Origin of the sequence: Streptomyces sp. NPDC050423 (assembly GCF_040655445.1) — a bacterium.
Taxonomy (GTDB): Bacteria; Actinomycetota; Actinomycetes; order Streptomycetales; family Streptomycetaceae; genus Streptomyces.
This window is the reverse complement of sequence record NZ_JBFAJY010000009.1, coordinates 1-54,051: the sequence shown is the minus strand read 5'-3', so window position 1 is coordinate 54,051 and position 54,051 is coordinate 1. Positions and strand designations below refer to the sequence as shown.

The window sequence follows — 54,051 nt, the reverse complement described above, 5'->3', positions numbered from 1 at the left end:
GCCCCCTGGGCGACGCGCGTGACCACGCTGCGCTCGGTCGAACTGAGGTGCTCGGACCAGAAGTTGCCCTTGAAGAGGTGGATCGGGCTGTCCTCGGCCCGGTCCCGCTCGGCCCGGACGGTGGCGGCCCACGCCCTGGCGCCCGCCGCGGTGAAGACGCGCAACGCCTCCGAGGAGGCCGCGTGGGCCGCGTCCTCGTCTCCGAGGCGACGGCGGACCCTGCCCAGCGCCAGCAGTTCGGTCCGCCGGTCGCCCGCCCGTGCGGCGAGCCCTGCGGCGCGGGCGGCGTGGCCGCGGGCGCGGGCGCTCTGGAAGTAGTCGTACGTCATCGCGGCGCCGTAGTGGGCGTCGGCACCGGCCGACGCGGGGTCGCTGGTGGACCCGTTGCCGAAGGTGCCGCTCGAACTGGTGTAGATGCTGCCGGTACCGCTGGTGGCGAGGAAGGCGGCCGGGTGCGGGGGATCGAGAGCACCGCTCCTGGCCGGAACGGTGCCGACGCACGAGTGTGGAGAACCGGTGGACACGGCTGCCAGGCACCGGGCGAATGCCGAGGGGCTTCCCTATGGGTGGCGCCGGGCGCCCGGGTGCGCGCGGGAACGCTCCCGCACAGGGTTCCGCACCCGTCAACGCCGTTGCCCCCTTCTCCCGGGAGAAGGGGGCAACGGCGTCGGCGGGCAGGTCTCAACGGTTCAGCGTGATTCCGACCCGGTGTCCTCGTAGTACTGCCCGTACGGTCCCCGCTGCCCGGTGGCGGTCGGCGTCGAGGAGCGCGCCGCCTGTGTGCGGGACGCGGGACGCGCTCCTTCTCCGAGCACCAGGTCGGGGTCGAACATCACGATGGTCGCCGCGACGACGAGCATGACCACCGGTCCGGCGATCATGGCGAGCAGGAAGGAGAGCTGGTCGATCGAGGACTGGGCGGACGTGGCGCCCGTGGGGTCGACGTGGACGCTCACAGCGGCCATGCCGGTGTAGTGCATGCCGCTGACGGCGACGCCCATGACGAGGCTGGCCCCGAGGCTCGACCAGAGGTTCCGGACGGTGACCGCCGCCCACAGGGCCGCGGTGGCGGCGACCACGGCGATCAGCACGGACAGGGCCACGGTCATCGTGTCGTAGCGCATACCGCCGTGCACCTGCATGGCGGACATTCCGATGTAGTGCATGGCCGCGACCCCCAGGCCCATGAGCAGTCCGGCCGTCGCCAGGACCTTCGCCCCCGATCCCAGGTGCCCGACGAGGAACACTCCCAGCGCGGTGACGGCGATGGCGACCGCGAGGCTCAGCAGGGTCAGCCGGGTGTCGTACGAGATGTCCGAACCGTCGGCGCGAAACCCCATCATCGCGATGAAGTGCATGGTCCAGATTCCGCAGCCGAGGGACACCGCGGCCAGGGAGAGCCAGCCGTTCTGCTGGCGGCGCGACCCCCGGCGCATGGACCGCACGGTGCAGCGCAGTCCCAGCGCAGACCCCAGACAGGCCATCAGATAGGCGGCGACGGGAGTCACCGCGCCGTAGTGGAAGTCGGTCACCGTGGCATCCACGACGCGATTCCCTTCCTGTAATCCCGTTGGGCTCGCACGCCTGGTCGGGAGCACCCAGGCGGAACGGATCACAGAAAGCAAGCCGCGCCGACCAATCAATCACACCCGGACTGGCATCCTTACCTTCAGATCGTATGTTGATTGTCACCATGTAGTGATCAATAAGGATTTTCGGCGAGAAGCGGACGAATGGGGCAACGGGGCGGCACTCACCGGCCTCCCGGACGAAGGGGCTGACACCCGGGATGACGATTGCCGCCTGCTCGCCATGGGACGTAAACGACACCCGCTACCCTTGGGCCCCGTCACCGGGTCGGGGCACATGCCCCGCCAACTCTCTTCGGGGGGACTCTTCCACCATGCTCCGGGCCCTGATCTATCTCCTGCCGCTGGCGCTGACGATCTACGCGTTCATCGACTGCCTGAACACCCCGGAGGACGAGGCCAAGCACCTGCCGAAGATCGCCTGGGTCTTCATCATCCTGCTGTTCTGGATCGTCGGCCCGATCGTGTGGCTGGCCGCGGGCAAGGTGCGCGAGATGCCCGCCGGGGGCCGTGCGCCCGGCGAGTGGCACGGCGGCCGGCGCACCCAGTGGGTGGCGCCCGACGACAATCCCGACTTCCTCAAGTCGCTGAAGGACGAGGACAAGAAGAGCGAGAAGGACGAGTCCCTCCTCAAGGACTGGGAGGCGGACCTGCGCCGCCGGGAGGACGAGCTCAAGCGGCGTGACAGCGGGGCGGGTCCGGAGGAGTCGGCGCCGCCCGCTTCGTAACGTACGGCGGATCACGCGTACAGCAGCTGCCCCAGCCGGTTGAGCAGGGGCAGCAGCGCTGTGCGCTCTTCCGGGGTGAGCGCTTCGAGTGCGCCGTGCACGGCGCGCATCTCGGCGCGGATCGTGTGGGCGAGCCGGGTGCCCTCGGGGGTGCGGCTCGCGACCTTGGAGCGGCGGTCGCCCGGGGCAGGGGCGCGGCCGACCAGTCCACGGGTCTCCATGCGGCTGATGAGGCCGGTGGCGTTGGACGCGTCGCAGACCAGGTGGGCGGCGAGCGCGCTCATCGGCATGGGCGCGTTGAGTGCGATCAGCGCGCGAGCCTGTGACGTGGACAGGCCGTGGCGGGCGGCGACGGCGGTGAGGTCGTCGTGATGACCTCGGACGACGACGGCCAGGGGCTCCAGCAGGTCATCGGGGGCCGGGGCGGCTCGATCGTCCGGAGCAGCGACGGCGCGGGGCGTCGGTTCGGTGGTCATGGTCAGCCATTCTTCGATCGGCGTCTGCCGACTTTTATTTGACATGCTCAACTGTTGGCCGTTACATGGATCTATTGCTTGAGCATATCAAGTTCTCGTCCTGAGCCGACACCGTGTTCCGCTCACCGCATCCCGTTCGCCGCAGGGAGTACCCCCATGCCCTCCGTACTGTTTGTCCTCACCGGCGCCGACCACTGGACCCTCAACGACGGCACCACCCACCCCACCGGGTTCTGGGCCGAGGAGCTGGCCGCGCCGCACCGGGTCTTCACCGAGGCCGGTTACGCCGTCACGCTCGCCACCCCCGGCGGCGTCACCCCCACAGTCGACGCCGGCAGCCTGACGGCCGCCGCCAACGGCGGACCGGAGCAGGCCGACGCCGTCGCCGCGTACCTCGACTCGATCGGCCCCGAGCTCCGCGCCCCGGCCCGGCTCCAGGACGTCCACCCGGACCGCTACGACGCCGTCTTCTACCCCGGCGGCCACGGGCCCATGGAGGACCTGGCCGTCAGCGAGCCGTCCGGGCGGCTGCTGACCACCGCGCTCGACTCCGGTGCCCGGCTCGGCGTCCTGTGCCACGCGCCCGCCGCACTGCTCGCCGCCCGGCGCGAGGACGGCGACTGGCCGTTCGCCGGCTACCGCATGACCGGGTTCAGCAACGCCGAGGAGTCCATCGGCGGGCTCGCCGACAAGGCGCCCTGGCTGCTGGAGGACCGGCTCGTCGCACTGGGCGCCGACTACACCGCCGCCACCCCCTTCGCCCCGCACACCGTCACCGACCGCACCCTGCACACCGGTCAGAACCCGGCGTCCTCCGAGCGGCTCGCCCGTGAGATCGTCGCCGCGCTCGCCCCCGTCGAGACCCCGGCCGAGACCGTCGACCGCCTCCGCACCACCTTCCGCACCGGCCGCACAAAGAGCCTCGACTGGCGCACGGACCAGCTCCGGAAGTTGCGCGCACTGCTCACCGAACGCGGTGACGAACTCGCCGACGCGCTCCACGCCGACCTCGGCAAGAGCCGCAAGGAGGCATACCGCACCGAGATCGACTTCACGGTCCGCGAGATCGACCACACGCTGGAGCACCTGGCCGACTGGCTGCGGCCCGAGCCCGCTCCCGTACCCGCCCGGCTGGGCGGGGCGAAGGCCCACACCGTGCAGGACCCGCTCGGCGTCGTCCTGGTCATCGCGCCCTGGAACTACCCGGTGCAGCTGCTGCTCGCCCCGGTCGTCGGCGCGCTGGCCGCCGGCAACGCCGTGGTGGCCAAGCCGAGCGAGCTGGCACCCGCGACCTCCGCCACCGTCGCCCGGCTGCTGCCGCGCTATCTGGACGAGGACGCGGTCGCCGTCGTGGAGGGAGCGATCCCCGAGACCACCGCGCTGCTCGCCGAGCGCTTCGACCACATCTTCTACACCGGCAACGGTGCGGTGGGCCGGATCGTGATGGCCGCCGCGGCGAAGCACCTCACTCCGGTGACGCTCGAACTGGGCGGCAAGTCGCCGGTCTTCGTCGACCGGGACACGGACCTGAAGGCGGTCGCGGACCGGCTGGCGGCCGGCAAGTTCCTGAACGCGGGCCAGACCTGCGTCGCCCCCGACTACGTGCTGACCGACCCGGAGACCGGCGCCGCCCTCGCGGACGCGCTCGCCGCCGCCGTCGAGGGGCTGTACGGGGCGGACGCCTCGACGCACCCGGAGTACGGGCGGATCGTGAACCGGCGCCACTTCGACCGGCTGACGGGCCTGCTCGGCTCGGGCCGCACCGTGACCGGCGGGACGTACGACCGGGACGGCAAGTACCTCGCCCCCACCGTGCTGGCCGACGTGGCACCGGACGCGCCCGTGATGCGCGAGGAGATCTTCGGCCCGGTGCTGCCGATCGTCACGGTGGACGGCCTCGACGAGGCCATCGCGTTCATCAACGACCGGGACAAGCCGCTCGCGCTGTACGCGTTCACCGAGTCGGACACCGTACGCGAACGGCTGGTCGCCGAGACGTCGTCGGGCGCCGTCGGGATCGGGCTGCCGCTGGCCCATCTGACCGTGTCGGACCTGCCGTTCGGCGGGGTCGGCGAGAGCGGCATGGGCAGCTACCACGGCCGCTACTCACTGGAGACGTTCAGCCACCGCAAGGCGGTCCTGGACACCCCTCTCGCCTCATGAGCACCACCGGCACACCCGGCACGCCCGGCCGCGACGCGGTGTGGCTGGCGACCGCCCTCGACGAGGCCCGTACCGGTCTCGCCGAGGGCGGCATCCCGATCGGCGCCGCCCTGTACGGGGCGGACGGGGCGCTGCTCGGCCGGGGCCGCAACCGCCGGGTGCAGGACGGCGATCCGTCCGTGCACGCGGAGACGGCCGCGTTCCGGGCCGCCGGGCGACAGCGCTCGTACCGGGGCACCACGATGGTGACCACCCTGTCCCCCTGCTGGTACTGCTCCGGTCTGGTGCGCCAGTTCGGGATCTCGCGGGTGGTGATCGGCGAGGCCGCGACCTTCCGCGGCGGGCACGACTGGCTGGCCCGGCACGGGGTGGAGATCGTGCTGCTCGACGACGCGGAGTGCGTCGAGCTGATGCGCGGGTTCGTGCGCGAGCATCCCGCGCTGTGGAACGAGGACATCGGAGAGCACTGATCCGGGCCTGTTTCGGCGGACGGACCGATCGCCCCGCCCCGTCACCCCCGTGCCGCGTACTCCTCCCGCAGCTGCGCCCACCGCACCGGCGTCCATTTCGTCCAGTCGGCGGGGCGGCCCGCCAGCGCGTCCACGAGGTAGCCGAAGTGGTCGTGCCATCCGGCGAGGCAGTCGAGCCGCAGGGCGTCGTCACCGCGGAACTCGTTGGTGAACCGCAGCAGCACGTGGTCGCCGCGCGGTGGTTCCAGGTGGAAGCGCATCCGGCCGTGGAGGCCGTCCACCGTGTACTCGGCGATCCGCTCCACGTCCCAGGCGGTGACGGTGCCGGAGGCGACCGTGGCCTGCCCGTCCGGTGCGGTGTTCAGCCGGCGCAGCGTGACCGCGCCGCCGACGCGCGGTTCGAACGGATCGGCGGCGGCCAGCCACTCCGGCAGCCCCTCGGAACTGGCGACGGCTGCCCACACCCGCGGGACGGGGTGGGGCAGCCGGAGGGTGAACCGCAGAACGTGCAGGTCACCGTGGGTCTCGCTGGTACCGGGCTCGATCGTGGTCGTCGCATCGGTCATGGTTCCAGCGTGACCCGGCGGGGAGCGTTCCGCACCCGTGGCGCGAAAGCCCCCCGGAGGCCTCAGACGCCGGCGTAGGAGTGCTTGCCGGTGACGAAGATGTTCACGCCGTAGTAGTTGAAGATCCAGCAGCCGAAGGCGATCAGCGCCAGGTAGGCGGCCTTGCGGCCCTTCCAGCCGGCGGTGGCGCGGGCGTGCAGGTAGCAGGCGTACGCGACCCAGGTGATGAAGGACCAGACCTCCTTGGGGTCCCAGCCCCAGTAGCGGCCCCAGGCGTCGCCCGCCCAGATCGCGCCCGCGATGATGGTGAACGTCCACAGCGGGAAGACCGCCGCGTTGATCCGGTACGAGAACTTGTCGAGGCTCGACGCGGACGGCATCCGGGAGAGCACGGACTGGGCGAACGCTCCCGGCTCCTGTCCGTTGGCGAGCTTGTTCTCGTAGCTGTCGCGGAAGAGGTAGATCAGGGTGCCGATGCCGCCGATGAAGAACACGGCGCCGCAGATGATGGCGGTGGAGACGTGGATCCACAGCCAGTACGAGTGCAGCGCGGGCACCAGCTGGTCACTGGAGGTGTAGAGCACCGTGGTCGCGAGCCCGAGGTCCAGCAGGACGGCGGTGACCAGGATCAGGCCCATCCAGCGGACGTTCTTCTTCAGCGCGAGCAGGGTCAGGTACGCGCCGACCGCCACCACGGAGAAGGTGATGGAGAACTCGTACATGTTGCCCCAGGGGGCACGCTGCACGGACAGGGCTCGGGCGACGACCCCGCTTGCCTGGATGACGAAGGCGAGCACGGTCATGGAGACCGCGATCCGCCCGTACAGGTCGCCCTTGAACGTGCCGCCGGCCGCGCCGGGCCCGTCCGGGACGTCGCGGGATCCGGCGGCGGACCGGGTGATGATCTTCGGCCGGTCCAGTACGGCGGTGCCGCCGGCCTTCTGCGCGACCTGGACCTTCACCGCCGGCGCGGCGGCCTCCTCGGTGGTCAGCGCGGCGGCGGTGCGGCCGACCTTGCTGCGGCTGCCGAACACCCACTCCGCGATGTGCGCGAAGAAGGCCAGCGTGTAGACGGCCATCGAGGAATAGATCAGCACATTGCTGGTGTGTGCCAGATTCTCGTTGGTTGCGGCGGCGAGAGTCACTTCTCAGCCCCTTCGGAAGGTTCTACGGAGGACGCGTCGACGACGTCGGGGTCCGGATCGGGATCGGGATCGGTGTCAGGGCCGGGCGCTGTGGGCGCCACGGCGTTGAGCGTGACCGCGAGATCGGCCAGCTCCTCGGGAAGCTTCGCGGACTCGCTGCGGCCGAGCCCCGCCATTTCGACGACGGTGACGCCGTCGTCGCCGCGTACGGCCCGGACCCAGACCCGGCGCCGCTGGATGAAGAGGGAACCGGCGAGACCGGCGATCGCGCCGATGGCCCCGGTGAGCGCCCAGCCGCTGGCGGGCTGCTCCGAGATCTGGAAGCTGGCCCATTCCTGGAGGCCCTCGAAGGTGATGGAGCCGGCGCCGTCGGGCAGCTTCATCGTCTCGCCGACGAGCAGCCGCTTCTTGAGCTGCTTGCCCTCGGAGTCCTTGAACTCCTTCATCTTCGACGTGTTCAGCTGGTACACGTTCTGCGCCAGCCCGGAGTTGACGCCGAGGGAGCCGTGGAAGCCGTTGAGCGCGAGAACCGGCATGTCGGCGGCCGGGAACTGCGAGAACATCGTGCCCTCGCCTTTGCCCGCGAAGGTCGGCACGAAGAACGCCTGGAAGCCCAGCTGGTCCGTCTTGCCGTTCTTGTCGCGGTAGCCGTCCATCACCTTGATGGCACCGCTCGACGTGACGTTGTTGTCGATGGGCAGCAGCGGCACGGCGGCCTTGTAGACCTCCTTGCCCCTGCCGTCCTTGACGGAGACGACGGGCGCGTAGCCGTGGGCGTTGAGATAGACCTTCGTGCCGTCGACGACGAGGGGGTCGTTGACCTTGATGACGGACTTCTCGGGCTTGCCGTAGGCGCCCTTGGAGTACGTCACGTGCGCCTCGTAGGTGCGGGGCGTGCCGATCTGCGGGCCGCTGCGCTCGTACGTGCCGATGAAGTCGTCGAGGGTGAAGCTGAAGGGGGCGAGCGAGTCGTTGTCGAAGAGCGAGCCGGACTTGAAGTTGTCGTACTGGGTGATCGTGTTGGAGAACCCGTCGCCCTCGACGATCAGCTTGGCGCCCTCCGACTTGAAGAGCTGCCCCACGGCGAAGGCCACCAGCATCACGATCAGCGCGATGTGGAACATCAGGTTCCCGGCCTCGCGCAGATAGCCCCTCTCGGCGGCGACCGCGTCCCCGTCGACATGGGCCCGGTAGCGGCGCTTGCGCATCATCCCGAGCGCGGCCTCACGGACCTGCTCGGGCTCGGCCTCGGTGCGCCAGGTGGTGTACGCGGGCAGCCGGGTCAGGCGCTTGGGAGCGCCCGGGGGGCGGCTGCGCAGCTGGCCGATGAAGGTGCCGGTGCGCGGCACGATGCAGCCGATGAGCGAGACGAACAGCAGGATGTAGATCGCGGAGAACCACACCGAGCTGTAGACGTCGAAGAACTGGAGCTTCTCGTAGATCGGCGTGACGGTGGTGTGGAGGCTCTTGAAGGTCTGCACCTTGAGCTCGTCGACGCTGTTCTGGGGGATCAGCGAGCCGGGAATGGCGCCGAGCGACAGCATGAAGAGCAGGATCAGGGCGACCCGCATGGAGGTGAGCTGGCGCCAGAACCAGCGGGCCCAGCCGATGATCCCCATGGTGGGGAGGTTCGCCAGGGTCTCCTCGCGCGGGGCGGTGGAGAGCTGGGAGCCGGCGGCGCCGAGTTCACGGGCGGTCTCCCGGTCCCGCGCGGCGCGTACCTCCCGCTCGTCGCGGTGCTCGCGCTCCTGGGAGGGGTTGGACTTGGTGTTGCTCATCGGTACTCAGATCCCCACCTGGAAGCCGGACGACCAGCCCTGCAATTCCTGCATCATGCTGCCCCATACGCCGGTCAGCAGGAGCAGCCCGGTCACGATCATCATGCCGCCGCCGATGCGCATGACCCAGGAGTAGTGGCGCTTGACCCAGCCGAACGCGCCGAGTGCCTTGCGGAAGGCGACGGCGGCGAGCACGAACGGGATGCCCAGCCCGAGGCAGTAGGCGACGGTCAGTATCGCTCCGCGCCCGGCGGTGCCCTGGTCCATCGCGAGGATGCTCACCGAGCTCAGTGTCGGGCCGAGGCAGGGCGTCCAGCCGATCCCGAAGAGCGCGCCGAGCAGCGGGGCACCCACGAGGCCGGTCACCGGCTTCTTGTGGATGCGGAACTCGCGCTGGGTCATCCACGGCATCAGGCCCATGAAGAAGACCCCCATGAGGATCATCAGCACGCCGAGGACCTTGGTGAGCGGCCCGCTGTTCTCCTGGAGCGTGTCGCCGAAGTAGCCGAAGAGCGCGCCGCCGGAGACGAACACGGCGGTGAAGCCGGCCACGAAGAGCGAGGCGCCCGCGACCATGCGCCCCCGTCGGGCCTCGGCCAGATCGGCGCCGCTGACCCCGGTGACGTAACTGAGGTAGCCGGGGACGAGCGGCAGGACGCAGGGCGAGAAGAAGGACACGAGCCCGCCCAGCATGGCGATGGGCAGGGCGACCAGAAGGGCCCCGCTCAGGACCGTGTCGTTCTGCGTGGCGGCGGCAAGGGCGATCACCTGGTCACTTCTCCGCGATCAAGGGGTCGAGCATCTCGCGCAGCCGGGTGTCGTCGAGCGGGCCCACGAAGCGGGCGGCCAGCTTCCCCTCCCGGTCGATGACGACGGTCGACGGGATGGACTGCAGCTTGAGCGTTCCCTTGGGGAAGCGCAGCAGGAGCTTGCCGGCCCGGTCGTAGAAGCTGGGGTAGGTGACCCCGAAGTCCTTCTCGAAGTTGATGGCCTGGGCCCGCTCCGGGTCGCGGGTGTTGATCCCGACGAACTGGACGCCCTGGTCCTTCGTCTCCTTGGCCACCTTGGTGAAGTACTTCGATTCCAGCCTGCAGGGGGCGCACCACGAGCCCCAGACGTTGAGGACGACGACCTTGCCCTTGTAGTCGGCGACGTCGAGCTTCTCGCCGTCCAGGCTCTCGCCGTCGAGCCTCGGAGCGTCGACCCGCTCGCCCTTGGCCACGGTCGAGATCCCGCCGTTGCCCGTGACGAAGTTCGTGTCGCCGCCGCCGCTGGTCTGGTTGCCCGTGCCGCACGCGCTCAGCGTCAGTGCGAGCGCGGCGGCCGCCGCGGGAGCGGCGAGCAGGGTGAAGCGGCGTCGGGATGCGCGGCCTTGGCTCATGTGAAAAGTTTCGCATGGCGGTTTCGGGGATCTTGGGCACCCCCCTCGGTGCCCGTAAAGCCCGTTGTCAGGCTTGTTTAAAGAACGCGTTCCAGCCGCCCGCGGGTTGCTGTCCGACCTCCAGCGTACGGAGCTTCGCGAGCACCGCCGGGTCCTGGACATCGAGCCAGTCGACGAACTGCCGGAATGAGACGAGACGCACATCCGGCTTCCCCGCGATGTGCTTGAGCGCGTCCTCGACCGCATCCATGTAGATGCCGCCGTTCCACTCCTCGAAGTGGTTTCCGATGTAGAACGGGGCACGGTTCGTCTCGTACGCGCGCTTGAAACCGCTGATGTACGACTGGGTGGCCTGTTCGCGCCAGCCCGGATAGCGGGACGGCATTCCCTTGGTCGAATTCTTCGACTGGTTGGCCAGGATGTTGTAGTCCATCGAGAGGACCTCGAAGGTGTGGCCGGGGAACGGCATGCCCTGGAGGGGCAGGTCCCAGACGTCCATGCGCTTCGAGGGCCAGACCTGGGTGCCGCCGGGCGAGCTGGCGTCGTAGCGCCAGCCGAGCTTCTTCGCCGTGGGAAGCAGATTGTCCTGTCCGAGCAGACAGGGGGCGCGGCTGCCGATGAGTTCCTTGCGGTAGTCGAAGGGCAGTGGATCCTGGTCGGTCCAGCCGGTGTTGGTACGCCATTCGGTGACGAAGGAGATCGCCTGGTCGATTTCGCTCTGCCACTGGGAGGCGGACCAGTTCTCGACGGATCCGGAACCGGCGCAGAAATGCCCGTTGAAGTGGGTGCCGATCTCGTGGCCGTCGTACCAGGCCTGGCGTACGTTCGTCAGCGTCGCCTTGAGGTGTTCGTCGGTGAGATAACCGATGTCGGAGGCGCCGACGGGGTTGTTGGGCGGGCGGTAGAGCGATTTCTTCGACTCGGGCAGGAGGTAGATCCCGGAGAGGAAGAACGTCATCCCCGCGTTGTGTTCCTTGGCGAGTTTCAGAAAGCGCGGGAAGAGGCCGTTGCCGACCTCGCCGGCGCCGTCCCAGGAAAAGATCACGAACTGCGGCGGCTTCTGACCTGGTTCGAGCGGGACCGGCGCGGGCGGCTGGTGCGGCTGCTTTCCTGTGTCGGCGGTGGAACCGTCCCCGATGGACCTGACGTCCTTCTTCGCGGGCCCGGTCCCCTTGGCGGTCCCGTCGGCACCCTTCTCACCCTTGCCCGGACCTGTCCGGCCGGTGTCGGAGGAGTCGGACGAACTGCAGCCCGCCACCCCGATGGCGGCCGCGGCCCCAAGTCCGGCTCCGAGCAAACCCCTTCGGCTGATGTCACGCATGCGGTTCCCATCTGCGGTCGTTTTGCCTCATGTCCATACAAACTGCCAAAGGCTTAGATGGGCGAAGCAACACGAGGGTTCCCCGAAATAGCACACAATTCTTTACGGAACCAGCCCCCAGCCATGACCGAACACAAGACCTAGGATCTGCGAACCGTGAAGGGGCATGCCGAAACCCCGGACGGTCGGACTCCGCCCGGTCGGCCCAACCGGATCAAGCCCGCCGGGCAACCCTGGAGATCCCAGGGCCCCGGCCCAGGGGCCGGCTACGCGCCGACCCCCTTCGACGCCCCCTTCACCGGCTTCGCCCCCGCCAGTAGATGCGTCGGCACCAGATCCCGGGCCGGCTCCGAGTACCCGACCGACACGATCTTGTCGCCCTGGTAGGTGAAGCTGGTCAGCGAGGCGAGCGTGCACTGCCGCTTGCGCGGGTCGTGCCACAGCCGCCGCCGCTCCACGAAGCTCCGCACGATCCAGATCGGCAGCTGATGGCTGACGCACACCGCCTCGTGCCCGCGGGCCGCGTCCCGCGCCGCGTCCAGGGCGCCCATCATCCGTACGACCTGCTCGATGTACGGCTCACCCCACGACGGCCGGAACGGGTTCGTCAGGTGCTTCCAGTTGTCCGGCTTGCGCAGCGCCCCGTCGCCGACGCCGAAGGTCTTGCCCTCGAAGACGTTGGCCGCCTCGATGAGCCGGCCGTCGGTGGCGAGGTCCAGTCCGTGCGTCTTGGCGATCGGCGTCGCCGTCTCCTGGGCCCGCTCCAGCGGGGAGGCGACGACATGCGTGATGTCGCGCTTCTCCAGGTGCTCGGCGACCCGGTCGGCCATCTGCCGGCCGAGCTCGGAGAGGTGGTAGCCGGGGCGGCGCCCGTACAGGACTCCGTCCGGGTTGTGCACCTCTCCGTGGCGCATCAGGTGGACGACGGTGATGTCCTCACGCCCCGCGCCGCTGCCGTTGTTCCTGCTACTGCTGCTGTTGTTGGTGCTACTGCTGCTGTTGTTCTCGCTCATGCGGTGGCCTCCGATGCGGCGCGGGCTGCGGCGGGCAGCGCGGCGGCGATCCGCTCGACGGCCCGGGTGTCGTGGGCGGTGGAGACGAACCACGACTCGAACGCCGACGGCGGCAGATAGACGCCCTGCGCCAGCATCGAGTGGAAGAACGCGGTGAAGCGGAAAGCTTCCTGCTGCTTGGCGTCCTCGTAGTTCCGGACCGGCCGGTCCGTGAAGAAGACGGAGAACATGTTGCTCGCCGCCTGCACGGTGTGCGCGACGCCCTCCTTGGCCAGGGCCTCGCTCACCAGCCCCCGGATCTGCGCGGACACCGCGTCGACCTTCGCGTACGCGGCGTCGTCCAGCAGGCGCAGCTGGGCGAGACCGGCGGCGGTCGCGACCGGGTTCCCGGAGAGGGTGCCGGCCTGGTAGACCGGGCCGGCCGGGGCCAGGTGCGCCATCACGTCGGCGCGCCCGCCGAAGGCCGCGGCCGGGAAGCCGCCGCCCATCACCTTGCCGAAGGTCATCAGGTCGGGCCGCACCCCGTCGATGCCGAACCAGCCGGCCTTCGAGGTACGGAACCCGGTCATGACCTCGTCGGAGATGTACAGCGCGCCGTTGGCGGCGCAGATCTCCTTGAGCCCGGCGTTGAAACCGTCCATCGGCGGCACGACGCCCATGTTGCCCGGCGATGCCTCGGTGATCACACAGGCGATCTCGCCGGGCTGCGCGGCGAACGCGGCCCGCACGGCCGCCAGGTCGTTGTACGGCACCACGATCGTGTCGCCGGCCTGGGCGCCGGTGACCCCCGGCGTGTCGGGCAGCCCGAAGGTCGCCACCCCGGACCCGGCGGCGGCGAGCAGTGCGTCGACGTGACCGTGGTAGCACCCGGCGAACTTCACGATCTTCGCCCGGCCGGTGAAGCCCCGGGCGAGGCGGATCGCGGACATGGTCGCCTCGGTGCCGGACGACACGAGCCGTACCTGCTCCACCGGCTCGACCCGGGCGACGATCTCCTCGGCGAGCGCGACCTCGCCCTCACCGGGCGTACCGAACGAGGTGCCGCGGGCGACAGCCTCCTGAACTGCGGCGATGACCTCGGGGTGGGAATGGCCGAGAATCATCGGCCCCCACGAACACACAAGGTCGACGTACTCACGTCCGTCGGCATCGGTGAGGTACGGACCGGTACCGGACACCATGAAGCGGGGCGTACCGCCCACGGCCCGGAAGGCACGTACAGGAGAGTTCACGCCGCCGGGCGTCACGAGGGACCCGCGGTCGAAAAGCGTCTGCGAAACTGGGGCGTCATAGGGAAAGCTCACACATGCCATGGTGTCAGAGCCACGGACGGTCTTGCGGACGGGTGTTTCACCGCACGCCCGTGGGGGAGGTCACTGACACGATGATCGGGTTGCGCGGCGGGGGCTGTGTCTCCTAGTTAGTAGTCGGGTGGATGAGATATGCATCGCGGTGGCGGAGTGGGCGAAGGGACCGACGACCTGGGGCCCGAGCCTGCCCGGCGGGGTCGGCACCGGCGCGAGGCTGAGCGCAGGCAGGGTATACAGGCCGGTGGTGCGCAGGTGGGCGGCGGAGCCGAAAGCAGGAGTAGTGGCCGGGTGGGGGTGACCTACAAGTATTTCGGGGCTCCCGACGGGGCCACTGCCGCACGTGTGCCCATTTCCATGCGCCCTGAGGAGCTCGGCGGTGACGAGCTGGGCATGGGCGGCATGTTCAGCAAGATCAAGCCGGAGACGGTGGCCGCGATGGTCCTCACCGGCATACAGGGCATACCCCTGCACAAGGTCCCGCCGCTGGAACTGGTCGTCCTGCACCCCGACTACGCGGTGGTACGGCTCCCGATGACGGTCGTGGACCCGCTGCGCGGCGTCGGCGAGGAGTCGGTGGGTGCCGCCGCCTTCATCTGGTCCACCGTCCCGGACCGCGGCGGCCCGCGCGACGCGTACAACGTCTACCAACTGCTGCACGAGTGGCAGGACTTCAGCCACCGGCTGCACGACGCGGGGCATCAGGCGTACTGCCTGGTGTGGCCCTGACCTGGGGTTCACTGGGGGATGGGTGGGGCCTCCGGGCCCCTTCCACGCCCGCCCGCCCGTGCCGGAGACGGCGTCGCGCGTATCCCGCTCACCCCGTGACCTCCGGCGCGATCTCCTTGATCAGGCCCTCGACGAGGGTCCTGATCTCGTCGCGGATGGGGCGGACGGCTTCCACGCCCCGGCCGGCCGGGTCGTCGAGCTTCCAGTCGAGGTAGCGCCTGCCGGGGAAGACGGGGCAGACGTCGCCGCAGCCCATCGTGATGCACACGTCCGACTCGCGGACCGCGTCGACGGTGAGGATCTTCGGCGTCTCGGCGGAGATGTCGATGCCGGCCTCGGCCATCGCCTCGACGGCGGCGGGGTTGACCGCGGCGCCGGGGTCCGAGCCGGCGGAGCGGACCTCGACACGGTGCCCGGCCAGGTGGGTCAGCCAGGCAGCCGCCATCTGGGAGCGGCCGGCGTTGTGGACACAGACGAACAGGACGGACGGCTTGCCGGAGGAGTCGGCCATGATGATCGTTCTCTCTCGTCGCACGGCGGAACTCACCCGCCAATGACTTCAGCCCTCACTGATATCAGCGGGCAATGATGTGAGAATATCAGTGCATGCTGACTTCAGTCGACACTGATTTGATCCGGGTGCTGGGCGATCCGCTCCGCCTCCGGATCGTGACCCTGCTGGCGCGCGAGACGCTCTGCACGACGCACCTGGTCGAGGAGACCGGGGCGAAGCAGACCAACCTGTCCAACCACATGAAGGTCCTGCGCGAGGCGGGTGTGGTGGAGACGGAGCCGTGCGGCCGCTTCACCTACTACAAGCTGCGCCCCGAGGTCCTCGCCGGCCTCTCGGCGCAGTTCGCGGCGCTGGCCGAGTCCGCCCGTACCGCGGTCGGGAACAAGCGGGCCTGCCCGTGACCACCACCGAGCCCACCACCTCCCCCGCTCCGGTCGGCGGTGGGGACGACTCGATCGTCCGGAAGCTCTCCACCCTCGACCGCTACCTCGCCGTGTGGATCCTGCTCGCCATGGCCGTCGGTCTGGGGCTGGGGCGGATGGTCCCCGGGATGAACGACGCGCTGGCGAAGATCGAGGTCGGCGGCATCTCGCTGCCGATCGCGCTCGGCCTGCTCGTCATGATGTACCCGGTGCTGGCCAAGGTCCGCTACGACAAGCTCGACAGCGTCACCGGCGACCGCAGGCTGATGGTGTCCTCGCTGGTCATCAACTGGCTCGTCGGACCCGCCGTCATGTTCGCCCTCGCGTGGACCTTCCTGCCGGACCTGCCCGAGTACCGCACCGGCCTGATCATCGTGGGCCTCGCCCGCTGCATCGCCATGGTCATCATCTGGAACGACCTCGCCTGCGGCGACCGCGAGGCCGCCGCCGTCCTCGTCGCCCTGAACTCGGTATTCCAGGTCCTGGTCTTCGGCGTGCTGGGCTGGTTCTACCTGGACCTGTTGCCGCAATGGCTGGGCCTCGGCGACGGACAGGGCCTGGACGTCCCCGTGTGGCACATCGCCCTCAACGTCATCGTCTTCCTCGGCGTGCCGCTGCTCGCCGGCTTCCTCACCCGCCGCATCGGCGAGAAGAAGATGGGCCGCGACAGCTACGAGGCGAAGTTCCTGCCGCGGATCGGCCCCTGGGCCCTGTACGGACTGCTGTTCACGATCGTCATCCTCTTCGCCCTCCAGGGAAAGACGATCACCTCGCAGCCGCTGGACGTCGTACGGATCGCGCTCCCGCTGCTGGTGTACTTCGCGATCATGTTCTTCGGCTCCTTCCTGCTCGGCAAGGCACTCGGGCTCGCCTACGACCGCACGGCGACCCTGGCCTTCACGGCGGCGGGCAACAACTTCGAACTGGCCATCGCCGTCGCCATCGCGACCTTCGGCGTCACCTCCGGCCAGGCGCTGTCCGGCGTGGTCGGCCCGCTCATCGAGGTGCCCGTCCTGATCGGGCTGGTGTACGTGGCGCTGGCCTGGCGCAAGAAGTTCGCCGCCGCGGCCCTCGACACCCCGGGAAGGGACACCTGATGCACTGCCTCGACTGCCGCACCGCGGGAACGCACACCCCCACCGTCGCGTCCAGCGGGTACGCCGGGACGGCGGCCGGCTGCGGGTGGAGACAGACACGGACACGTGGTCGGCCGGGGCGGTCGTCTCGGCGACCGGTACCTGGTGGTGCCCCTTCCTGCCCACCGTCCCCGGCCGGGGGCCGTTCACCGGCCGGCAACTCCACACCACCGGATACCGGCGGCCGTCCGGCTTCGCCGGGCAACGCGTCGTCGTGGTCGGCGGGAACTCCGGCGCGCAGATCGCCGCCGACCTCGCCACCCACGACGGCATCGGCCTGACCTGGGCCACCCAGCGCCCGCCGCGCTTCCTCGCCGACGACGTCGACGGCCGAGCCCTGTTCGACGCGGCCACCGCCCGACGCCGCGCCCTGGAGGAAGGCCGTACGGACGTCGCCTCGCTCGGCGACAACGTCGCCGTCCCGCCCGTGCGCGAGGCACGGGACGCCGGACTGCTCAAGGCGTCCCCGATGTTCACCCGGCTCGCCGCCGACGGCATCGAGTGGGCGGACGGCACACGGGCCGAAGCCGACTCCGTGATCTGGTGCACCGACTTCCGGCCGGCCCTCTCCCACCTCGCCCCGCTGGACCCAAGGGGACCGCGCGGGCGTATCCCCACGCACGGGACTCGGGCGGTCGAGGAGCCGCGCCTTCATCTGCTCGGTTACGGCGACTGGACCGGCCCCGCGTCCACGACGCTCATCGGCGTCGGCCGCCCGGCCCGCGACGCCGCCACCGAGATCGCAGAACTCCTCAGCCGCTGAGGGCGGTTGAGGACCGGCACCTTTGGCCACCGGCCGCTGACGACCGCCGGCTCACCCTGCCGCGCCGGCCGAGGCACGAACACCGGCCCGGGATCAGGGGCGCAGGTCGAGCATGGCGGACATGGCCGCCACTACGGGCGGGGCGACCTTGTAGTAGACCCAGGTCCCGCGCCGCTCGGAGGTCAGCAGGCCGGCCTCGCGCAGCTTCTTCAGGTGGTGGGAAACGGTCGGCTGGGAGACGCCGACGTCGGAGATGTCGCACACGCACGCCTCACCGCCCGGATGGGAGGCGACCTTGGAGAACAGGCGCAGCCGCACCGGGTCGGACAGCGCCTTGAACATCACGGCCATCCTCTCCGCGTCACCCTGCGACAGCTCGCCCGCGGTGATCGGCGGGCAGCACGGCACCACCGTCGCGGGATCCAGGACCGGCAGCTCCACGACCTCTGATTTCGACATGTGTCTATGTTGACATCCATCGATACCGCCTGCAAGCTTCATACATAGACATCGATCGAAACAGAGACCGGAAACGGTCACCCACCCTGGAGGACATCACCGCCATGACCACCACCGCAGACCTCCCGGTCGTCGTCATCGGCGCCGGCCCCGCCGGGCTGGCGGCCGCCGCCCACCTCGTCGGGCGCGGCATCGAACCGCTGGTCCTGGAGGCCGGCCCGACGGCCGCCACCGCGGTGCGGGGCTGGTCGCACGTGCGGCTGTTCTCCACCTGGGGCGAACTGACCGACCCGGCCGCCAGGAAGCTCCTGGCACCGACCGGCTGGGCCGAGCCCGACGCGGACACCTGCCCCACGGGCGGCGACTGGGCCGGGCGGTACCTCCAGCCGCTCGCCGATGCCCTCGGGGACAGGGTCCGCTACGACGCCACCGTCACCGGGGTCTCCCGCCTCGGCCGCGACCGGATCGTCGACGCCGACCGCGAGCAGCGGCCCTTCACCGTCCGCATCGCGCTCGCCGGCGGCGGCGAGGAGCGGATTCTGGGCCGGGCCGTGATCGACGCGTCCGGTACCTGGTCCACCCCCGGCCCGATCGGTGCCGACGGGCTCCCCGCCCTGGGCGAGCACGCCGCGTCCGCCCGGATCTCCTACCGGATCCCCGACGTCAAGGACCCGGCCGTCCGCGCCCGGTACGCGGGTAGGCGCACTGCGGTCATCGGCTCGGGCGCCTCCGCTTTCACCGCCCTCGCCGCCCTCGCCGACGTCGCGAAGGAGGAGCCCGGTACCCACTCCGTGTGGATCCTGCGCCGCGGCATCAGCGGCTCCACCTTCGGCGGCGGATCCGCCGACCAGCTTCCCGCCCGCGGCGCCCTGGGCCTGGCCGCCAAGGCCGCCGTCGACGACGGACACGCCGATGCCGTCACCGGCTTCCGCACCGAAGTCATCGAGACCGCCGACGACGACCGTCTGGTCCTCGTCGGTGAGGACGGCCGGCGCCTCGACCCGGTGGACGAAGTCATCGTCCTGACGGGCCTGCGCCCCGAGCTGTCGTTCCTGTCGGAGCTGCGCCTCGCCCTGGACGAGCGCCTGCAGGCGCCGGTCGAGCTCGCCCCGCTCATCGACCCGAACCAGCACTCCTGCGGCACCGTCCACCCGCACGGTCACCGCGAGCTGTCCCATCCCGAACAGGGCGTCTACCTGGTCGGCATGAAGTCCTACGGCCGCGCCCCGACCTTCCTCGCCATGACCGGCTACGAGCAGGTCCGCTCCGTCACCGCCGCCCTCGCCGGCGACGCCGAGGCCGCCGACCGCGTCGAACTCGCCCTCCCCGAAACCGGAGTCTGCGGCGGCCCCGGACTCTTCGACGACCCGGCCCCGGCCGCCGGGGACACGGCGTCCGGCGGGTGCTGCGGTTCCTGAACGAAGCGCCCCGGCCGGGGCGCTTCGTTCCGCGTCAGGAAGAACGTCATGTCACGAGTGCGGCGGATGCCCGCTGCCGTTCGGGCTGCTTGCCGCCGTCTCGGGGCGTGCGGCCCTGACGGGGCTGGGCACGGCGCCCGGCAGCGCGGCGGGGCGGGTGTCCGGCTCAGCGGCGGTGGCATCGGCCGCCGCGCGGCGACGGGCCGCGAAGGCGGTCGCGACGAGGGTGAGTGCGACGGTCCCGGAGAGCGCGGGCCAGTACACGTAACGGTAGTTGGACTCCGGCGCCGTGGGCAGGTAGGCGAGGATGTACAGGAGTGAGCTGGCCCCGATGAGCCGGAGTTCGCGGGCGTAGGGGCCGGGCCACCGGCGGCGCAGCACGAGGACCAGCGAGACGGCCAGCCAGAACCAGCCCTGGAACAGCATCGGCAGGTCGCGGGCGAAGCCGGTCACGTAGTTCTGCAGGGCGAACCTCAGCGTGTCGTTCAGCGGCTCCTTGCGCACTTCGGGGTGCAGCCGGGCGCCGGCATTGACGTGGGTGCCGTTCCAGAAGACCTGGTTGCTCTGGAAGAGCAGCTTGGTGAAGACCCGGCCCCGGTACTCGGCGTAGCCCTTCCAGTGCCGCGGCATCTGCCGCATCCACATCCGGACGACGACGTCGGCGTGCCGGTCCAGATACGTCACGTCGAACGGCCGGTCGTGGGGGAAGCACTGGAGGTACGCGTCGGACGCGATGTGCCGCTTCTGGCAGGTGGCGGCGGTGGTGACCAGGCGGTCGCGCAAGTCCGCGCTCGCGCCGGCCTGTTCGGCGGCGGTGCGCATCTGGGCCGGGGTGAGCACATGGGCGAGATCGTCCACCGGGATCACCGCGTACACCCGGGTGGCCAACGGGGTCGTGACCGCGGACACGGCGGCGCTGCCGGCGATCACGGCCGCGGCGAAGACAGCGGTGGCGGCCAGCCAGCGGCGTCGGCCCGGGGCGGGCCATGCCGCGAGGACCAGCAGGGCGAAGACCGGGATCGCGGCGGGGACACCGTTCTTCCGCACGAGGGCGGCGTACACGAGGAACAGCATGCCCAGCACCAGCAGGGCCCAGCGGGTCCTGGGCCGGTCCCGCGGCAGGTCGCGCACGGTGAGCGCGATCGCGAAGACCGCGAGGAGCGCGTACGCGAGGTGCACGTCCTTCCACACCACTCCCGTGAGGTTCATGATGTGCGGCGCGAAGCCGACGGCCAGCACCGCGAGGGAGAGCCCGCGGCTGCCGGTCTTCTTCCACACCAGCCGGGCCAGGACCCACAGCGTCCCCCACAGCACGGCGGCCTGGAGGGCGGCCATGGCCGAGAAGTCCCCCGTGATCCCGATGAGCAGCCGCCACGCGAGTGCCATCACCGGTGGATGCCAGTCGTTCACCGGTTCGTCCCCCAGCGCCTGCCACAGCTGGGTGTTGCTGTCCGCGCTGAGGTATCCGGGGTGAAAGACGGTGGCCACGGCGTATCCGCAGGCCGCCGCGACGGCCGCCAGGCACCACGGCCACAGCGTGCCGTCCTTCCAGCCTCTGCGCAGCACGGCGGTCCACCGGTTGACGGTTCCGGACATATGGGCGGGTCCTCCCAGCCGATGGGTGAGGGATCGCGTCGTCGCTCAACTGTGCTTCGAGGGCTCGCAGTTCGCAGTTCGCAGGCAGCGCGACAGGAATCTATGCGTATCGGACTCCAAAGGACAAACCGGAACTATTATTCACCTGCTCGACGCGGCCACCGTGCAGAACGCACGGCCCGGTCCGGTCACCCCCGGACGCCCGCCGGCACGGCCGGCACCCGTCGGCCAGCCCTATTCGGCCATTCATTGGCCGAAGAATGATCTTCAGCTGACCTGTCGAACCTGCCGATGCAGGAGGCACCGAAACTGAGGGAGGCCTGCCATGGGCGACACTCTGCTGGCCCTGTCCATCCCCGTGCTGGTCTTCTCCGGCGGCATCTTCGCCGCAGGTGAGAGCTGGTGGCGGCGCCGGCACCCGGCGCCGCCGTCCCCGTACACCCATCAGGCGGCCCGGCTCGCCGAGCGCGCGATGCTGGTGGACGCCGAGAGGATCGTGGACGGCGCGTACGAGACCGTCGGCGCGCTCTACGACGAACCGAGTGCGCCGGGCGCACGTTTTCCGGCCACGGGCATCACCCCCGGGGCGGCTGCCAGCCAGGGTCGCGACCGGTCAGTGCGAGCACCCGCACGAAGGGGCTAGCCCCCTCCGGTACGGGGAACGGCTCGCCGAACACCTTCGCCTCCCGGGCCTTCGGCGCCATCGCGGCCATGGCCGGGGCGAGCTCGTTCACCACGTCCGCGTCCGGCACGAATTCCTGACCGGTCGCGCGGGCCAGGTCCCACACGTGGACGGTCAGGTCGCCGAGCACCATGTGGCCGACGGTCCGGGCCGGGAACCCCATGGAACCCGCGGTCCCGTCCTCCGCGCCGGGCCTGGCCCACGCCTCGACCAGCGCGGCCGTCTGCTCGCCGAAGCGGTCGCGCCAGTCCCCGGTGACCGCGTCCGGGGTCTCACCGAACTCCACGTCCTGCCGGGCCGCCAGGGCCGTGAAGTTGACGACCACCTGGGTGAGGTGGCTGACCAGGGCGCGGACGTCGTACTCCGCGCAGGGTGTGGGGCCGTCCAGCCGGCTGTCGTCGATCCCACGGACCACGGGCAGCGCGCCGCCGGCCGCCGCGTCCAGCAATTCACTGATCTTCTTCATGGTTCGACCATGCCCGCGGCGGCGGCCGGGGTCTTGAAGAAACACGACAGGCAGACACCACAGGCAGACACGACGGGGGAACCGGACAGCCGGACGCGGGATCGGCCGCGGCATAGGATCGGCCGTCATGGCTGGCTCCCAGGGTCCCCGGCATGACACCCGCGGCATCGTCGACGCCTCCGAACTGTTCACGCACGTACGGTTCCGGCGGCGCGAACCCGCCCCCGCACTGCGTCCGTACCTGGAGCACTACTGGCTGATCGACTGGGATCTGCCCGAGCCCTACGCCTCCCACCTGGTCCCCCACCCGAGCGTCAACCTGGTCTTCGAGCGGTACGCGGGCTGCGGCGACGACGAGGCCGGATTCGCCGAGGTCTCGGGCATCGGCCTGGAGCTGTTCACCCAGAAGCTGGAGGGGCGCGGGCGGGTCTGCGGGGTGCAGTTCCGGCCCGGCGGCTTCCACCCGTTCGCACCGGACCGGCCGGTGGCCCGGTGGACGGGGCGCCGGGTCCCGGCCGCCGAGGTGTTCACGCCGCCCGCCGCGCCGTCCGCCGTCCTGGACCCCGGCCCGGAGGACGAGCGGATCGCGGCGCTCGACGCGTACCTGCTGGCGCTCGGCCCCGAACCGGATCCGCGGGCCGACCGGGCGATGGCCCTGGCCGAGCTGATCCGCACCGACCGCACGGTCCGCCGCGTCAGCGCACTCGCCCGCGCCGAGGGGGTGTCGGTGCGCTCGCTCCAGCGGCTGTTCGCCACGTACGTCGGGGTGGGCCCCAAGTGGGTCATCCTCCGCTACCGCATCCACGAGGCGATGGAACGCGCCGCGTCGGAGCCGGACGTGGACTGGGCGGCGCTCGCCGCGGATCTCGGCTACAGCGACCAGGCGCACCTGGTCAGGGACTTCACGGCGACGGTGGGCGTGCCGCCGACCGCGCTGACCGCCCACTGACCGGCCAGGGCCGCCCGCCGGGCTCCCGCTGACTGTCAGTGCCCCGTCCTACAGTTCTGGCATGGAGCGCACCACAGCATCATCCGTACGGATCGAGCCCTGGTCGCAGAGCGACCTGGAGCTGCTCCGCCGTGCCAACGCACCGGAGCTGATGGACCATCTGGGCGGCCCCGAGTCGGAGGAGCAGCTCATAGGGCGTCACGGCCGCTACGTGGCGCTGAGCGCGGACCGGACGGGCCGGGGCAGGATGTTCCGCATCGCGCTGACCGGCGAGGACGAGGCCGTGGGCACCATCGGGTTCTGGGAGCGCACCTGGCGGGGCCGGGAGGTGTACGAGACGGGGTGGGCCGTTCTCGCGGGGTTCCAGGGGCGGGGCATCGCGTCCGCCGCGACCGCGGCCGTGGCCGATCAGGCGCGCGCCGAGCACCGGCACCGCTATCTGCACGCGTACCCGTCCGTGGCCAACGGCGCGTCGAACGGGGTGTGCCGCAAGGCGGGGTTCACCCTGCTCGGCGAGTGCGAGGTCGAGTACCCGCCGGGCCATCCGCTGCTGACGAACGACTGGCGGCTGGACCTCCACCCGGATCACTGACCGGCGACCCGGCCGGGCCGCGGCGCTCGCACCCCGCGCGCAAGGCGATTGACGGCCGGACCCGCCTCCTGGATATTTAGCTGCATAACGCAGCTTATTCACGCACGGCCGGATACCGAGGAGACTCACCGCCACGCTCACGCTCGTCACCGGATGCCGCGGCCGCGTCGGCTCCAAGCTCGCCTCGCTCCTGCACCGCGGCGGCCCCGCCGTCCGTACCGCGTCCCGCAACCCCGCCGAGCTCTCGCTCCCGGCCGGCATCCCGGGCGTGGCCTGCGCTCTCGGGGACCCGACGACCTTCGCGGCCGCGCTGGAGGGCGTCGAGGGGCTGCTCAGACACTGGGCCGCCACCGACGGTTCACCGGCCGAGGTCACCGGCGACACCGAGAAGCTCACCGGCCGACCGGCGCGCGCGTTCGGCGCCTGGGCCGCCGAGCACGCCGCCGCCTTCCGCGCCTGAGCCCGCACGTCACCCACCGGTACCCGCCGCCACCCCCGCCCCACCGAAATCCGTGGCCCGCGCACCCGGCCCAATGGCATCCTGACCAGGTGAACGGACCGGAGATCCACCTCGAAGTCGCCCCTGAACTAAGGCTCTTCGTCGCCCACGAACGCCGCAGGGGGCGAACGGCCGTGACCACCGACGGCTCGTCCACGCTCGGCCATGTCGTCGAGTCGCTCGGGGTCCCGCTCACCGAGGCCGGACAACTCCTCGTCGACGGCCGCCCGGTCCCGGTGTCACACATTCCCGTCGCGGGCGAAGTGGTCGACGTCCACGCGGTGCGGCGCCCGCAGCAGGTGCCGGGCGCGCCCCTGCGCTTCCTCCTCGACGTCCACCTCGGCACCCTCGCGCGGCGGCTGCGGCTGCTCGGCGTCGACGCCGCCTACGAGTACGAGGACATCGGCGACCCCGCACTGGCCACGCGCTCGGCGCGGGAGCGGCGCGTCCTGCTCTCCCGGGACCGGGGGCTGCTCCACCGGCGGGAGATCTGGGCGGGGGCGTACGTCTACAGCGACCGGCCCGAGGCGCAACTACGGGACGTACTGGAGCGGTTCGCGCCCGTACTCGCCCCGTGGAGCCGGTGCACCGCGTGCAACGGACGGCTGGCGGCAGCCGACAAGGACACCGTGGGCGCACGCCTTGAGGACGGCACTCAGCGCTCGTACGACGTCTTCGCGCAGTGCACGGAGTGCGACCGGGTGTACTGGCGCGGCGCCCACCACGCCCGGCTGGAGGCGATCGTCGCCGAAGCCGTCCGCGACTTCGGCGGCTCCCCCGCCGGACCGCCGGACCCGTCCGGCGACTGACCGCGACGCGGCACCCGGACCTCGCCCGGTCCCGTTCTCACCCCGTCCCGCTGCCGACCTCACCCGTCCGGTTCTCACCCCGGCCCGCTGCCGCCCTCCCGCAGCCCCGCGATCCGCGCCGCGCTCAGCTCCGCCGTCCGCCGCATATGGGCGATGAGCAGCGCGACCTCGTCGTCGTCGTAGGCATCGAACATGGCCGACCAGCCGGCGTTCAGCTGCTCCCGGACCGCCCCGAACTCCGCCATCCGCGCGGGCACCGTCGCGACGAGCACCCGCCGCCGGTCCACCGTGTCCCGGGCGCGCGTGACGTAACCGGCCCGGTCCAGCCGGTCGACCAGCCGGGTCGCGGACCCCGTGGTGAGCCCGGTCAGCTCCGCGATCCGCCCCGTGGTGACGGGAGCCGCCTCCAGGCTGAGCAGGTTGAGGCACTGGAGATCGGTGGGGTGGAGCCGCAGCCGGTCGGCGACGGCCTGGTTGAACAGGGCGTACGCGGCCATGTAGCGGCGCGACACGGCCGAGAGCTCGGCGAGCATCGCGGTGCGACGGGGCCGGCGGGCTTCTGCGGCATGCGGAGAGTGTACGAAGCAGAGATCACCCGCCCGGCTCACCCGGGCAGCGCGTCAGAAGACGTACGCGTCCCCGGTGGTCTCAGAAGACGTACTCGTCCCCGGTGGCCGGTGCCAGCACCTCGTGTTCGCTGTTCTTCGTGTTCAGGTCCGTCGCCCCGCCGTTCCACGCGGTGTCGATCCGGACGACCACCTCCGCCGGCCGCCCCAGAAGCTGGAGTTCGAGCGCGAGCTGCCGCTGCTGCGAGCCGTCCGCGCGCAGCGGGCCCGTCCGGCACAGCACGGTCTGCCGGTCGGCCTGAAGGCATTGCGCGGGAAGCTCCTGCCGGCCGGAGAGCGGTACGGACATCCGCAGCCGGACGGTCGTCCCCGCGAGGTCCGAAGGCCCACTGTTCCGGCTGACCAGCCAGACGCCGAGGCCGGTACCCCACAGCGAGACATGACCGTGGTGCGACACATCCGCCTGCGGCTCGACGCTCCGCACCACCGGCGAAACCGTCGGCGGGACCGGCCGTGAAACCACCGGCGCACCGACGGCCGTGACCGTCCCGCCCGCACCCAGCGCCAGAGTCGACGCCATTGCCGCCGCAGCGGACACCCTCAGCAGAGCCTTACGCGTCACTAACATGTCCTGAAGATACAGATCTGCACGCATTATTCACATTTCCCGACTGGTTCGGCGCGCCTCCGGGGCACCTCGCCGCGCATGACACGCTGATCACATGTCCGTGGTCCGCTCCATCGCCCTGTTCGTCGTCGCCGCACTCTTCGAGATCGGCGGCGCCTGGCTCGTCTGGCAGGGTGTCCGGGAACACCGCGGCTGGGCCTGGATCGGTGCGGGGGTCGTCGCGCTGGCCACGTACGGCTTCGTCGCCACGCTCCAGCCGGACGGCGAGTTCGGGCGGGTGCTCGCCTCGTACGGCGGGGTCTTCGTCGCCGGGTCGATCGTCTGGGGCATGGTCGCCGATGGCTACCGGCCCGACCGCTGGGACGTGACCGGCGCGCTCGTCTGCCTGGCCGGCATGGCCGTGATCATGTACGCCCCGCGCAACCACTGACCACGCCCCTGCCTATCCTGGCCCCGTATCGATCAGCTGTCCGAGGAGCCCGCCATGGCCGCATCCCCCATCGCCGTCATCACCGGCGCGAGCAGCGGCATCGGTGCCGCGACCGCCCGGCAACTGGCGGCCGCCGGTTACCGCGTCGTGGTCACCGCGCGCCGCAAGGACCGCATCGAGGCGCTCGCCGCCGAGATCACCGCGGCGGGCCACGAGGCCACGGCGTACGCCCTGGACGTCACCGACCGCGCCGCGGTCGACGAGTTCGCCACCGCGTTCCGCAGCCTCGCCGTGCTGGTCAACAACGCGGGCGGCGCGCTCGGGGCGGACCCCGTCGCCACCGGCGACCCGGCCGACTGGCGCCAGATGTACGAGACCAACGTCATCGGCACCCTCAACGTCACCCAGGCCCTGCTCCCCGCCCTCACCGCGAGCGGCGACGGCACGGTGGTCATCCTCTCCTCGACCGCGGGCTTCTCCGCCTACGAGGGCGGCGGCGGCTACGTGGCCGCCAAGCACGGCGAGCACGTCCTGGCCGAGACCCTCCGCCTGGAGATCGTCGGCACCCCGGTCCGCGTCATCGAGGTCGCACCCGGCATGGTCAAGACCGAGGAGTTCGCCACCACCCGCTTCCGCGGCGACACCGAGAAGGCCGCCAAGGTCTACGCCGGCGTCGACGCCCCCCTCAGCGCCGACGACGTGGCCGACACGATCACCTGGGCCGTCACCCGACCCAGCCACGTCAACATCGACCTCCTGGTGGTCCGCCCCCGCGCCCAGGCCTCCAACTCCAAGGTCCACCGCACCGCCTGACGGGACGCGCCGAGGTGAGTCCACCCCCGTGGGTCTCACCCCGGCCCCGCCCGTCAGGCCCCCGGCGCCGCCGCTCAGCCCTTCACGCAGATGACCTGCTTCAGCTTCGCGACGACCTCCACGAGGTCCCGCTGCTGCTCGATGACCTTCTCGATCGGCTTGTACGCACCCGGGATCTCGTCCACGACGCCGGAGTCCTTGCGGCACTCCACGCCCCGCGTCTGCTCCTCCAGGTCCTTCGTGGAGAAGCGCCGCCTGGCGGCGTTCCGGCTCATCCTCCGGCCCGCGCCGTGCGAGGCCGAGTTGAAGGACTTCTCGTTGCCGAGGCCCTTCACGATGTACGAGCCGGTGCCCATCGAGCCCGGGATGATCCCGAAGTCACCGGAGCCGGCCCGGATGGCACCCTTCCGGGTGACCAGCAGGTCCATGCCGTCGTACCGCTCCTCCGCCACGTAGTTGTGGTGGCAGGAGATGACCGGTTCGAAGGTCACCTTGGCCTTCTTGAACTCCTTGCGGACCACGTCCTGGAAGAGCGCCATCATGATCGCGCGATTGTGCTTCGCGTACTCCTGCGCCCAGAACAGGTCGTTGCGGTAGGCCGCCATCTGCGGGGTGTCCGCGATGAAGACCGCGAGGTCGCGGTCGATCAGGTCCTGGTTGTGCGGCAGCTTCTGCGCCTCTCCGATGTGGAAGGCGGCCAGTTCGTTGCCGACGTTCCGGGAGCCGGAGTGCAGCATCAGCCAGACCGAACCCGACTCATCGAGACAGAACTCGACGAAGTGGTTTCCCGCTCCGAGCGTTCCCATCTGCTTCGTAGCCCGTTCCTGACGGAACTTGACCGCATCGGCCACCCCGTCGAACCGCTGCCAGAAGTCGTCCCAGTCGGTCGCCGCAAGCCCGTGCAGCCGGCCCGGGTCCACCGGCTCGTCATGCATCCCGCGGCCCACCGGAATGGCCTGCTCGATCTTCGACCGGAGCCTTGTCAGGTCCCCGGGCAGGTCATTGGCGGTCAGCGAGGTCTTCACGGCGGACATGCCGCAGCCGATGTCGACGCCCACCGCCGCCGGGCAGACCGCACCGTGCATCGCGATGACCGAGCCGACCGTGGCACCCTTGCCGAAGTGGACGTCCGGCATGACGGCCAGACCCTTGATCCAGGGCAGCGTGGCGACGTTGTGCAACTGCTGCATCGCGACGTCCTCGACCTGGGCCGGGTCGGTCCACATGCGGATGGGAACCTTCGCGCCCGGCACCTCTACGTACGACATAATTCCTCGATTCCCCCGAAAAGCCTGAAAGCGCAAAACCGGTGCCAAGGTCGGCAAAAGTATCGGCCGACCGGCATTCACAGCGGCGCGTGCGATACACATTGTGTCCACCGGCCGCCGACGAGCGGCAACCGTTTTTCGCACGAAGGGAGCCCAGGACCGTGCGACGAATGGCGTACGCATCCGGCGCCGTGCTCATTGCAGCGCTCGCGGCCGGCTGCAGCAGCGGCACCGGGACCGGTGATTCCGCCACCGACAGCAAGCCCGGGGCCCCGACCACTTCCGCCGCACCCCCGGGCAAGTACCGCACCCTTCCCGAGGCCTGCCGCTCCATCGCACCCGCCACGCTGAAGGACCTGCTGCCCGGCACCTCCGAGTTGCCCGAGGCCCAGCAGGAGAAGGTGCTCGACGGCTCGCCCGCCGTCACGTACGACACCGACCGCCGGGCCGGCTGCCGCTGGAAGACCGAGGCGCCCGACGGCACCCGCAGCCTCTCCGTCGACTTCGAGCGGGTCGTCTCGTACGACCCGGCCGTGAGCGACGACGACCGCGCCGGCGAGGTGTACGAGAAGAAGAAGGCCGCCGCCGACCTGCCCTCGGCCTCCACCTCGTCCGACAGCGCGGGGAACGGCACGCCGGACTCCCCGTCCGGGACCGCCGGCGGAAAGCCGGGCAAGGACGCGCACACGAGCGCGGACACGGACGGAAAGACCGGCGGGAACACCGGCGGCAGCACGGACGGCGGCACCGCCGACAGCCTCCAGCCCCGGGTCCTCGATTCGCTCGGCGACAACGCATTTCTGGACGATCTGCTCACGCCGGCAGGTTCCACCGCACAGCACCGCACGGTGAGCGTGGTATTCCGCACATCGAACGTCATCGTGACCATCCAGTACACCTCGCAGCCGGCCCTCTCCACCGAGGTGCCCGACAGCAAGGAACTGCAGGAGAAGGCCCAGGCACTGGGCCGGAAACTGGTCGACAGGTTCAGCGAGTAACCCCGCCCCCGGCCGGTCCGGCCCGGCCGCCGGCCGCCCCGCGAACCGTCCGGCCGAGGCGGCATCCGGCTGCCGTCCGTCGTACCGTGGCCCTCCGGAACCACCGCCCGCCGACCGCCGGCACCACGTCGGCGTCCCCTGCCCACCGACCGTCCGGCCGCCCGAACGCCGCGCCACCCGAGTGAAGGAACCATGCACCGATCAGCCCCGCGACTCACCCGCATACTCGCCTGCGCCGCCGTTCCGGTGATGCTCGTCGTCGCCGGCTGCTCGTCGAACTCCGACGGCGAGAAGGACAAGGCCTCGTCCTCGTCCCCCGCGCCGGATGCGACGAAGTCGGAAGCCAAGGTCGCCGCCGCGAAGTTCGCCGCGCTGCCCGACCCGTGCAAGTCGATCACCGCGAAGACGGTCAAGTCCCTGGTCCCCGCGGCCAAGGACAAGACGGGCACGCCGGGCAAGTCCAGCGACACCGCCGCCCGCGGCAGCTGCTCCTGGAACGGTCTGGACGACAACGGCGTCAAGGGCTCCCAGTACCGCTGGCTCGATGTCGGCTTCACCCGCTTCGCCTCGGACCAGGCCCTGGGCAGCGGCGCCGACCGCGCCGGGGAAGACCTCACGAAGCAGATCACCAAGGCCAAGGCGGCCGAGGGCGCGAAGAAGCTCGTCACGACCCCCGTCAGCGCGATCGGCGACCAGGCCACGCTGATCACGTACGACCTCGCCAAGACGGGCGAGGACTTCAAGTACGCGACGATCGTCGCCCGTACGGGGAACGTCGTCGTCACCCTCACCTACAACGGCGCGGGTTACGCGGGATCGAAGACCCCGGCGGCCGAAAAGATCACCACGGGCGCCAAGATGGGCGCCAAGAACGCGGTCGCAGCGGTAGCCGCCGCCAACGAGAGCCCGAAGGCGAGCGCCTCGCCCAAGTCGCCCGCCAAGTCCTCGGGCAAGACGACCGACAAGGCGACCGACAAGGCGACTGACAAGGCGACTGACAAGGCAGCGGACTAGACCCAACGCCCCAGCGCAGAAGCTGATTCACGAAGCCCGGTCCTCCTGCGGGAACCGGGCTTCGCCCCTCCCCGCGCAACATCTCTCGCACGCATGTGCCAGGCTGTGCCCGCCAGAACTCGAAATCGTCCCTCCAGACCGGACGTCGGAGACGAAGAAACGGGAAGGGGATCGCGGGTGGCCGCGATGCAGCTCACACGCACGCACCGAATACTCATCGGGCTCGTGGTCGCAGGTGCGGTGCTCATCGCAGCGATCGGCTTCGCGGGCTCGTACTCGGCCGTGCGCGAACTCGCCCTGGAGAAGGGCTTCGGCAACTTCTCGCTGGTCTTCCCGATCGGCATCGACGCCGGCATCTGCGTCCTGCTCTCGCTGGACCTGCTGCTGACCTGGCTGCGCATCCCGTTCCCGCTGCTGCGCCAGACCGCGTGGATGCTGACCGCCGCGACGATCGCGTTCAACGGTGCGGCCGCGTGGCCGGACCCGCTCGGCGTCGGCATGCACGCCGTGATCCCGGTGCTGTTCGTGGTCTCCGTCGAGGCCGCCCGGCACGCCGTGGGCCGGATCGCCGACATCACGGCCGACAAGCACATGGAGGGGGTCCGCCTCACCCGCTGGCTGCTCTCTCCCATTCCGACGTTCCGGCTCTGGCGGCGGATGAAGCTGTGGGAGCTGCGGTCGTACGAGCAGGTCATCAAGCTCGAACAGGACCGGCTGATCTACCAGGCCCGCCTCCAGGCCCGCTTCGGCCGCAGCTGGCGCCGCAAGGCGCCCGTCGAGTCGCTGATGCCGCTCCGCCTCGCCAAGTACGGCATCCCGCTGGCCGAGACCGGCCCGGCCGGACTCGCCGCCGCAGGCATCGAACCAGTCCTGCTGCCCCCGGCCCCCGCCCCCGCGGAAGCTGTCGCCGCCGTCGAAACGGCCCAGTTCCAGCAGCCCGAACTCGTCGGCGCCCCGCAGCAGGAGCAGTACGCCGAGCCGGAGCAGCAGCCGCAGAACCAGCAGCAGAACCAGCAGCAGATCCGGCAACGGAACCAGCAGCAGAACCAGCAGCTCCAGCAGCAGAGCGCCTTCCAGCCGCACTCCCAGGCCCAGGCTCAAGCCCAGGCCCCCGACCCCGCCTCGTACGAGAGCCCGTGGTTCGCGGCACAGGCGCCGGACGGCGCGTACGAGGGTTCGTACAACCCGACGTACGTCGACGCCCAAGAACCCGGCCCGGTCATGATCCCGACCGGCCCCGGCCGCACCCGCCCGCTGGGCAACGTGGGCACGATCGGCGCCATGCCGGCCCCGCGCGGCGAGCAGCGGCTGCCGGTCCCCGAGGCACCCGAGGCCCCCGCGTCCGACGACGAGGCCCCCGCGTCCGGCAACGCCCCCGATGAGCCGAAGCCCGTCGCCGAGGCGGCCGAGGAATGGGCGGAGGAATGGGCGCAGGAGGACGCGGAGTTCAGCGAGATCGCCTACGAGGTCTTCGCGGCGTTCGTGACCCAGCACAGCACGTACCCCAGCATCGAGGTTCTCGACATACACCTGTCGGACGGCCACAACGTGCGGCACCCGCGCAGCGCGGCCCTGCTCCGCCAGCTGATCCAGGGCTTCAAGAACCGCTACCACGCGGAACTCGAAGCGGAGCACATCGCGTAAGCCACACCAGCCCCACCAACCCCACACCAGCAACTGCAACAGCAACAGCAACGCCGAAGGGCCGCCACCCGCAGAACAGCAGGGGTGGCGGCCCTTCGGCGTTCGTCGTTACGCGCCGAGCAGCCTGCGCACCCGGTCCGCCCCGACCGCGAGCAGCAGCGTGGGCAGTCGCGGCCCGGTGTCCCGGCTGACGAGGAGCCGGTACAGCAGCGCGAAGAACGACCGCTGCGCGGTCTTCAGCTCGGGCGTCGGCTTGGCGTCCGCCTCCAGCCCGGCCAGCGTCTTCGGCACGCCGTAGACGAGCGTGGTCAGCCCGTCCAGCGACCAGTGCGAGTCGAGACCCTCCAGCAGCAGCCGCAGCGATGCGCGGCCCTCGTCGTCGAGCGAGCCGAGGAGTTCCTTGTCCGGCTCGTCGCGGACGACGGTGCGGGCCTCGGCCGGGACCTGGGTGGTGATCCAGTTCTCGGCCCGGTCCAGCCGGGGCCTGGCCTCGTCCAGCGAGGTCAGCGGGTTCGCCGGGTCCAGCTCGCTGAGGATGCGCAGCGTCTGGTCCTCGGCCCCGGCGGTGACGTCCGCGACCGAGGCGAGGGTGCGGTACGGCAGCGGGCGCGGGGTGCGCGGCAGCTCACCGGCGGCCGTCCCGATCGCGCGGGCGTACGCGGCTGCGTCGGCCGGCAGCACGGAACCGTCGGCGACCTTGCGCCCCAGCGAGTCCCACTCGTCGTAGAGCCGCTGGATCTCCTGGTCGAAGGCGATCTTGAAGGACTGGTTGGGCCTGCGGCGCGCGTACAGCCAGCGCAGCAGCGGGGCCTCCATGATCTTCAGCGCGTCGGCCGGGGTCGGCACGCCGCCCTTGGAGGAGGACATCTTCGCCATGCCGGAGATGCCGACGAAGGCGTACATCGGTCCGATCGGCTGCACGCCGTCGAAGATCTCGCGGACGATCTGGCCGCCGACGACGAACGAGGAACCGGGCGAGGAGTGGTCGACGCCGCTCGGCTCGAAGATCACGCCCTCGAACGCCCAGCGCATCGGCCAGTCGACCTTCCAGACCAGCTTGCCGCGGTTGAACTCCTTCAGCCGAACCGTTTCGGCGAAGCCGCAGGCCGAGCAGGTGTAGTTCAGCTCGGTGCTGTCGTCGTCGTACGACGTGACCGTGGTCAGGTCCTTCTCGCAGTTGCCGCAGTAGGGCTTGTACGGGAAGTAGCCGGCCGAGCCGCCGCTGCCGTCGTCCTCGCTCGCGGCGCCGGAGCCCGCCTCGGCCTCCAGCTCGGCCTCGTCGGCCTTCTTCTGCTGCGGCTTCTTTCCCTTGGCTCCCGCCGCCCCGTCCTTCTTCGTCCGGTAGCGGTCCAGGACGGCGTCGATGTCGGCGCGGTGCCGCATCGCGTGCAGGATCTGCTCGCGGTACGTACCGGCCAAATACTGCTCCGTCTGGCTGATCCCGTCGTACTCGACGCCCAGCTCGTCCAGCGAGGCCAGCATGGCGGCCCTGAAGTGCTCGGCCCAGTTCGGATACGCGGAGCCGGCCGGGGCGGGCACCGAGGTAAGCGGCTTGCCGATGTGCTCGGCCCAGGACTCGTCGACGCCCGGGACACCGTTCGGCACCTTGCGGTAGCGGTCGTAGTCGTCCCAGGAGATCAGGTGCCGGACGGTGTGGCCGCGCCGGCGGACCTCGTCGGCGACCAGGTGCGGGGTCATGACCTCGCGGAGGTTGCCCAGGTGGATCGGGCCGGACGGGGAGAGGCCGGAGGCGACGACGACCGGTTTGCCAGGCGCACGACGCTCCGATTCGGCGATGACCTCGTCCGCGAAGCGGGAGACCCAGTCGGTCTCGGTGCTGCTCTGACTCTGAGCCACGGTCGGCACGTCCTTCTCTCTTGTAGGACTCATGGGGGGCGAGTGTCATTCTCCCAGGTACCGCCCACAGCGCGAAAACGGCTTTGCACACCGTGGGATACTTGGCGTCATCCCTTGTACTCCTACGGAAACGGCAGCCAGCTGATGGCCTCGGTCAATTCCCTCGCTTCCACGCTCCAGCAGCAGCTGGCGGACGCCCTGACGGCAGCCCTGCCGGATGCCGGCACCGCGGACCCGCTGCTGCGCCGAAGCGACCGGGCCGACTTCCAGGCCAACGGAATCCTGGCCCTCGCCAAGAAGCTCAAGGGCAACCCGCGCGAGCTGGCCGCCCAGGTCACGGCCGCCCTCCCGGCGAGCGATCTGATCAAGGACATCGAGGTCTCCGGCCCCGGCTTCCTGAACATCACGCTCTCGGACAAGTCGATCACCGAGACGCTCGCGGCCCGTGCCGCGGACGGCGAGGGCCGGCTCGGCGTGCCGTCCGACAGCGCCGCGGGCACCACGGTCATCGACTACGCCCAGCCGAACGTGGCCAAGGAGATGCACGTCGGTCACCTGCGGTCCGCCGTGATCGGTGACGCGATGGTGCAGATCCTGGAGTTCACCGGCGAGTCCGTGGTCCGGCGGCACCACATCGGTGACTGGGGCACCCAGTTCGGCATGCTCATCCAGTACCTGATTGAGCACCCCGACGAGCTGAGTCACGAGGGCGACAAGGCCGACGGCGAGGCCGCCATGTCCTCGCTCAACCGGCTCTACAAGGCCTCACGGGCGCTCTTCGACTCCGACGAGGAGTTCAAGGCCCGCTCGCGGGACCGGGTGGTGGCCCTCCAGGCCGGCGAGGCGGAGACGCTCGCCATGTGGCAGCGGTTCGTCGACGAGTCGAAGATCTACTTCTACTCGGTCTTCGACAAGCTCGACATGGAGATCAGCGACCCCGACATCGTCGGCGAGTCCGGCTACAACGACATGCTGGAGGAGACCTGCCGGATCCTGGAGGAGACGGGCGTCGCCGTCCGCTCCGAGGGTGCGCTCTGCGTCTTCTTCGACGATGTGCTGGGCCCGGACGGCAACAAGGTCCCGCTCATCGTCAAGAAGACGAACGGCGGCTACGGCTACGCGGCGACCGACCTCTCCGCGATCCGCGACCGGGTGCGGAACCTCAAGGCGGACACCCTGCTGTACGTGGTGGACGTCCGGCAGTCCCTGCACTTCAAGATGGTCTTCGAGACGGCCCGGCGGGCCGGCTGGCTGAGCGACGGCGTCAAGGCGCACCAGCTGGCGTTCGGCACCGTCCTCGGCAAGGACGGCAAGCCGTTCAAGACCCGTGAGGGTGTCACGGTCAAGCTGGAGGACCTGCTGGACGAGGCGGTCGAGCGGGCGACGGCCGTGGTCCGGGAGAAGGCCGAGAAGATCGGCCTGACCGAGGAGGAGATCATCGAGAACGGCCGGTACGTCGGCATCGGCGCCGTGAAGTACGCGGACCTGTCGACCTCCGCCGTGCGGGACTACAAGTTCGACCTGGACCAGATGGTGTCGCTGAACGGCGACACGTCCGTCTACCTCCAGTACGCGTACGCGCGTATCCGGTCGATCCTGCGCAAGGCCGGCGACGCGAAGCCGGTCGCGCACCCGGAGCTGGAGCTGGCCCCGGCCGAGCGGGCGCTGGGGCTGCACCTGGACCGGTTCGCCGAGGTGCTGTCCGAGGTCGCGGAGGGCTACGAGCCGCACAAGCTGACCGCGTACCTCTACCAGCTGGCCTCGCACTACACGACGTTCTACGACCAGTGCCACGTCCTCAGCGACGACAACCCGGCCGAGGTCGTGGAGAACCGGCTGTTCCTCTGTGACATCACCGCCCGCACGCTCCACCAGGGCATGAAGCTCCTCGGCATCCGGACGCCCGAGCGGCTCTGAGCACCACACGTTCCTGACCTGCGGGGCCGCGAAGGGCCGCTGACACGCTCGTGACCCGGAGCGCTGTCAGCGGCCCTTCGCGCGTCGGGCCGAGCACGTGCCCATCGCGGTGATGCGTCAGGGGGTGAGGCCCTCCGAAGGGCTCAGGAGGGCTCAGGAGGGCTCAGGAGGGCGAGACCCCTACGGCTGTGACATCCGCGCCCGTGTCGCACCAGGTGGTGGAGGTTCCACCGGACACCGCACGGTTGCCGAAGTGCCGGTAGGTGCCGTAGCCGGGCTTGTAGCAGTCGATGAACTCGGTGAACGCTCCGCCCGTACAGCTGATGGAAGCGCCGTGGTGTCCCGCACTCCCGACCAGGAGCTTGGGAGTGCTGCAGGAAAGCCCTGCCGCGGATGCCGCGGCAGGCGAGGCCATTCCCAGCAGTCCCGCGCCGGCCAGCGCGAAGGATGCGGCGACAGCCGCGACACGGTGATGACTACGCACGTTCGTCTCCTCTGAGGGTCGGACAGAAGCGGTCGGTCGGATCCAGCCTGATCGAGCCCGGACTGATCCACTAGACCGCCCGAACCGACTGGCCGAAAGCGGCATACCGCCCCATGGGGCATGAAACGAGTGCCCGCAAGGACACACAGGGGTCGAAGCGGGCGACACGCGCGACGTGAGAGACGGAGAGTCAGCCGAAAATCGACTACGCACAGCCATTCGACGCATGCAGTGCGTATGCAGCGCGCACGCAGCGCTGCCGGCTCCCCCGCCAAGCCGGGAGCCCTGTCTGCCCGGCCCCCCGCGCCTGGCCGGGAGCCCCGCCTGCCCGGCTCCCCTGCGCCTGGCCGGGAACTACTCGGGCCGACCCAGCGCCCACCCGGAGACATCGGACAGCCGGCCGCGCCACAGCGGCAGCCGCAGCGGAGCCGTACCGCCGAACACGAGGGTGGCGTCGCGCAGGTGGATCCAGCGGGGCAGCCGCTGCGCGTCCTCGCCGTCGCGGAGTTCCTTGATGCTCTGATCCACCGTCTCGGGGAACTCGGCGATGAGGTTGGCCCCCTCGCCCTCCACCTGGCGCAGGCTCCTGGACCACTCCGCCTTCCAGGCCTCGTGCCCGATCACGTCACCGTGCAGCACACCGGCCGGGATGGTCAGCGTGAGCGGCAGCCCGGAGCGCATCTCCCGGTCCAGGAGCTGGATGAGCAGCTGGAGCTGGAGATCGGGCACCGGCTCGGTGATCACCGCGTTCGAGTCCGGTGCGAGGTCGACGGACTCGTTCATGTGCTGTTCCCTTCGCCGCAGCGGTCGTCCCGGAACCGATTCCGGCCAAGCCGCACTGTCTGGTCCCGCTCACCTTCCCCCAGGAACCCGACGCACGCCTCAAAACGGGCGGCCACCCGTACGGGCCAATTTCGGATATCCGGCAACGGCTCGGGTACACGCAGCCAGGACCGGCCGCCGAGCCCTTCCCCCTGGGGTGTATCCACATGACAGACCCATGCGCCACACCCGATTTCACCGCCGCGGAAACGGTGTCGGAGGCCGCACCCCCACCGCTCCGGGCCTCGGAGGCCCGCGAGGCCGCCGCCGTCTTCGTCGCACAACTCAACCCGGCGCCGTCCGCCCGTGCGGTCCAGAACCTGGTGCTGCTCTCGTCGGAGCTGGTGACGAACGCGATCCGGTACGCCGGAGGCGTCACCGCCCTGTCGTTCGGGGCCGATCAAGGTGCGCTGCACGTACGGGTCGTCGACCCCAGCCCCACCCATCCGCAGTGCCGCGCCCCGGACCTGACCGGCCGGACGGGCGGCTTCGGCTGGCCGATGGTCCTCCGGCTGGCCAACAACGTCACCGTCCACCGTCACGGCAGTCGGGGGAAGACGATTCTCGCGACGCTGGCACGCTGACGGGTTGACCGCTTGGCGCGTACGGTTCGGGCGCGACGGCTCCAGTCCGTACAGCTCCGGCGCGTACGGCTGTGGCGCGACGGCTCCAGCCCGTACGGCTTGCTGTAGCGCGTACGGCTCAGACGGCGCCCAGGAGTCCGAGCACCTTCCGGACCGCCTCGATCACCGGCTCCCCGACCGCCGACACCGTGGCCGCGATCCCGGCGACCGCCAGCAGCGCGCGGTGCCGCTCCTCGGGTGCCGGCGGCGCGTCGGCCTCTCCGGTGAGGGCGGGCAGGTTGTCGTCCAGGACCCGGGCACTGGCGGGCGGGAGTTGCCCCCGCAGCTCACCGACCAGCCGCAGCAGTTCCCGTACCGCCTCCCGCAGTTCCGGGGAGACGGGCTCGGTGGCGGGCTGCGCGAAGCGGTTGTTCTGGATGCCCGTGTTCCCCGAGCCGCCATACATGTTGACGTTGTCGCCGGTCATGAATTCGCAATCCCCACGTTCCCGGATCCGCCGTACATATTGACGTTGTCCCCGAAGTGGTAGGTCTGGGGACTCGCGCTGATTCCCTCCACCCGCACGGTGAACTCCGCTTCCGGATGGTCGATCGCGTACGTGATGCGGCCGACGAGCTCCATCAGATGGTTCGGGTCGTGGCTGGTCACCATCGCCGTCGACAGCCCCGACGTCTCCACGGCGAGCACGAAGTGCGAGCGGGCCGACAGGACCTTCGTCATCTCCACCAGGAAGTAGACCAGCGAGCCCGCCGTCCCGAGCGACACGAAGAAGATGAACGGGCCACCGCTGCTCTCACCCCGGCCCAGGGCTGCCACCCCGTCCACCAGCAGGATGAGCACGGTCAGGCCCACCGCCATCGCGAGCGTCAACGCCACACGCTTGCAGAAGCGCACTATGGCCTCCTTGCGGCGCGGGCGCAGCACGAACGTGAACACGCGGACGATGTTCTCCAGCGGATACGCGGCCGGCCCGACCCACAGCAGCCGCTTGCTGATCCTCAGGTACACCGCGTGCACGAGGGGCGACGGCGCGGGCGCACCCATGGGTCGCGGGGGTACGGCCGGTGGTTCCACTGTTTCCCCCTCGAACGATCCGCTCGCCGCGAAGGATCCATTAGGCGTCGCGCCGTTCGTCAACGCAAGTCGAATTTACCCAACGAAGCTTCTCCTCCCCGGAATTGGCGAAATCTCACCACCTGGGCCGACCCGGAGGCCCCCGGCTGTCACGACTCCCGGCGGAACTGGCACCAGACGATCTTGCCGGGGCTACGCTCCCCCACCCCCCACCCGTCGGAGTACGCCGCCACGATGAGCAGCCCCCGCCCCGACTCCCCGTCCGGCTCCCGCCCCGCAGGCGTCCCGTCCCCGCTGTCGTGCACCTCGACCCGCAGCAGCCGCCCCGCCTCGCTGAGCATCAGCCGCACCCGGTACCCGCGCCCCGGCGGCACCCCGTGCACCAGGGCGTTGGTCGCCAGCTCGCTCACGCAGAGCAGTACGTCGTCGGCCCGCGCCCCGTACCCCCAGTCCTCGGCGGCGGTCCGTACGAACTCCCGTGCGGACCGCACCGATCGACGCTCACGCCGGTAGAACCGCTCGCGCATCAGCACGAGTTGCATCGTCTCGTTCATGAGACGAGAGTCACACTCTGTGACTATGCTGATGCACTACGTGCACCCGTACAGATTTCTTGTACGTCCCGATCACGCGTGAAGTACGGACAAGAGTGGGGAGTGGGGACCGTATGCACCCCAGGAATCGGCAGCGCAAGAACGCGTCGGCAATGAAGCTCGTGGGCGCGCTCGTGGCCCGGTTCCGCATCGCCGCGGGACTGACCCAGCGCCAACTGGCCGAACAGGCCTGCGCCCAACCGGAAACCATCGCCTCCATCGAACAGGGCCGCCGCACCCTGCTCCCTCCCCTGGCCCGCGTCCTGGACAGCCTCCTGGACACGAAGGGCACGCTGGAGACGGCGGTGGACAACATGCCGGAGGTGGACCTGATCCCGGCGTGGGCGGAGCAGTACATGGACCTGGAGCGGTCGGCGCTGGCGTTGTCGTTCTTCGCCAACCAGGTTCTGCCCGGCCTGTTGCAGACGGAGGCGTACGCGCGGGCCGTCTTCGGCAGCCGCGTTCCTGCGTTCAGCCCGGAGGAGATCGACACCCACGTCAGCAACCGGCTGGAGCGTCAGGAGATCATGCGGCGCACACTCCCACCCACCACGAGCTTCATCATCTCCGAGGCGATCGTGCGGGCACCCTTGGGCGGTCGCGTCGTGCATGAAGAGACCCTCCGCCACCTGCGCGCATGTGCCGATCTCCCTGGATTCACGCTCCAGATCATGCCCCTGGACCGGGCTACGCACGCAGCCCTCGACGGCCCGTTCATCCTGCTGGAAACACCGGACTACCAACACGTTGCCTACACCGAGACGCAGCGAGGCAGCCAGCTCATCTCCGACCCGGACGACATCAGCATCCTTGCCCAGAGATATGCGATGCTGCGGACGCAGGCCCTCAACGTCGAGGATTCGAAGGGTCTGTTGGACCGGCTGCTAGGAGAGCTATGAGCACCGCACGTGTTTGGTTCAAATCCAGTTACAGCGGCAGCGACGGTGGCGAGTGCCTCGAAGTCGCCTACAACTGGCGGAAGTCCAGCCACAGCAGCGAGCAGGGAGGCGCCTGCGTCGAGGTCGCCGCTCACCCCCGCGCCGTGCACGTCCGTGACTCCAAGAACCCCGACGGCCCCGCACTCACCCTCACCCCCACCACCTGGGCCACGTTCACCGGGCACGTCGGACGCTGACGGGACGACTGTCAGTGGGGGCGCCTAGGGTTTTGGCATGGCGACGCTCCCGAATCCCCTCCGCTCTCCGGCCGACGCCGGGCTGGAACTCCCGCCCGGCACACGCGTGGTCGACACGGTCGACGGCGCGTGGGACGAACCACTGCTCTGGTACGGGGCCGAGTCCGCGTCCCCCGGCTCGTGGGCCGCGCTGCGCGCGTTGGGGCGGCCCTTCGGGCTGCTTCCGGTGCTGATCGACGGCGGGATGCGCACCCAGTGGCCCGAGCACTGGGACCTCACTCCGGCCGGGACGACGTACCCCGGGGACCATGACGCCGAGGACGTCATGAGCGAGGTGTGGGAGGCGTACGCCGACGACGAACTCGACCTCGACGACTCCGAGACCGACTGGCCGGGCCTGGCCCCCGTGCCGGCCGAGGCGGGGCCGGACACCCCGGACGGTCTGGCGGCCGAGATCGCGGACCAGATGACCCAGATGGACTTCTCGCCGGCCGGAATGCGAGCCGGACTGGTGCCCGCGCGGCGCAGCGCGGACATACCTGCGGCGATCGGCTGGTCGGGACCGCTCAACCACGAGAACGACGTGGCTCGGCTCTGCGCGGTGCTGCGTTCCTGGGAGGACCGGTTCGGGGCGCGTGTCGTGGTGCTCGGCTTCGACACGATGGTCGTCTCCGTGAGCCGCCCGCCGACCACGGCGGCCGAGGCCGAGGCGCTGGCCGCCGAGCACTTCGCGTTCTGCCCGGACAACATCCAGCAGTCGACACTCAACACCCTCCAGACATACGCGGAGAAGGCGGTGCTGAACCAGGAGACTTGGGCGTTCTGGTGGGACTGAGCCTCAACGAGGGTCCAGCCGAGATGCCTGCCAAACCCACATTGAGATGATCACGAGAGCCTGAACGCGCGCGTTGTGAATGTGAAGCCGGCTGGACGGCTCGGGGAATCGGGCGAGCGGGTCCGGGAGCCCAACCGAATGACTACGATCTGTGTATGGTCGATCACGAGACGGCGTTTCAGTCCCTGGACGGTACCGCGCTGTTCGGCACGGTCTGCTCGGCGGAGACGCCGGTCGGGATGGCGGTACTGGTCCACGGGTCAGGGGTGACCCGGGAGGAGGGCGGCTTTTTCACGCGCTTGGCCGCCGGCCTCTCTGCCTCCAGAGTGACCAGTCTGCGGTTCGACCTGCGGGCGCACGGGGCCAGCGGCGGACGCGAGTCGGAGCTGACGATCGCCTCGGTGACCAACGACATCCGCGCGGCCTGCGATCACCTGCGCGCGCACACCGGCTGGCCGGGCCCGGTGCACGTGATCGCCGCCTCGTTCTCGGGCGGCGCCGCCGCGCTACATGCCGCGCATCGACCGGGCGATGTCGACAAGCTGGTGCTGTTGAACCCGCGGCTGGACTACAAGGAGCGGTACGTCACCTCCCGGCCGGGTTGGTCGGACGACTACCTGTCCGGGGACATGGCCGTCCGGCTGGACGAGCAGGGCTTCACCGAGAAGTCGCCGTTCGAGCTGAACCGGACCCTGCTGAACGAGGTCTTCTACCTGGACACCCCGGCGATCCTGGCCGAGGTGCGGGCGCCGTTGCTGATGATGCACGGCACGGCGGACACCTTCGTGCCGGTCGAGTCCTCCCGCCGGCACCAGGCGATGTTCGGCGGGCCGGTGGAGCTGGTGGAGCTGGACGGGGCCCAGCACGGCTTCGCCGTCCACGACGACCCGCAGTATCTGGACCCGCAGTCGCAGGTGTGGCAGCGCAAGGTAATCGAGAAGGTGAGCGCCTTCCTGGCCGGTTAGGCGACCGCCAACTCGTCCAGCCGCTGCCGGAATTCGCGTACGGCCGGGCGCTTGGCGTACGGCGCGAGGTCGTGGGCGGTGCGGTGGAGTTCGGCGAGGGCCTGCCCGAAGCGGGCTCCGGCGGCGAGCGCCAGTGACTCCAGCGCGGCGGTGGCGGCTTCGTCCGGTTCGCCGGCGGCGACCAGGGCGCCGGAGTACTGCGCGGTGAAGAACGCACGGTCGCGGGGCGCGAACACGTCCGTGGCGAGGTGTGCGCCGAAGAGACTGACGGCCCGTTCGCTCTGGCCGGCTTCGCGGTAGCAGATCGCGCCCTGCACCATCAGCCGCTCTCTGTTGTAGCCGTCGCCGAGCGGGCCGGTGCAGGTGGCGGGCCCGCTCGCAGGGGTGGCCTGGCCGAGCACGGTGTGCGCCTGGTCGAGCGCGCGGGCCACCTCCTCGACACGGGCGCCGGTCAGGGCCAGCGCTCGGGCCTGCTGCTGAAGGGCTTCGGCGCGTGGCCGTGGTGGCAGGGTCCAAGGGCCGGTGGTGGCGGCGCGGGCGAGGTCGAGCATCCGGGCCGCGTCGGTGCGGTCGGTGGCCTGGGCTTGGCGGAGCAGGACGTAGGCGTGCATGGCGCCGTCGCCGGTCAGCGTCGCCCACTCCTTGGCCTGGTGGTGCCAGTACGCAACAGCCTGGGCGGGGGCGCCGGCGTCGCGGTTGAGCCAGGCGGCGAGTTCGGCGCCCCGGGCGCCGAAGACCAGCAGCTCGCGCCGCAGGCCCTCTCCGGCGGTCCGGGCGGCCGCGTTGATCGCGGCCAGGATGCCCAGTGCGGTGGGCAGCGCCTCGTGCGGGCCCGCCAGCCCGTCGGCGCGGGCGACGTTGTCCAGCTCGGTCCGCAGGTGGCTGAGGAGTTCTCCCTCGCCGTGCCGGTGGGCGCCATGGGCAGCGGCGGTGAGGTGGTCCAGGGCGTCAAGGTCGAGCACCGGGGCGACGCCCACCAGGCCCAGGAACGTCCGTCGGCGCACGTCGCACTCCTCCAGCTGTCGTCCGGGCGCGTCCGCGCGTCGGCCTGTCGGGCGGGCGGGGCGGACAAACCCGAGGCTTTCAAGGGGACAGCCGAACATCGCTTCCAGCACGCGCCGGGCGTCGCGGTTGGGCCAGGTCGACTCGCCCGCCTCCCACCGTCTCACCTGCCGCACCGAGATCCTGGCCTGCTCGCGCAGCTCGCGGGCCTCGTCCTCGTACGCGGCAGCGAAGTCCTCCTGGGTGTGCCAGCCGCGTTCGACGCGGGCGGCGACGATGCGCCAGTTGGCGACGGCGTGTTCGGGCATGGGCACCCCCGGATCCAAGGCCACCACGGTAGCCGCCATGACCACCGTGAGCGAGGGAACGGCACCTATCCGTCACGGTGTCCGGTGAAGCGTCCGGTAATCCGGCCTCGACCCAGGCCCCGCCCGGCGGTGAACTGTGAGCACCGGACCGGCCCGCCCGGCCGAGTCCCCAACACCCGCTCTAAGCAAGGAGTACGCGATGAAGACCACCGCGAAGGCCCCGGTCACCCTCGACCCGAAGAAGGTCGCCGCAATCCAGGCGAAGGGGTCGCCCGGCTCGTTGGCACCGGCGCGCTGGCTGCCGCCCCGCACACCTACCACCACTGAGTGATCTCCGGGAGGGCGGGGCGGCTGGGGCCGTCCCGCCCTCCCGGGCCCTCCAGCCCCGGTCCCGAACATCAAGGAGGCAATTCGTGGACACCCGCCTGAAGCTGACGTTCCTGGGCCACCAGACCTGGCTTGTCCAGGGCGGCGGCCACTGCGTCCTGATCGACCCCGTCCTCAAGCCGACGTTCGGCCTGCCCGGCCGGGCCGAGTGCCGGGTCTGGCCGCCGCGCCGGATCGACACCCGACTGATGCCCCGCCCGGACGCCGTCGTGCTCACACACGAGCACCTCGACCACTTCCACCCGCCCTCCCTGAACCTGCTGGACCGGCAGGTGCCCGTCTACACCGGGCCGCTGCTGCCCGCCCCGGTCGAGGAGGCGATCGTCCGGCTCGGCTTCGAGGTCCGCAGGGTAGACCACACCGAGGCGATCGAGCTGGGCGACCTGCGCGTCACCCTCTACCCCGCCGGCGCCCAGACGCTCTTCTGGGAGGACCGCGTCGTCCAGCCCTGCCTGCAGGTTGGCGACGGCCCGGCCGCATTCGTCGCGGTGGACGCCGATCCCTCGGACCTGTACCTGCAGTTGGTCGCCGAGGGCGCCCAGCCCGTGCCGCGAATGGCCGTGGTCTCCAACAACTCCCAGATCGTGCCGCCCGACATGCCCGCCTCCTCGGTCAACCTGCTGCCCGGCGTGGACGGCACCCGCCACAAGACCGGCCTGAGCGTCCTCAACCAGCTACTGCTCGACGTCCTCGCCCCACTCGACGGCATCAAGGACGTGGCGCTGTGCGGCAACGGCTTCCTGCCGCCCGGCTCGCCACACGGGCCCTTCCTCTACTCCGACCACCCGAAGATGGCCGCGGCAGCCAACGGCCTGCAGAACCTCTTCCACGTCCACGGACCGCGTCCGGGCGAACGCCTGACCCTCCCGGCCTCGCCAGCGGAGAAGGTGACGTCCGGCCAGGTCGGCTGGGTGCGGATCGACGACGACTTCGAGTACGAGGCACTGGCCACCCACGCCGCGTTCCTGGCCGACCCCGGAGGCGTCGAACTGTCCCCGCTCGCCGAGCCGCCCACCGACCGCAACCAGGCCCTCGCGGCAGTGAAGGCGGAGCTTCCACGGCTGGGCCGCGAGTTGCTGGCCACCGGCGCCGGGATGCTGGCGTGCAGCATCCACGAGTACCTCTCCGGCCCGCTCGGCCCTCACCGTGCGGTGCTGCGGCTCAAGGACGGCCCGGCCGGCGAGCTCCTGCAGTTCGCCTGGGACGTCACCACCACCGACTTCGTCCAGGTCGAGGCGACGGGCCGCGAGGAGGCGATGGCCGTCTACCCCTTCGGCGCCGAGATGTTCTTCCAGGACTACCTCGCCCTGCTCACCGGCCGCCTGCAGGTGTGGGACGTGGCCGGCGGCGCGATGGAGTGCTGGCACATCGGCCGCCCCCTCGACAGCCTCGTCTACGCCTTCTTCGGCATCTACGGCGAGCACCAGCGCCCCGACCTCGCCGCCCTCTCCTACGTGAATCTGGCCGCCGGCATCACTGCGCCGGCGGGTGCCCGGTGACCATCGCCCCGGCCACCGCCGCCGAGGCGCTGACCGGACTGGCCCGCATCCGCCCGGCCGGGTGGCTGGCCACCCCGATGCCCACCGACCCCGTCGACCTTCTCGTGCGGGCTCGCCAAGCGCTCTCCGCCGACCACCCCGGCGTGGACGGCAGGGTCAGCGTGCTCAGCGCCCGCTACACCGCCGCAGTGTTCACCGTGCACCGGCCGCCGTCGGAGGGCTCGCTGGTGCTCAAGCTCCACGCCGACCCGGCCGCCTACGCCGGGGAGACGCTCGCCTACGCGCTGCTGGCCGACACCGCCCCGGTTGCCCGGCTGTACGCGGAGGGCGAGGGGTCTCTGTCGCTGCTGCTGGAGTACCTGCCCGAGCCAGCCGACTGGACCAGGGTGGAGATGCCCGCGTTGCTGGCGGAGCGGGTCGCCGCTGTCCACACGGCCTCACTGCGGCTGCCCGGCGAGGCCGCCGAGGCGATGGCCGGCTTCACCCTCGCCGCCCTGCACCGCGCCCCGACCCCGGCCTGGATCACGGACCCGTCCGCGTTCAGCGAGGTGCTGGCCGCGCACCTGGACGCCTACGGCCCGCGCCTGGTGCCGCTGGGCCACCTCGACCTCAAGCCCGAGCACCTGCGGCGCCGCCCGAGCGGCGAGGTGGTGCTGCTCGACGTGGAGAGCGTGCGCCCGGACGTGACCGGGCTGATCGACCTGGCCACCCTGCCCGCCGTCCTGCGGCAGGCCGGACACGAGCTCGCCCCGGCCCGGGTGCTGGGCCTGTACCTGGACGCCACCGCGGCCCGGGGTGCCCGCTGGACGGCCGGCTCGCTGAAGCTCGCCCTGCGCGCGTACGCGGCGGCCACCGGCCTGGAGAGCCTGCACGGCCTGGACCGGTGAAGGCCGAAATGCCCGGTGCCCCGCTGAATCTTGATGACCGGCGGGGCGCCGGGCGTTTCGGCGCGATCTACGGGCCCTCGATGCCGATGATCGTGCCGAACGGGTCGCGCAGCTGGGCGATGCGCCGGCCGGGCTCGATCGTCAGCGGCCCGCGATGGTGCTTGCAACCGGCCGCCAGCAGCCGCTCGCGGACCTGGTCGACGTCGTCCACGCCCCAGTACACGACCGGGCTGCCGCCCCGGGGATTGCGCTCGTCGTCCACCGGGTGGAAGCCGACCTCGACCCCGCCGGTCTCCACCCAGGCGTAGACGGCTCCGGTGTCGCTGACGTCCATCATCACGGGAACGTCCAAGAGCTCACCCCACCACCGGGCCGACGCCTCGGGGTCCACGGCGAAGGTCATCACAGTACGTACGGTGCTGAACACGGCCCACCTCCAGAGGGGTGCTTACGAGTTCCGGATCCCGTCCAGGTTCATGCCGCCGGTAGCCCCCGATTTCCGCAACGGCTCGGCGAAGGTAGGCATCTTGGCTGTACTCCCAATGAGGAAGAGCGGTGGGGAGCCATCAGAACTCCGTCGCGCAATTGAAGCAGGACGGGCGACCGCTTCGGAGCTGGGCCTTCAGGTCGACAGTGCGATCGTCGTCCACACTCGATCACTGCGGACTGGGCTGAAGCCGTGTTCTGGGGTGAGGCCGGGGCAGACGACGGGCTCGTCGCCGACCAGGCTGGGGATCAGGCTGCCGGGCCGAAGACCACGGATGACCAGAGCGCCCGCCGCAGCGTTCAAACGGTAAGCACCAGCTCACTTACCGGCCGCCAGGAGCCCGCGCAGTCCGGCGACATGGGCGCTGACGTCGCGTTCGACGGGCGGGTCGGCCTGGGTGGCGGTGGCGGTGGTTGCGGGCTGGCGGCAGGGTTGGCAGAGGCCGTCGGGGAGTGCTTCGGGGCGGCCGGGGGTGCCGCATTCGGTGCACTCCATCATCACGCGTCGGGTGGGGTTTGCGGCGGGCGGCGGTGTGGGGGTGGTGGGCAGTGCGGGCGGGATCTTGTCGTTGAGGCGGCGGCGGACGAAGCCGACGGGGGAGTCGACGCGGGCGGGCAGTCCGGCGGTGAGTGCGCCGGTGAGGTAGTCGGCGTCCACGCCGCGTGCGAACCACCGCTCGGCCAGGCCCTCCAGGACCGCGCAGTCGGCGGCGGAGAGCGCCAGACGCGCATCAACCCGCCCGAGCCCGGCCAGCGCGAGGTACGCGGGCGAGGGGGCAGGGCGCTCCGTCCGGGGTGCAGGCACCGCTTCCCGCACGGGCGCAGGCACCGGTTTCCGCACCGGTGCGGGTGCCCGTTCCGGCATCGGTTCCCGTACGGGCTGAGGCGCGGGCTCGGGCACGAGGGCGGACACGAGCACGGGCACGGGCTCGGACACGGCAGCCAGATGGCTCGCCCACCATTCGCTGTCGTGGGCGGTCCGTGACCAGTAGGTCCGGAACACCCACCGCACCTGGTCACCGCCACCGACCGCGCACCGCACGCGCCGCAGGTGCCCGGCGACCGACAGCGCGGTCAGCGCGGAACTGACGGCCTGCTGCCCGTACAGCGGGAGCTGCTTGGCGAGGCACTTCACGCTCATCGTGGCGCCCTCGGGCAGCTGCTCGATGAACCCGGCCACATACCGCTCCCGCAAGGGCAGCAGCGCGAAGTCATCAGCGCGGGACGGGGGTTGATCCGGAACGGATCGCTTGCCGTAACCGGGATGGGCCATCGGGTACGGGGCCGACACTGCGAACGCGGACACGGCGGGACTAAAGTTCTGAACAGCCACGAGATCGGTCCTCTTACTTCGATCTTGGAGGTCAGACCCCGGCTCGGTGCTGAATACACCGCGTCGGGGTCGTTTAGTTCTCGCACCGTAGACAGTCGCGACGCACCGTCGCAAGCTGTCACCATTAGTCATACTTGATGGCCGTGACGGGTCAGGGAGGTCGGGAGGGTTTTCCCAACCACCCTTCTTTCCCTACCGGTTAAAAGAAGGCGTTCGAACCTCGGAGCTCGTGGCTCGGAGCTCGAATCCCAAGTCCCAAGCCCCGGGCCGACCCCGCCCCTCCGTACGCTCGAACGAGTGAACCGCTCCTCCAGAAGCCCGAAGCCCGAAGCCCGGGACCCGAGACCCGAGACCCGAGATTCGGGGGCGTCAGTCGGTCTCCCACTTGGAAGCGCTGCGGTTGTAGCGGTACTCCGGCCGTCCCGCGATGCTGCTCGTACGGAACGGATTACCGCCGTCGTCGATGCGCATCGTGCCCGTCTGGCCGCCGCTGCTCCACTGCAGTTCCAGGTACCAGCGGACGTCATGGCCCTCCACATGCACGTTGAGGTCGAAGACCTCCACATCGCTGGAGGAGACGCGGAACGGAAAGTTCTTCGGCGCCACGGTCTTGTCCCCCTGCTTCCCCGCCACAGGGGTGACCGTGGGACGGCTGTTGTCCAGGGCCACATCGAAGGACTGGGGCTCGATACCGCTCCCGCAGCCGTCAGCTATCGAGAACGCGGACTGCTTCAGGGGTGCGCTGCGGTTCAGCACCCGCACGTTCATGCCCTGCAGCACGACCGCTTCCTCCGACCTGCCCTGCACCGTGAGTTCGATCTTCATGTGGCCGCCGTCCACCCCACCCAGCGCGCGGGCCCAGCCACGGGTGTCCTGCGGATCGGGCGGCGGAGGGACGTTGGCGGGGTCGTCGTCCAGCAGGTAGTACTGGCCGCAGGGCCCGTCCCAGTTGTACGAGCTGATGGTGACGGTCGGGGGCCGCCCGGGGGCGCCCTTCGGCTTGGTCTCTGTCTTGTGCGAGACGGACGCGGTGGGGTTCGCGGACGGGGTGGCGGGCCCGGTGGTCGCGGAAGCGCTCGGCTTCCCCGACGGGCTGGGCGACGTGGAAGCGCTCTCCGAGGCGTCGGCCACGGCTCCCGCCTTCTTGTCGTCACCGGGGTCGATGGCGCCCGAGGCGCTCGCTGCGTCGTCCTCGCTTGCTCCGGCGAGCTGGTTGGCGACGACAGCGGTGGGCACGGTGAGCGCGACGACGGCCGCCGCCGCAAGCAGCACGCGCGTACGGGCCGACGCGCGCCGCCAGCGGTTACCCGAGGGGGCGGGCACGGCCAGGTGCTCACGCTCCAGTTCGGAAGCATCGGAAGCAAGCGCGGGTCCGGGTCCGGGTCCGGGTCCGGGTTCAGGTTCAGGCGCGGGTGCGGCTTCCGGCTCACGCTTGAGCTCGGGCTCAGGAGCCGGCGCTCTCCCCGCGGGGGACACCGCACCGGTATCCGCCCGGAACCCGGCAGCCGCCGCCCCGGTCTCCGGCTTCCCGCGTCGCCGCGCGGCCTCGGCGACGATCCACCGCCGGTGCAACTCCACGAGTTCGTCGGACGTGGCTCCGCACAGACGGGCCAACCGTTCGACGGACCCGTACTCGTTGGGGACGGCGTCCCCGTTGCAGTACCGATGGAGCGTCGACGTGCTGACGTGCAGCTTTGTGGCGAGCACCCCGTAGCTGCGTCCCGAACGGTCCTTCAGTTCCTTGAGCAGGGCCGCGAAATCTTCGGCCTCCGGCGTCGCCACTGCAGCGTTCCCCCTCCTGATTCGTCCCGGAACACCATTCCAGGGACGTGGAATCTGCCCAGGTCACAGTACGCGCAGGTATTCCAGCATCCCCAATGGCCCGGCAGGCGTTGCGGCCGGAATCCGCCGCCCCGCAGTCTGTGACCACACCGCAGAACAACCAGCACCGAACCGCACAACAACCACCACCACTTCACGGGGAGTACCACCATGCGCAGCAACCGCATCCGCACCACCGTCATCGCCGCCACCGCCCTCCTGGCCGCCCTCTCGCTCACCGCATGCAGCGGTGACAACGGCAGCACGAGCGACAACGGCAAGGCGGGAGCGTTCGCCCCGGCAGCGAACAGCGCCGCCAAGCAGTCCCAGCCCCCGGCGGCCGCGCCGGAGAAGGACGCCACCGCCACCGACACCGGCACGCAGAACACCGGCATGCAGAACAGCGGCACGCGGAACGGCGGGACGCAGAACAGCGGAAGCGGCACGAGGACGAACACCGCACCGCCCGCCACGAACGGCGGAAAGGGCGCCGCCGGCTCCGTGGAGCAGGCGAGCAAAACCACCAACAGCAAGCCCGTCACCTGCACCGGCAGCAACACCAAGACCGCCGTGAGCAAGGTGAGCCGCCCCATCAACCACCTGCTGCTGACCGTGACCAACACGGGCTCCCGCACCTGCTACGCGCACTACGCACCCAAGCTCCGCTTCGACGACGCGCAGGCCGTCTTCCCGATCCTGGACGACAGCCAGCCCCAGGCCGTCGTGACGCTCAACCCGGGCCAGTCCGCCTACGCCGCCATCGGCCTGACCGGCGAGCCCGGCAGCGGCCCGGCCCCGCGCAAGGGCAACCACCTCCAGGTCAACTTCGCCGGCAAGAACAACGTGGGCTCCACGGGCGCCCCCGCCGAGCTGACGCTCCCCGCCAACACCTACTGGGACGACAACGGCTTCGTCACCTACTGGCAGACCGAGATGGCCGACGCCCTCCAGTACTGAACAGCCCCCAAAAGAACGGGTGGTGCCCCTTGCGGGTACCGCCCGTTCCTGCATGTCGTCGCGGAGCACGCACCGACCGTCAGGCGCCCGGCTCCTACCGTTGGCGGTCGTCGCACAGCGCGATCCCTGCGACCGGCCCCCACCGGAAGTCCCTGGTCATGATCCTTGGGTAGAGGCCGGCCGACCACTCCGCCACCTCCGCCTCGGGCCGGGTCGGCACCGCCACGGCCACGGCCACCGGACTGTTCCGGGACCGCATTCCGGGACCGCATTCCGGGCCGAAGCGCCCCCGCCGCGCCCTCGAAGTCCACCTGCGGCTCCACCGCGAACCTGTCCGGGCCGCCCGGACGAGTATCGGACGGTCCGTGGTCCACCGGCTCCTCGTCCTCGACGAACAGGACGAAGCGAGTGACCCGGCGACGACGCCACGGCGACAGCTTCCGGTGCCGCAACGCGTCGTCCAGATCGGAGAGCAGCGCCCTCAACAGCGCCTGCTCGACCACCTCCGGGTCAGCGTTCCGGCCGCCCGGCGCGAGATCCTGAACCGAGGCGAAGAAGTCCCCACCGGAATCCCGCGCAGCTACCGGGCCCAGGTCGCGCAGCCGCCCCGGCCGGTTCGCCGCAGATTGTTCGGTGTACACCCCCCGGCGCACCTCCCTGGCCCGACCGGCTCCGCTCCCGGTCGGGCCAGGGGGGGTGCGGACGGTATGCGTGGTAGCCGTCTCCCCTCCCCTGTGAGCAGCACCAGCGCTGCGGCATTCTGCCGGCCCGGCTGCCCCACGACCACGGCATTCGAAGCGCGACAGATCGCCCCGCAGTCCGTCGAACGCCGCCGTTTCCCCGCCTCGTCCGTCCCGGAATACCGTTCCAGGGACACCACATCTTCCCAGGTCAGAGGGTGTGCAGGCATTCCAGCGTCCCCAATGGCGTGGCAGGTGTTGCGGCCGGAATCCGCCGCCCCGCAAGCTGTGGACACACCGCAGAGACCACGGGGGACGAGCAATGAAAACGCTCTTCCGCATCGAGCTCATCGATGTCCTGGCCATCGGCGTGGTGATCGTGACCGGCACAGTCGTCATGATCCTGATCCGCCGGCCCTGAACCACCCGCACTTGAGCCTCACACACCACCACTTCACGGGGAGTACCACCATGCGCAGCAACCGCATCCGCACCACCGTCATCGCCGCCACCGCCCTCCTGGCCGCCCTCTCGCTCACCGCCTGCAACGGTGACAACGGCAGCACGAGCGACAACGGCAAGGCGGGAGCGTCCGCCCCGGCAGCGAACAGCAGCGACAAGCAGTCCCCGTCCGCCGCGCCGGAGAAGGACGCCACCGCCACCGACGCCGACTCCGGCACCAACACCGGCGGAAGCGGCACGACGAAGAACACCGCGCCGCCCGCCACGAACGGCGGAAAGAACACCGGCGGCTCCGCGGACAAGGCAGGCAACTCCAGCAGTGGCAAGACGGACACCACCTGCGCCGGCGAGAACACCAAGATCACCGTCACCAAGGTGAGCCGCCCGGTCAACCACCTGCTGCTCACGCTGACGAACTCGGGCTCCCGCACCTGCTACGCGCACTACGCACCCAAGCTCCGCTTCGACGACGCGCAGGCCGTCTTCCCGATCCTGAACGACAGCCAGCCCCAGGCCGTCGTGACGCTCAACCCGGGCCAGTCCGCCTACGCCGCCATCGGCCTGACCGGCGAGCCCGGCAGCGGCCCGGCCCCGCGCAAGGGCAACCACCTCCAGGTCAACTTCGCCGGCAAGAACCCCGGGAGCACCTCGGGCACCCCGTCCGAGCTGACGCTCCCCGCCAACACCTACTGGGACGACAACGGCTTCGTCACCTACTGGCAGACCGAGATGGCCGACGCCCTCCAGTACTGAACAGCCGCTACTGAACAGCCGGCACTGAACAACCGGCACTGAACCGTACAGACCACCAGCACCACCACCACCACTTCACGGGGAGTACCACCATGCGCAGCAACCGCATCCGCACCACCGTCATCGCCGCCACCGCCCTCCTGGCCGCCCTCTCGCTCACCGCGTGCAGCGGTGACAGCGGCAGCAGCGAGAGCAGCAAGGCGGGAGCGGCCGCCCCGGTAGCGAACACCATCGACAAGCAGGCCACGTCCCAGCCCGAGTCCCAGCCCGAGTCCCAGCCCCAGACCGCCGCACCGGAGGAGGGCGCCACCGACGCCCCCGCCACCAACTCCGGCACCAAGACCAGCGGCAGCGGCACGACGAAGAACACCGCGCCGCCCGCCAAGAGCGAAGCGAAGAACACCAGCGGCTCCACGGACAAAGCAGGCAACACCGCCAGCAGCAGCAAGAGGGTCACCTGCACCGGCAGCAACACCAAGGTCACCGTCACCAAGGTGAGCCGCCCCATCAACCACCTGCTGCTGACCGTGACCAACACGGGCTCCCAGCTCTGCGACGCCTACTACGCACCCAAGCTCCGCTTCGACGACGCCCAGGCCGTCTTCCCGATCCTGAACGACAGCCAGCCCCAGGCCGTCGTGACGCTCGACCCGGGCCAGTCCGCCTACGCCGCCATCGGCCTGACCGGCGAGCCCGGCAGCGGCCCGGCCCCGCGCAAGGGCAACCACCTCCAGGTCAACTTCGCCGGCAAGAACAACGTGGGCTCCACGGGCGCCCCCGCCGAGCTGACGCTCCCCGCCAACACCTACTGGGACGACAACGGCTTCGTCACCTACTGGCAGACCGAGATGGCCGACGCCCTCCAGTACTGAGCAGCC

58 protein-coding genes and 2 pseudogenes (1 of these 60 only partly in view) are annotated in these 54,051 nt (G+C 70.5%); 31 read left to right on the top strand and 29 right to left on the bottom strand.

Annotated elements, in window-relative coordinates:
• A protein-coding gene (locus AB0I52_RS09565; RefSeq protein ID WP_363070579.1) for a hypothetical protein crosses the window boundary here: on the bottom strand, positions 1-524 show its 5' portion. 103 nt of this gene lie to the left of the window's left edge; the window shows 524 of its 627 coding nt (coding positions 1-524); it begins with the start codon at positions 522-524; its stop codon lies off the left edge, out of view.
• 165 nt (positions 525-689) lie between these two features.
• Entirely contained in the window at positions 690-1,544 is an 855-nt protein-coding gene (locus tag AB0I52_RS09560; protein WP_363070577.1) for an MHYT domain-containing protein, read from the bottom strand.
• A 359-nt stretch (positions 1,545-1,903) separates the two neighbouring features.
• On the opposite strand from AB0I52_RS09560, the gene AB0I52_RS09555 reads away from it, so the two are divergent.
• Positions 1,904-2,317, top strand: a complete 414-nt coding sequence (locus AB0I52_RS09555; RefSeq protein WP_363070575.1) for a PLD nuclease N-terminal domain-containing protein — start codon at positions 1,904-1,906, stop codon at positions 2,315-2,317.
• An 11-nt stretch (positions 2,318-2,328) separates the two neighbouring features.
• On the opposite strand, the gene AB0I52_RS09550 is transcribed toward AB0I52_RS09555, so the two are convergent.
• On the bottom strand, positions 2,329-2,793 hold the full coding sequence (locus AB0I52_RS09550) for a MarR family winged helix-turn-helix transcriptional regulator (RefSeq protein WP_363070573.1): 465 nt from the start codon (positions 2,791-2,793) through the stop codon (positions 2,329-2,331).
• A 156-nt stretch (positions 2,794-2,949) separates the two neighbouring features.
• Between AB0I52_RS09550 and AB0I52_RS09545 the strand changes: the two are divergent.
• The 3 genes and pseudogenes from AB0I52_RS09545 to AB0I52_RS09535 all read left to right on the top strand — a co-directional run.
• Positions 2,950-3,633 (top strand): annotated as a pseudogene (locus AB0I52_RS09545) (type 1 glutamine amidotransferase domain-containing protein); the annotation flags it as partial.
• On the top strand, positions 3,628-4,956 hold the full coding sequence (locus AB0I52_RS09540; RefSeq protein ID WP_363070744.1) for an aldehyde dehydrogenase family protein: 1,329 nt from the start codon (positions 3,628-3,630) through the stop codon (positions 4,954-4,956). The pseudogene AB0I52_RS09545 and the gene AB0I52_RS09540, both read left to right, overlap by 6 nt.
• Positions 4,953-5,426 carry a nucleoside deaminase gene (locus tag AB0I52_RS09535; protein ID WP_363070571.1) on the top strand — a complete coding sequence of 158 codons (474 nt, stop codon included), beginning with the start codon at positions 4,953-4,955 and terminating at the stop codon, positions 5,424-5,426. Before AB0I52_RS09540 ends, AB0I52_RS09535 begins: the two co-directional genes overlap by 4 nt.
• Before the next feature lie 41 nt (positions 5,427-5,467).
• Here the strand turns inward: AB0I52_RS09535 and AB0I52_RS09530 are convergent, their stop codons facing one another.
• The 8 genes from AB0I52_RS09530 to hemL form a co-directional block, all read right to left on the bottom strand.
• On the bottom strand, positions 5,468-5,992 hold the full coding sequence (locus AB0I52_RS09530) for an SRPBCC domain-containing protein (protein ID WP_363070569.1): 525 nt from the start codon (positions 5,990-5,992) through the stop codon (positions 5,468-5,470).
• Between the two features lie 62 nt (positions 5,993-6,054).
• Positions 6,055-7,137 (bottom strand): c-type cytochrome biogenesis protein CcsB, encoded by a 1,083-nt coding sequence (ccsB, locus tag AB0I52_RS09525; protein WP_363070567.1) that lies wholly within the window; start codon positions 7,135-7,137, stop codon positions 6,055-6,057.
• Positions 7,134-8,915 carry a cytochrome c biogenesis protein ResB gene (locus AB0I52_RS09520; protein ID WP_363070565.1) on the bottom strand — a complete coding sequence of 594 codons (1,782 nt, stop codon included), beginning with the start codon at positions 8,913-8,915 and terminating at the stop codon, positions 7,134-7,136. Before AB0I52_RS09520 ends, ccsB begins: the two co-directional genes overlap by 4 nt.
• Before the next feature lie 6 nt (positions 8,916-8,921).
• Positions 8,922-9,683 (bottom strand): cytochrome c biogenesis protein CcdA, encoded by a 762-nt coding sequence (locus tag AB0I52_RS09515; protein ID WP_363070563.1) that lies wholly within the window; start codon positions 9,681-9,683, stop codon positions 8,922-8,924.
• A gap of 4 nt (positions 9,684-9,687) precedes the next feature.
• On the bottom strand, positions 9,688-10,296 hold the full coding sequence (locus AB0I52_RS09510; RefSeq protein WP_363070561.1) for a TlpA disulfide reductase family protein: 609 nt from the start codon (positions 10,294-10,296) through the stop codon (positions 9,688-9,690).
• 67 nt (positions 10,297-10,363) lie between these two features.
• Positions 10,364-11,617, bottom strand: a complete 1,254-nt coding sequence (locus tag AB0I52_RS09505; protein WP_363070559.1) for a hypothetical protein — start codon at positions 11,615-11,617, stop codon at positions 10,364-10,366.
• 266 nt (positions 11,618-11,883) lie between these two features.
• Complete coding sequence (locus AB0I52_RS09500) at positions 11,884-12,531, bottom strand: histidine phosphatase family protein (RefSeq protein ID WP_363070742.1); 648 nt, start codon at positions 12,529-12,531, stop codon at positions 11,884-11,886.
• 95 nt (positions 12,532-12,626) lie between these two features.
• Positions 12,627-13,934 (bottom strand): glutamate-1-semialdehyde 2,1-aminomutase, encoded by a 1,308-nt coding sequence (hemL, locus tag AB0I52_RS09495; protein ID WP_363070557.1) that lies wholly within the window; start codon positions 13,932-13,934, stop codon positions 12,627-12,629.
• 138 nt (positions 13,935-14,072) lie between these two features.
• On the opposite strand from hemL, the gene AB0I52_RS09490 reads away from it, so the two are divergent.
• A complete protein-coding gene (locus tag AB0I52_RS09490; protein ID WP_362963397.1) occupies positions 14,073-14,666 on the top strand; it encodes a hypothetical protein in 594 nt (197 codons plus the stop codon).
• 88 nt (positions 14,667-14,754) lie between these two features.
• Here AB0I52_RS09490 and AB0I52_RS09485 read toward each other — a convergent pair whose 3' ends face one another.
• Complete coding sequence (locus tag AB0I52_RS09485) at positions 14,755-15,177, bottom strand: arsenate reductase ArsC (RefSeq protein WP_363070740.1); 423 nt, start codon at positions 15,175-15,177, stop codon at positions 14,755-14,757.
• Positions 15,178-15,272: 95 nt separating this feature from the next.
• On the opposite strand from AB0I52_RS09485, the gene AB0I52_RS09480 reads away from it, so the two are divergent.
• The 3 genes and pseudogenes from AB0I52_RS09480 to AB0I52_RS09470 all read left to right on the top strand — a co-directional run.
• Complete coding sequence (locus AB0I52_RS09480) at positions 15,273-15,581, top strand: metalloregulator ArsR/SmtB family transcription factor (protein WP_275536235.1); 309 nt, start codon at positions 15,273-15,275, stop codon at positions 15,579-15,581.
• Positions 15,578-16,699: an ACR3 family arsenite efflux transporter gene (arsB, locus tag AB0I52_RS09475; protein WP_363070555.1), complete on the top strand. Its 1,122-nt coding sequence runs from the start codon at positions 15,578-15,580 to the stop codon at positions 16,697-16,699. The genes AB0I52_RS09480 and arsB overlap by 4 nt, the downstream gene beginning before the upstream one ends.
• Positions 16,700-16,745: 46 nt before the next feature.
• Positions 16,746-17,501: pseudogene (locus tag AB0I52_RS09470) on the top strand (NAD(P)-binding domain-containing protein); the annotation flags it as partial.
• Between the two features lie 93 nt (positions 17,502-17,594).
• Here the strand turns inward: AB0I52_RS09470 and AB0I52_RS09465 are convergent.
• Positions 17,595-17,960 (bottom strand): metalloregulator ArsR/SmtB family transcription factor, encoded by a 366-nt coding sequence (locus tag AB0I52_RS09465; protein WP_363070553.1) that lies wholly within the window; start codon positions 17,958-17,960, stop codon positions 17,595-17,597.
• 104 nt (positions 17,961-18,064) lie between these two features.
• Between AB0I52_RS09465 and AB0I52_RS09460 the strand changes: the two genes are divergently transcribed.
• On the top strand, positions 18,065-19,378 hold the full coding sequence (locus AB0I52_RS09460) for an NAD(P)-binding domain-containing protein (protein WP_363070551.1): 1,314 nt from the start codon (positions 18,065-18,067) through the stop codon (positions 19,376-19,378).
• A 51-nt stretch (positions 19,379-19,429) separates the two neighbouring features.
• On the opposite strand, the gene AB0I52_RS09455 is transcribed toward AB0I52_RS09460, so the two are convergent.
• On the bottom strand, positions 19,430-20,974 hold the full coding sequence (locus AB0I52_RS09455; protein WP_363070549.1) for a hypothetical protein: 1,545 nt from the start codon (positions 20,972-20,974) through the stop codon (positions 19,430-19,432).
• A gap of 325 nt (positions 20,975-21,299) precedes the next feature.
• On the opposite strand from AB0I52_RS09455, the gene AB0I52_RS09450 reads away from it, so the two are divergent.
• Positions 21,300-21,617 (top strand): hypothetical protein, encoded by a 318-nt coding sequence (locus AB0I52_RS09450; protein WP_363070547.1) that lies wholly within the window; start codon positions 21,300-21,302, stop codon positions 21,615-21,617.
• Here AB0I52_RS09450 and AB0I52_RS09445 read toward each other — a convergent pair.
• A complete protein-coding gene (locus AB0I52_RS09445) occupies positions 21,550-22,122 on the bottom strand; it encodes a TIGR03086 family metal-binding protein (protein WP_363070545.1) in 573 nt (190 codons plus the stop codon). The genes AB0I52_RS09450 and AB0I52_RS09445 overlap by 68 nt on opposite strands.
• A 127-nt stretch (positions 22,123-22,249) precedes the next feature.
• On the opposite strand from AB0I52_RS09445, the gene AB0I52_RS09440 reads away from it, so the two are divergent.
• From AB0I52_RS09440 to AB0I52_RS09425, 4 genes are all read left to right on the top strand, one after another.
• Entirely contained in the window at positions 22,250-23,071 is an 822-nt protein-coding gene (locus tag AB0I52_RS09440; protein WP_363070543.1) for a helix-turn-helix domain-containing protein, read from the top strand.
• A 61-nt stretch (positions 23,072-23,132) separates the two neighbouring features.
• Positions 23,133-23,663 carry a GNAT family N-acetyltransferase gene (locus AB0I52_RS09435; protein ID WP_363070541.1) on the top strand — a complete coding sequence of 177 codons (531 nt, stop codon included), beginning with the start codon at positions 23,133-23,135 and terminating at the stop codon, positions 23,661-23,663.
• A gap of 268 nt (positions 23,664-23,931) precedes the next feature.
• Positions 23,932-24,123, top strand: coding sequence for a hypothetical protein (locus AB0I52_RS09430; RefSeq protein ID WP_363070539.1), 192 nt, complete (start codon positions 23,932-23,934; stop codon positions 24,121-24,123).
• 89 nt (positions 24,124-24,212) lie between these two features.
• Positions 24,213-24,971 carry a Mut7-C RNAse domain-containing protein gene (locus AB0I52_RS09425; RefSeq protein WP_363070537.1) on the top strand — a complete coding sequence of 253 codons (759 nt, stop codon included), beginning with the start codon at positions 24,213-24,215 and terminating at the stop codon, positions 24,969-24,971.
• Between the two features lie 74 nt (positions 24,972-25,045).
• Here AB0I52_RS09425 and AB0I52_RS09420 read toward each other — a convergent pair whose 3' ends face one another.
• Positions 25,046-25,504: a MarR family winged helix-turn-helix transcriptional regulator gene (locus tag AB0I52_RS09420; RefSeq protein ID WP_363070535.1), complete on the bottom strand. Its 459-nt coding sequence runs from the start codon at positions 25,502-25,504 to the stop codon at positions 25,046-25,048.
• Between the two features lie 115 nt (positions 25,505-25,619).
• Positions 25,620-26,117 (bottom strand): hypothetical protein, encoded by a 498-nt coding sequence (locus AB0I52_RS09415; protein WP_363070533.1) that lies wholly within the window; start codon positions 26,115-26,117, stop codon positions 25,620-25,622.
• A 142-nt stretch (positions 26,118-26,259) separates the two neighbouring features.
• Here AB0I52_RS09415 and AB0I52_RS09410 point away from each other — a divergent pair, with 142 nt between their 5' ends.
• A complete protein-coding gene (locus AB0I52_RS09410; RefSeq protein WP_363070531.1) occupies positions 26,260-26,595 on the top strand; it encodes a YnfA family protein in 336 nt (111 codons plus the stop codon).
• A 54-nt stretch (positions 26,596-26,649) separates the two neighbouring features.
• A complete protein-coding gene (locus AB0I52_RS09405; protein ID WP_363070529.1) occupies positions 26,650-27,408 on the top strand; it encodes an SDR family NAD(P)-dependent oxidoreductase in 759 nt (252 codons plus the stop codon).
• 74 nt (positions 27,409-27,482) lie between these two features.
• Here the strand turns inward: AB0I52_RS09405 and AB0I52_RS09400 are convergent, their stop codons facing one another.
• The gene (locus AB0I52_RS09400; RefSeq protein ID WP_363070527.1) at positions 27,483-28,676 is read right to left on the bottom strand and encodes an RtcB family protein; all 1,194 of its coding nucleotides are present in this window, start codon (positions 28,674-28,676) and stop codon (positions 27,483-27,485) included.
• 170 nt (positions 28,677-28,846) lie between these two features.
• Between AB0I52_RS09400 and AB0I52_RS09395 the strand changes: the two genes are divergently transcribed.
• The 3 genes from AB0I52_RS09395 to AB0I52_RS09385 all read left to right on the top strand — a co-directional run bounded on the left by AB0I52_RS09395 (position 28,847) and on the right by AB0I52_RS09385 (position 32,332).
• The gene (locus AB0I52_RS09395) at positions 28,847-29,674 is read left to right on the top strand and encodes a DUF3558 domain-containing protein (protein WP_363070525.1); all 828 of its coding nucleotides are present in this window, start codon (positions 28,847-28,849) and stop codon (positions 29,672-29,674) included.
• Positions 29,675-29,866: 192 nt separating this feature from the next.
• Entirely contained in the window at positions 29,867-30,688 is an 822-nt protein-coding gene (locus AB0I52_RS09390; protein WP_363070523.1) for a DUF3558 family protein, read from the top strand.
• Between the two features lie 186 nt (positions 30,689-30,874).
• Complete coding sequence (locus AB0I52_RS09385; RefSeq protein WP_363070521.1) at positions 30,875-32,332, top strand: DUF2637 domain-containing protein; 1,458 nt, start codon at positions 30,875-30,877, stop codon at positions 32,330-32,332.
• Between the two features lie 108 nt (positions 32,333-32,440).
• On the opposite strand, the gene lysS is transcribed toward AB0I52_RS09385, so the two are convergent.
• Positions 32,441-34,198: a lysine--tRNA ligase gene (gene lysS / locus AB0I52_RS09380; RefSeq protein WP_363070738.1), complete on the bottom strand. Its 1,758-nt coding sequence runs from the start codon at positions 34,196-34,198 to the stop codon at positions 32,441-32,443.
• Between the two features lie 135 nt (positions 34,199-34,333).
• On the opposite strand from lysS, the gene argS reads away from it, so the two are divergent.
• Positions 34,334-36,106: an arginine--tRNA ligase gene (argS, locus tag AB0I52_RS09375; protein ID WP_363070736.1), complete on the top strand. Its 1,773-nt coding sequence runs from the start codon at positions 34,334-34,336 to the stop codon at positions 36,104-36,106.
• Positions 36,107-36,269: 163 nt separating this feature from the next.
• Here argS and AB0I52_RS09370 read toward each other — a convergent pair whose 3' ends face one another.
• Both AB0I52_RS09370 and AB0I52_RS09365 read right to left on the bottom strand, forming a co-directional pair.
• The gene (locus AB0I52_RS09370; protein ID WP_363070519.1) at positions 36,270-36,590 is read right to left on the bottom strand and encodes a hypothetical protein; all 321 of its coding nucleotides are present in this window, start codon (positions 36,588-36,590) and stop codon (positions 36,270-36,272) included.
• Between the two features lie 354 nt (positions 36,591-36,944).
• The gene (locus AB0I52_RS09365) at positions 36,945-37,373 is read right to left on the bottom strand and encodes a hypothetical protein (protein WP_363070517.1); all 429 of its coding nucleotides are present in this window, start codon (positions 37,371-37,373) and stop codon (positions 36,945-36,947) included.
• A gap of 206 nt (positions 37,374-37,579) precedes the next feature.
• Between AB0I52_RS09365 and AB0I52_RS09360 the strand changes: the two genes are divergently transcribed.
• Positions 37,580-37,996: an ATP-binding protein gene (locus AB0I52_RS09360; protein ID WP_363070515.1), complete on the top strand. Its 417-nt coding sequence runs from the start codon at positions 37,580-37,582 to the stop codon at positions 37,994-37,996.
• 118 nt (positions 37,997-38,114) lie between these two features.
• Here the strand turns inward: AB0I52_RS09360 and AB0I52_RS09355 are convergent, their stop codons facing one another.
• The 3 genes from AB0I52_RS09355 to AB0I52_RS09345 all read right to left on the bottom strand — a co-directional run bounded on the left by AB0I52_RS09355 (position 38,115) and on the right by AB0I52_RS09345 (position 39,624).
• Positions 38,115-38,462, bottom strand: a complete 348-nt coding sequence (locus AB0I52_RS09355; protein ID WP_363070513.1) for a DUF5955 family protein — start codon at positions 38,460-38,462, stop codon at positions 38,115-38,117.
• Positions 38,459-39,040, bottom strand: a complete 582-nt coding sequence (locus AB0I52_RS09350) for a DUF6232 family protein (protein ID WP_363070511.1) — start codon at positions 39,038-39,040, stop codon at positions 38,459-38,461. The genes AB0I52_RS09355 and AB0I52_RS09350 overlap by 4 nt, the downstream gene beginning before the upstream one ends.
• A gap of 179 nt (positions 39,041-39,219) precedes the next feature.
• Entirely contained in the window at positions 39,220-39,624 is a 405-nt protein-coding gene (locus tag AB0I52_RS09345) for an ATP-binding protein (protein WP_363070509.1), read from the bottom strand.
• 152 nt (positions 39,625-39,776) lie between these two features.
• Between AB0I52_RS09345 and AB0I52_RS09340 the strand changes: the two genes are divergently transcribed.
• From AB0I52_RS09340 to AB0I52_RS09325, 4 genes are all read left to right on the top strand, one after another.
• Complete coding sequence (locus AB0I52_RS09340; protein ID WP_363070734.1) at positions 39,777-40,562, top strand: helix-turn-helix transcriptional regulator; 786 nt, start codon at positions 39,777-39,779, stop codon at positions 40,560-40,562.
• A complete protein-coding gene (locus AB0I52_RS09335; protein ID WP_363070507.1) occupies positions 40,559-40,798 on the top strand; it encodes a DUF397 domain-containing protein in 240 nt (79 codons plus the stop codon). Before AB0I52_RS09340 ends, AB0I52_RS09335 begins: the two co-directional genes overlap by 4 nt.
• 37 nt (positions 40,799-40,835) lie before the next feature.
• Positions 40,836-41,633: a DUF4253 domain-containing protein gene (locus tag AB0I52_RS09330; protein ID WP_363070505.1), complete on the top strand. Its 798-nt coding sequence runs from the start codon at positions 40,836-40,838 to the stop codon at positions 41,631-41,633.
• A 155-nt stretch (positions 41,634-41,788) separates the two neighbouring features.
• Positions 41,789-42,598 carry an alpha/beta fold hydrolase gene (locus tag AB0I52_RS09325; RefSeq protein ID WP_363070503.1) on the top strand — a complete coding sequence of 270 codons (810 nt, stop codon included), beginning with the start codon at positions 41,789-41,791 and terminating at the stop codon, positions 42,596-42,598.
• Here the strand turns inward: AB0I52_RS09325 and AB0I52_RS09320 are convergent.
• Positions 42,595-43,908 carry an XRE family transcriptional regulator gene (locus AB0I52_RS09320; protein ID WP_363070501.1) on the bottom strand — a complete coding sequence of 438 codons (1,314 nt, stop codon included), beginning with the start codon at positions 43,906-43,908 and terminating at the stop codon, positions 42,595-42,597. The two genes, AB0I52_RS09325 and AB0I52_RS09320, sit on opposite strands and share 4 nt — an antisense overlap.
• Before the next feature lie 199 nt (positions 43,909-44,107).
• Between AB0I52_RS09320 and AB0I52_RS09315 the strand changes: the two genes are divergently transcribed.
• The 3 genes from AB0I52_RS09315 (at position 44,108) to AB0I52_RS09305 (ending at position 46,681) form a co-directional block, all read left to right on the top strand.
• Positions 44,108-44,239 (top strand): hypothetical protein, encoded by a 132-nt coding sequence (locus AB0I52_RS09315; protein ID WP_363070499.1) that lies wholly within the window; start codon positions 44,108-44,110, stop codon positions 44,237-44,239.
• Between the two features lie 82 nt (positions 44,240-44,321).
• Positions 44,322-45,794: an MBL fold metallo-hydrolase gene (locus tag AB0I52_RS09310; RefSeq protein WP_363070497.1), complete on the top strand. Its 1,473-nt coding sequence runs from the start codon at positions 44,322-44,324 to the stop codon at positions 45,792-45,794.
• On the top strand, positions 45,791-46,681 hold the full coding sequence (locus AB0I52_RS09305) for a hypothetical protein (RefSeq protein ID WP_363070495.1): 891 nt from the start codon (positions 45,791-45,793) through the stop codon (positions 46,679-46,681). Before AB0I52_RS09310 ends, AB0I52_RS09305 begins: the two co-directional genes overlap by 4 nt.
• A 67-nt stretch (positions 46,682-46,748) precedes the next feature.
• Here the strand turns inward: AB0I52_RS09305 and AB0I52_RS09300 are convergent, their stop codons facing one another.
• The 3 genes from AB0I52_RS09300 to AB0I52_RS09290 all read right to left on the bottom strand — a co-directional run bounded on the left by AB0I52_RS09300 (position 46,749) and on the right by AB0I52_RS09290 (position 50,282).
• The gene (locus tag AB0I52_RS09300; RefSeq protein ID WP_363070493.1) at positions 46,749-47,108 is read right to left on the bottom strand and encodes a VOC family protein; all 360 of its coding nucleotides are present in this window, start codon (positions 47,106-47,108) and stop codon (positions 46,749-46,751) included.
• Positions 47,109-47,486: 378 nt separating this feature from the next.
• Positions 47,487-48,500 (bottom strand): MarR family transcriptional regulator, encoded by a 1,014-nt coding sequence (locus AB0I52_RS09295; RefSeq protein WP_363070491.1) that lies wholly within the window; start codon positions 48,498-48,500, stop codon positions 47,487-47,489.
• A 369-nt stretch (positions 48,501-48,869) separates the two neighbouring features.
• Positions 48,870-50,282: a helix-turn-helix domain-containing protein gene (locus AB0I52_RS09290; RefSeq protein ID WP_363070489.1), complete on the bottom strand. Its 1,413-nt coding sequence runs from the start codon at positions 50,280-50,282 to the stop codon at positions 48,870-48,872.
• Positions 50,283-50,492: 210 nt separating this feature from the next.
• On the opposite strand from AB0I52_RS09290, the gene AB0I52_RS09285 reads away from it, so the two are divergent.
• On the top strand, positions 50,493-51,278 hold the full coding sequence (locus AB0I52_RS09285; protein WP_363070487.1) for a DUF4232 domain-containing protein: 786 nt from the start codon (positions 50,493-50,495) through the stop codon (positions 51,276-51,278).
• 94 nt (positions 51,279-51,372) lie between these two features.
• Here AB0I52_RS09285 and AB0I52_RS09280 read toward each other — a convergent pair whose 3' ends face one another.
• Positions 51,373-51,537 carry a hypothetical protein gene (locus AB0I52_RS09280; protein WP_363070485.1) on the bottom strand — a complete coding sequence of 55 codons (165 nt, stop codon included), beginning with the start codon at positions 51,535-51,537 and terminating at the stop codon, positions 51,373-51,375.
• A gap of 892 nt (positions 51,538-52,429) precedes the next feature.
• Here AB0I52_RS09280 and AB0I52_RS09275 point away from each other — a divergent pair.
• The gene (locus AB0I52_RS09275; RefSeq protein ID WP_363070483.1) at positions 52,430-53,173 is read left to right on the top strand and encodes a DUF4232 domain-containing protein; all 744 of its coding nucleotides are present in this window, start codon (positions 52,430-52,432) and stop codon (positions 53,171-53,173) included.
• 92 nt (positions 53,174-53,265) lie between these two features.
• Positions 53,266-54,045, top strand: a complete 780-nt coding sequence (locus AB0I52_RS09270) for a DUF4232 domain-containing protein (protein ID WP_363070481.1) — start codon at positions 53,266-53,268, stop codon at positions 54,043-54,045.
• Positions 54,046-54,051 lie beyond the last annotated feature (6 nt).

Excerpts from the sequence above, each read along its gene's own strand:
- AB0I52_RS09485 (WP_363070740.1), bottom strand. The coding sequence starts at position 15,177 with ATGGCCGACTCCTCCGGCAAGCCGTCCGTCCTGTTCGTCTGTGTCCAC.
- AB0I52_RS09530 (WP_363070569.1), bottom strand. The coding sequence starts at position 5,992 with ATGACCGATGCGACGACCACGATCGAGCCCGGTACCAGCGAGACCCAC.
- AB0I52_RS09355 (WP_363070513.1), bottom strand. The coding sequence starts at position 38,462 with ATGACCGGCGACAACGTCAACATGTATGGCGGCTCGGGGAACACGGGC.
- AB0I52_RS09315 (WP_363070499.1), top strand. The coding sequence starts at position 44,108 with ATGAAGACCACCGCGAAGGCCCCGGTCACCCTCGACCCGAAGAAGGTC.
- AB0I52_RS09270 (WP_363070481.1), top strand. The coding sequence starts at position 53,266 with ATGCGCAGCAACCGCATCCGCACCACCGTCATCGCCGCCACCGCCCTC.
- AB0I52_RS09460 (WP_363070551.1), top strand. The coding sequence starts at position 18,065 with ATGACCACCACCGCAGACCTCCCGGTCGTCGTCATCGGCGCCGGCCCC.
- AB0I52_RS09520 (WP_363070565.1), bottom strand. The coding sequence starts at position 8,915 with ATGAGCAACACCAAGTCCAACCCCTCCCAGGAGCGCGAGCACCGCGAC.
- AB0I52_RS09345 (WP_363070509.1), bottom strand. The coding sequence starts at position 39,624 with ATGAACGAGACGATGCAACTCGTGCTGATGCGCGAGCGGTTCTACCGG.
- AB0I52_RS09280 (WP_363070485.1), bottom strand. The coding sequence starts at position 51,537 with ATGCGGTCCCGGAACAGTCCGGTGGCCGTGGCCGTGGCGGTGCCGACC.
- AB0I52_RS09555 (WP_363070575.1), top strand. The coding sequence starts at position 1,904 with ATGCTCCGGGCCCTGATCTATCTCCTGCCGCTGGCGCTGACGATCTAC.
- AB0I52_RS09435 (WP_363070541.1), top strand. The coding sequence starts at position 23,133 with ATGGAGCGCACCACAGCATCATCCGTACGGATCGAGCCCTGGTCGCAG.
- AB0I52_RS09335 (WP_363070507.1), top strand. The coding sequence starts at position 40,559 with ATGAGCACCGCACGTGTTTGGTTCAAATCCAGTTACAGCGGCAGCGAC.
- AB0I52_RS09365 (WP_363070517.1), bottom strand. The coding sequence starts at position 37,373 with ATGAACGAGTCCGTCGACCTCGCACCGGACTCGAACGCGGTGATCACC.
- AB0I52_RS09445 (WP_363070545.1), bottom strand. The coding sequence starts at position 22,122 with ATGAAGAAGATCAGTGAATTGCTGGACGCGGCGGCCGGCGGCGCGCTG.
- AB0I52_RS09340 (WP_363070734.1), top strand. The coding sequence starts at position 39,777 with ATGAAGCTCGTGGGCGCGCTCGTGGCCCGGTTCCGCATCGCCGCGGGA.
- AB0I52_RS09330 (WP_363070505.1), top strand. The coding sequence starts at position 40,836 with ATGGCGACGCTCCCGAATCCCCTCCGCTCTCCGGCCGACGCCGGGCTG.
- AB0I52_RS09285 (WP_363070487.1), top strand. The coding sequence starts at position 50,493 with ATGCGCAGCAACCGCATCCGCACCACCGTCATCGCCGCCACCGCCCTC.
- AB0I52_RS09535 (WP_363070571.1), top strand. The coding sequence starts at position 4,953 with ATGAGCACCACCGGCACACCCGGCACGCCCGGCCGCGACGCGGTGTGG.
- AB0I52_RS09500 (WP_363070742.1), bottom strand. The coding sequence starts at position 12,531 with ATGCGCCACGGAGAGGTGCACAACCCGGACGGAGTCCTGTACGGGCGC.
- AB0I52_RS09350 (WP_363070511.1), bottom strand. The coding sequence starts at position 39,040 with ATGGGTGCGCCCGCGCCGTCGCCCCTCGTGCACGCGGTGTACCTGAGG.
- AB0I52_RS09505 (WP_363070559.1), bottom strand. The coding sequence starts at position 11,617 with ATGCGTGACATCAGCCGAAGGGGTTTGCTCGGAGCCGGACTTGGGGCC.
- AB0I52_RS09490 (WP_362963397.1), top strand. The coding sequence starts at position 14,073 with ATGCATCGCGGTGGCGGAGTGGGCGAAGGGACCGACGACCTGGGGCCC.
- AB0I52_RS09400 (WP_363070527.1), bottom strand. The coding sequence starts at position 28,676 with ATGTCGTACGTAGAGGTGCCGGGCGCGAAGGTTCCCATCCGCATGTGG.
- AB0I52_RS09480 (WP_275536235.1), top strand. The coding sequence starts at position 15,273 with ATGCTGACTTCAGTCGACACTGATTTGATCCGGGTGCTGGGCGATCCG.
- AB0I52_RS09420 (WP_363070535.1), bottom strand. The coding sequence starts at position 25,504 with ATGCTCGCCGAGCTCTCGGCCGTGTCGCGCCGCTACATGGCCGCGTAC.
- AB0I52_RS09410 (WP_363070531.1), top strand. The coding sequence starts at position 26,260 with ATGTCCGTGGTCCGCTCCATCGCCCTGTTCGTCGTCGCCGCACTCTTC.
- AB0I52_RS09415 (WP_363070533.1), bottom strand. The coding sequence starts at position 26,117 with ATGGCGTCGACTCTGGCGCTGGGTGCGGGCGGGACGGTCACGGCCGTC.
- AB0I52_RS09320 (WP_363070501.1), bottom strand. The coding sequence starts at position 43,908 with ATGCCCGAACACGCCGTCGCCAACTGGCGCATCGTCGCCGCCCGCGTC.
- AB0I52_RS09455 (WP_363070549.1), bottom strand. The coding sequence starts at position 20,974 with ATGTCCGGAACCGTCAACCGGTGGACCGCCGTGCTGCGCAGAGGCTGG.
- AB0I52_RS09450 (WP_363070547.1), top strand. The coding sequence starts at position 21,300 with ATGGGCGACACTCTGCTGGCCCTGTCCATCCCCGTGCTGGTCTTCTCC.
- AB0I52_RS09390 (WP_363070523.1), top strand. The coding sequence starts at position 29,867 with ATGCACCGATCAGCCCCGCGACTCACCCGCATACTCGCCTGCGCCGCC.
- argS (WP_363070736.1), top strand. The coding sequence starts at position 34,334 with ATGGCCTCGGTCAATTCCCTCGCTTCCACGCTCCAGCAGCAGCTGGCG.
- AB0I52_RS09550 (WP_363070573.1), bottom strand. The coding sequence starts at position 2,793 with ATGACCACCGAACCGACGCCCCGCGCCGTCGCTGCTCCGGACGATCGA.
- AB0I52_RS09510 (WP_363070561.1), bottom strand. The coding sequence starts at position 10,296 with ATGAGCCAAGGCCGCGCATCCCGACGCCGCTTCACCCTGCTCGCCGCT.
- AB0I52_RS09465 (WP_363070553.1), bottom strand. The coding sequence starts at position 17,960 with ATGTCGAAATCAGAGGTCGTGGAGCTGCCGGTCCTGGATCCCGCGACG.
- AB0I52_RS09275 (WP_363070483.1), top strand. The coding sequence starts at position 52,430 with ATGCGCAGCAACCGCATCCGCACCACCGTCATCGCCGCCACCGCCCTC.
- AB0I52_RS09385 (WP_363070521.1), top strand. The coding sequence starts at position 30,875 with ATGCAGCTCACACGCACGCACCGAATACTCATCGGGCTCGTGGTCGCA.
- AB0I52_RS09360 (WP_363070515.1), top strand. The coding sequence starts at position 37,580 with ATGACAGACCCATGCGCCACACCCGATTTCACCGCCGCGGAAACGGTG.
- AB0I52_RS09405 (WP_363070529.1), top strand. The coding sequence starts at position 26,650 with ATGGCCGCATCCCCCATCGCCGTCATCACCGGCGCGAGCAGCGGCATC.
- AB0I52_RS09395 (WP_363070525.1), top strand. The coding sequence starts at position 28,847 with ATGGCGTACGCATCCGGCGCCGTGCTCATTGCAGCGCTCGCGGCCGGC.
- AB0I52_RS09440 (WP_363070543.1), top strand. The coding sequence starts at position 22,250 with ATGGCTGGCTCCCAGGGTCCCCGGCATGACACCCGCGGCATCGTCGAC.
- AB0I52_RS09325 (WP_363070503.1), top strand. The coding sequence starts at position 41,789 with ATGGTCGATCACGAGACGGCGTTTCAGTCCCTGGACGGTACCGCGCTG.